Here is a 42,960-nt window from a genome sequence, read left to right as displayed (position 1 = left end):
TGATCGTGGCCGGTTTCTCTGCCTACTCGCAGATCCTCGACTTCCCGCGCTTCCGTGCAATCGCCGACAAAGTGGGTGCCTACCTGTTCGTCGACATGGCCCACGTGGCCGGTCTGGTTGCCGCGGGCGTCTACCCGAACCCGGTTCCATTCGCTGACGTCGTGACCACCACCACCCACAAGACCCTGCGTGGTCCACGTGGCGGCCTGATCCTGGCTCGCGCCAACGCCGACATCGAGAAGAAGCTGAACTCCGCCGTATTCCCGGGCGCCCAGGGCGGCCCGCTGGAGCATGTGATCGCTGCCAAGGCAATCTGCTTCAAGGAAGCGCTGCAGCCTGAGTTCAAGGCTTACCAGCAACAAGTGGTGAAGAACGCCAAGGCCATGGCCAGCGTGTTCATCGAGCGCGGTTTCGACGTGGTTTCCGGCGGTACCGAAAACCACCTGTTCCTGCTGTCGCTGATCAAGCAGGAAATCTCCGGTAAAGACGCCGACGCCGCGCTGGGCAAAGCGTTCATCACCGTGAACAAGAACTCCGTGCCAAACGACCCACGCTCCCCGTTCGTCACCTCCGGCCTGCGCTTCGGCACTCCGGCAGTGACCACTCGCGGCTTCAAGGAAGCAGAGTGCAAGGAACTGGCCGGCTGGATCTGCGACATCCTGGCAGATCTTTCCAACGAAGCGGTGATCGACGCCGTTCGTGAGAAGGTCAAGGCCATCTGCAAGAAGCTGCCGGTGTACGGCGCTTAATCAGCGTTGCTGAACCGCAGTTGAAAAACCGGCCAGGAAACTGGCCGGTTTTTTTTCGTCGACAAATCAACCTGGTCAGCGCCGCTCTTTATCAAGCTGATCCTGACGCCTTTGCGCTCAAGGCTCGACTGTCGGCTGCGCGAACTTCATGGATAACACATCAGGCAAACCGCCTTCTACCGCATTCAGCAGGGCGTGACCGACACCCGTAATCCCCAGCATCAGCCCCAGGTCCGGGACACTGCCCTCCCCCAAGAAGTCTTCATCGAGGAAGTTATGGAGCACCTGAGAGAGCGCCCCCATGACCCTGGCAATGCCCGGTGCGTTGCCCATCTCACGGTACTCGCTCAGCAAGCACATGAGATTGCCGAAATCGCCGTGACACAAACTGTAGCCCGAACCCAGCCCCTGTTCCCAAAGGTGGCGCTCACAATGCTCGGCGTCTTGTTCGAGCAAATCCCGGGTGTCGCCATCCAGCGTGCCGCCCATCGTACGTATCAACCAACGTCGGGCAATCAGAATACCCGCGTCGCCATGACACCACTTGATGGTGGATGAAGACCTCGCGTTTTCACGTAAATCAAGCCAGTACCCCTCGACAGTGAGGCGATTTTCAGCCCGTACGTACTGTGCGATCAACTGAGCCAACAGCGGATCGCGGGTCACGTCCCACACCTTGCCCAATGCGTACAGAACACCGGAAATACCATGGGAAAAACCTGTCCACAGCGGCTTGCCCGTGTTTTTTAACAACAACACTCCGTTTTCCAGCGTCACTGCCGATTGAATCGACTGCGAGAAACGTTCGATCAGGGGGAGCAATGTCTCACGCTGTTCAAGCTGATAAAGGTTCACCAGTACAGTCACCGCCCCGCACCAGCCATGAATGAAATCGAACTCATCGGCTGTGCTCGGGATATCTGCCAGTTTGCCCAGCAATTCATCGACCTTTGTCTCGTACGTCAGGCGGCCGGTCATGAGTCGATAATTGACCAATACGTATAAGTAGGAGGTCAGGCCGAAATAGGCACTGACTGTCAGTTCACTGGCGAAGTGCCCGTGGGACAGGGCCATGGAGCACAGAATGCGTTCGGCATCCTCCAGATAAGGCAATTCACCGGTGATCCGGTACAAGCTCAAGTAGAAAATCGCCAGGCCGCCCATGCCGTTGTATACACCGCAGCCCATGGGTGAAATGAAATGGCGGCTTGTACGAGGGTGCGTATCCATGAACCTCCAGCCCGCATCGCCTTGCTCACCGTCAATACGCACTTTTGCGATGGCCTCAGCAATCTTCGTCGCACAACGCACATACTGCGTCGAGCTCAGGTCTGGCACGATGTTAAGTTGATGTTCGCGGTTCATAGGCAAGGCTTCGCTTGCCACGGGAAACAGGCACATCTGCAATACATGCCTCTGAAAGGCTTTATCGCTTGACGAGAAACTCTCCAGCTTGCGGCGGCAACTGTCGAACGAGTTCTCGATCGCCAGGGAAGCAACAGTCTCGCCATGGGCATTGATCAAGTGGCTGGATAACAATGGCAAGGTGAAACAAGGGACGTCGGTTTTTTTCAGATCCCTGATTTCATGCCGAGGTATCTCATAATCGTTGAGTGTCTCAGGCAAGTCTGACCACAGGGTCGCCAGCAACAACTCCTGTTGAACGCGACACTGAGTAAAACGCGGATGAAGCATCATCGCGATGAAATCCGCATAGCGCTGCGTATTTTTCATCAGGACGCGAGTCTTCAGTGAGGCGGCATGTTGCGCGAGCAGCTCAAGCACGGCTTCCCGAGTGTTCATCAATTCATCGTAGGCGCGCTCGAAACCCAGAAAAAATGCGGCCTGGTGATCAGCGACCGAATGCGTCGTGCCAGCGAAAACCGGCAAGTGCCGGATGACCGGCCGACTGTCGAATTCAACGGATTTCAATCGATAAAAGCGTTGCTCGCGAACCAGCTGTTTTCTCTTCCCCGTGAAGTGCTGCTGGCGGCTAAGACCGCTGTAATCATTGTCTGAATCCGGGGTGTAAGGCACGAAGCCACTTGAAAAAACGGATTGCCCATTGAGCTTGATCGTTTTGAACAGGGCGCGGCTGTGCGCCAATGGCGTTCTCAAATCAATCATGGACGGGGTGAACAAACACTCCAGATCGATCATGACCGGACTGCTGCCGCAGGCAATGATGTTTTCGTAGTGAAAGTCGATGCCGTTCAAGGCGTGGATCACTGCAACCTGGGCGCCCAGACGCTGAAAAAAAATATCCAGATCGCCTACGTTTTCGCATTCCCGGTTTTCGATTTTTTCAATCCAGCAATGATCGTCCTGCGACACCATGACCGGGGCATAAACGTCAAAGCACGCATTACCGCTGCTCGCACGCAATTGCTCAAGCAATGCCCCGTAAAACAACGCTTCCCGGTTGCTGCGGGGTTTGTACACCAGTGATCGGTCGCCGACCTGAACGAAGCAGACTGTTTCACCATTGGAGTGGAAGTCGCCCAGCCCCAGGACGATGGAGTCGATGCGTCGGTCGGAAAGCGGGAAGGCCGCTACGAGTCGTTCGATATCCTGGCTGAAGTGATCGATGACCTTGTAAAGATAAGCCACAGTGTCGTCGATTCGCTGAAACAACAGATCGGTCAATACCGGGTAGGCAGCCAGGAACGGCACTAAGGCGCCTTCTGAGAACTCTCGGTTGAATGCCTGTAGATCCAGTTCGGGGCTCTCGGCGATCCGGCTGTTCAATTGGTGAACAAGCGATTTTTCGGCCAAGTATCTGATATTCGAAATGATACTTGCGCGAGCGCTGAGCAAGAAGGCTTCGACATTAATCCATTCACAAGCTTGCGTATATTTTTGGTCACTTTTGAAAACATGTTTCAGATAAACATACCAACAGGCATGAAAAAAACCAAACCCTTCGCTACCACTGTCATGCGCTTCGAAAGGCAACGAGGCAAGATCGTCAACTCTTTCATTAAGCAGCGGAATAAAACAGCAACTTCCCCGATACGCATCCGATGAATAATATGCCAAATTCTTTATAAGCGCTTGTCGATCAACTCCAAAGTAACGCAGTACAGCCTTGTCATCCGTGTGCAGCAGTTCTATTGTCTTGCGCAGTGTTTCAGGGGATGGAACGGTATTTTTTGCTTTCAACTCTTTAATATTCAAATTATCGATCAACATCGCCAAACACCCAAGACAAGCAGAGCGGGACGTGCCCGCCCTGCATGGAGATCGGTTAGCAGCAGCCTAGAACAGTACACTGCAGGGTTCCACAAGACACATTAGTGCACATTGTTTCCCCTCCGACATCTGCCTGACCAGAACTTGCATACGCTTCGAACTCGGCATCCAACTCGCCCGACAGATCCATAATTTGCTCTTGCATGGGATTTCTCCTGAGATATACATTTGTCTGAATTGACGACGGCGACTTTAGCACTTGACTGCAACACGTAAAGCCGCAATTTAGAACAAAATGTAAAGCAAGACATCGCATATTTCGTTACATCCAACAGCCAATATAAAATAATTACACCGCCCCGGAATTCAACAAACTCGACACGCAGCCCCTTACAAATCTCAACCCACTATGAACCTGACACACAAAAAATCACGCACCATCAAACAGCAAATAAAACAAATGCCTTCAATAAAAACACCTATCTGAGCCGGCGTCCCTGCCGCCATTACTGCCCGTACATTTTTTAATCCGAGGCAACTCGCGCAAAACCTTCGCGAATCTTTTCTTCCGGTAAATCGTCGGCAATAAACACGATCACACTCTCACGCGCTTCGCCCTCGACCCATGGAGTGTCCCAATCGAAACCGTAAAGCTTCAGCACGCCCTGAAACACCATGCGCCGCGGTTCGCCAGCGATGTTCAACACGCCTTTGTAGCGCAGCAGTTGTTTGCCGTGGTCTTCCAGCAGCTCGTTCATGAACTCGCTGAGCTTGTCGATATCCAGCGGCTTGTCGCTACGCAGCACCAGGCTGCTAATGCGGTCGATGGAGGGCGCCTGGCTTACCGGACGCAGACTCACGCCACCGCCAAGGTCAGCATTGAGATTGAAACCACGTACATCGAGCATTTCGGCCAGGTCGATCTTGCCGTGATCGACCACACGGATCGGAGCCCGACGATTGATCCGGGTCAGCCGTTCGCTCAATGCGTTGAAGGTGGGCTCGTCCACCAGATCGCGCTTGCTCACCAGCAAGCGGTCGGCGAAGCCGATCTGGGCCTGGGCGATGGTCTGTGTCAGGTGGGTCTCGGCGTGTGCCGCGTCCACCAGGGTGATGATGCCGTCGAGGATATAGCGTTCTCGCAATTCTTCGTCGATGAAGAAGGTTTGTGCCACCGGTGCCGGGTCGGCCAGGCCGGTGCATTCGATCACCAGCCGGTCGAATACGATGTCGCCGCCGTCGAGACGCTCGAGCAGCAGGTACAGGGCCTTGGTCAGGTCGGTGTGGATGGTGCAGCAGACGCAACCGTTGGACAGCGTCATCACTTGTACCGGCTCGTCACCCAGCAGTTGGGTATCGACACCGGCGTCGCTGAATTCGTTTTCGATCACGGCGATTTTAAGGCCGTGCTCGGCTTTCAGCAGGTGGCGCAGCAAAGTGGTTTTACCGGCGCCGAGGAACCCGCTGAGGATTGTTACCGGGATAGGGGGTAGCAAAGGAAGGTCTCCCATACACTGAAAAAACTGTAGGAGCCTGGCTTGCCAGCGATGGCGTCCTGAAGATCGCTATCGCCGGCAAGCCGTGCTCCTACAGTGGTGTGTTACCTAAGCGTGGTGCTTCAACAGCACTTCGGCCCACCCTTGCCACCGTAACGGGCTTCCTGACGTTCGCGGAAGAACATCTCGTAGCTCATTACCGGTTTGTCCGGGTGTTTGGTTTGCATGTGCTCGACATAGTTGTCGTAGTCGGGCATGCCGACCATCAGGCGTGCGGCCTGACCGAGGTATTTACCGAGGCGACTCAGGTCATTGAACATGCTGCAAATCCTCGATTACGCATCCGGCAATGCCTGGAAGGGCGACTCTTTATCCGTGCGTTCTTTTTTACCCCAGGCGGCGATGCCGACCTTGAGCGCATAGAACAGGATGCTGAACACCACGAACAGGAACAGCGCGGTCAGCGTTGCGTTGGTGTAGGCGTTGAAGATCACGTGCTGCATCTGAGTGATGTCCTTGGCCGGGGCGAGGATCTGGCCGTTGGCCAGGGCATCGCTGTATTTTTTCGCCAGGGCCAGGAAGCCGATCGCCGGGTTGGCGTCGAACAGCTTGATGAAGCCCGCCGTCGTGGTGCAGATCAGCAGCCACACCGCCGGCAACATGGTGACCCAGACATAACGCTGGCGTTTCATTTTGATCAGCACCACGGTGCCGAGCATCAGCGCGATACCGGCCAGCATCTGGTTGGAGATACCGAACAGCGGCCACAAGGTGTTGATGCCACCCAATGGGTCGATCACGCCCTGATACAACAACCAGCCCCACATCGCCACACAACCGGCAGTGGCGATCAGGTTGGCAGTCCAGGATTCGGTACGCTTCAGCGCCGGCACGAACGAGCCGAGCAAGTCCTGCAGCATGAAACGACCGGCACGGGTACCAGCGTCTACCGCCGTGAGGATAAACAGCGCCTCGAACAGGATCGCGAAGTGGTACCAGAACGCCATGGTGTTTTCACCCGGCAGCACGCTGTGCAGGATCTGCGCGATACCCACCGCCAGGGTCGGCGCACCACCGGCACGGGCCAGGATGGTGGTTTCACCAATGTCATGGGCGACCGCTTGCAGCGCTTCGGGAGTAATTGCAAAGCCCCAGTTGCTGACCGCCGTCGCCACGGACACGACATCACTGCCAACCACAGCCGCCGGGCTGTTCATGGCGAAGTACACCCCTGGCTCGATCACCGAAGCGGCGACCATCGCCATGATTGCCACGAACGACTCCATCAACATGCCGCCATAACCGATGTAACGGGCATTGACTTCGTTATCGAGTAGTTTCGGTGTGGTGCCGGAAGCAATCAGCGAGTGGAAACCCGATACCGCGCCACAGGCGATGGTAATGAACAGGAACGGGAACAGGCCGCCCTTCCACACCGGTCCAGTGCCATCGACGAACTGGGTCAGCGCCGGCATTTTCAGCTCTGGCATGGTCACCAGAATACCGATGGCCAAGGCAACGATGGTGCCGATTTTGAGGAAGGTCGACAGGTAGTCACGCGGCGCCAGGATCAGCCACACCGGCAACACTGCCGCGACAAAACCGTAGCCGATCAGCATCCAGGTAATTTGCACGCCAGTGAAGGTAAAGGCCTTGGCCCACACCGGGTCAGCGGCGATTTCTCCTCCAAGCCAGATCGAACCCAGCAGCAACAGCACGCCGATGACCGAGATCTCACCGATGCGGCCCGGGCGGATGTAGCGCATGTAAATGCCCATGAACATCGCGATCGGGATGGTCGCCATCACCGTGAAAATGCCCCACGGGCTCTCGGCCAGGGCCTTGACCACGATCAGCGCCAGCACCGCGAGGATGATGATCATGATCAGGAAGCAGCCGAACAGCGCGATGGTGCCGGGGATGCGGCCCATTTCTTCACGGACCATGTCACCCAGCGAACGACCGTTGCGGCGGGTGGACATGAACAGGACCATGAAGTCCTGAACGGCACCGGCCAACACCACGCCGGCGATCAGCCACAGCGTGCCAGGCAGATAGCCCATCTGCGCCGCCAGCACCGGACCGACCAGCGGTCCCGCGCCAGCAATGGCCGCAAAGTGGTGACCGAAAAGGATGTGTTTGTTGGTCGGCACATAGTCCAGACCATCGTTATTGAGTACGGCGGGAGTGGCCCGTCGCGGGTCGAGCTGCATCACATTGTTGGCGATAAACAGACTGTAGTAGCGGTACGCGACCAGATAGATGGCCACAGCAGCGACCACAATCCACAAGGCATTGATTGCCTCACCTCGGCGCAATGCCACTACACCCAGAGCGCACGCCCCTACGATTGCCAGCACCAGCCAGGGTAAATGGCGTAGCAGGCTATTATTATTTTTCATTTTATTATTCCAGCCAGAGTGGACAAGAAAGACAGCCACGTCGAGTTTAGCTCTCCTGACGGCAAAGACCATAGCCAACATTGGTCTAGAGCCCTTGTCCTGGCTGGCAGGTTTCAACGATGCGGGTCTATAGTCAGCGAACATCCAGAGGATTGCGCCATGAGCGAACACCCCGCCGACCGCCGTCGCTTCAAACGCATCGCCTTCGATGCCAGGACTGAGCTGAGCCAAGGCGAGTACATCTGGCCGGTAAAGCTGATCGACCTGTCGCTCAAAGGGCTATTGATCGAACGCCCTGAACCTTGGCTGGGTGATGCGACGCAGGACTTTTTCGTCGACATTCATCTGAGCGATGACATCGATATCGAGATGGATGTGCAGCTGGCCCATGAAGAAAACGGCCAGTTAGGGTTTGTCTGCCGGCACATCAGCCTGGAATCCATTGAGCGCCTGCGGCGACTGATTGAGCTGAACCTCGCAGACGAGGCTGAGCTTGAGCGAGAGCTGGGTGCCCTGATTACGCCATGACAGCACCCCGTGAGAGCGGGCAAGCCCGCCCTCACAGAATCAAAGACTATTCAAACAGTGCGTCGAGCGCCTGCTCCAGACGGGTGACGGCAATGATCTGCAACCCCGCTGGCGCTTCCTTCGGCGCATTGCCCTTGGGCACGATTGCCCGCTTGAACCCGTGCTTGGCAGCCTCTTTCAAGCGCTCCTGACCGCTGGGCACCGGTCGCACTTCGCCGGACAGGCCGACCTCGCCGAATACCAGCAAATCGTGAGGCAGCGGCCGGTTGCGCAAACTGGACATGACTGCCGCCATCAACGCCAGGTCAGAGGCGGTTTCCAACACTTTCACGCCGCCGACGACGTTGAGGAACACATCCTGGTCATGGGTCGGAATGCCGCCATGTCGGTGCAGCACCGCCAGCAACATCGCCAAACGATTTTGGTCCAGGCCCAGGGTAACGCGCCGCGGATTGGCCAAATGGCTGTCATCCACCAGCGCCTGAACTTCTACCAGCATCGGCCGGGTGCCTTCCCACGTCGCCATGACCACACTGCCTGGCACTTCTTCCTGAGCTCGAGTCAGAAAAATCGCCGATGGGTTGGAGACTTCTTTCAAGCCCTTGTCCGTCATGCCGAACACACCCAGTTCGTTGACCGCACCGAATCGGTTTTTCACCGCTCGCAACAAGCGCAGACGGCCATCGGACTCGCCTTCGAAATACAACACGGTATCGACCATGTGCTCCAGCACACGCGGGCCGGCCAGAGCTCCTTCCTTGGTGACATGGCCCACCAGGAAAATCGCCGTGCCGCTCTGCTTGGCATAACGCACCAGCAGGGCCGCGCTTTCACGCACCTGGGACACACCGCCCGGCGCGGATTGCAACTGCTCGGTGAAAATCGTCTGGATCGAGTCGATCACCATAACCTTGGGCTTCTCGAGGCGCGCCGTGGCGATGATGGTTTCGATGCAGGTTTCGGTCATGACCCGCAATTGATCCTGGGGCAAGCCAAGACGACGGGCACGCATGGCCACTTGCTGCTGGGATTCTTCCCCCGTGACGTACAGGGCCGGCATGCTTTTGGCGAGGTTGCACAGGGTTTGCAGGAGGATGGTCGATTTGCCGATGCCCGGATCACCGCCGATCAACACCACCGAACCGTCGACGAGGCCGCCGCCCAACACCCGGTCCAGTTCACTGGAGGCGGTGGAAAAGCGCGGGATCTCCTCGACGCTGACTTCGGCCAGGGTTTTGATCTGCGCCTGCTGACCGGTCCAGCCCGTGCGTCCGCTGGGTGCCGCCGCCCCGCCGCTTTCCACCATGGTTTCAGTCAGCGTATTCCAGGCGCCACACTCGCCACACTGGCCGGCCCATTTCGGGAAGGTTGAGCCGCACTCGGTGCAGCCGTACATGCGCTTGGCCTTGGCCATCTGAACTCCCGGCAAAAATCGCGATGATAGCTCAGGTGACGGCGATCAGTGCGATGCTGTTGTCGGAATGAATCAGCGATCGTATCTGACTGTTCCGAGAGTGAGGGGGCCAGGCAAATATCATCACTTACATTAAATAAAGCTGTGAACGGTACACACACTTCCAATCCAAACGCCTTTAACAACCTGTACAAACTATCCGAAATAAATACCAGCCCCCCTAATCAACTGTCATTAAAACTTGTACAACACTTAACCGCTTTAAATCTGAGCGTACAATTTTCAACAAAAATGCAATCAAAAACCCCCATCAATAACCACACACTTATAACGGATAAGATTTTATATCAAGCCTTCGAAACTCCGAGCGGATTGATCCAGCCAAACCGTCAGTCCTTTATTGTTATGGAAGTGTAAAAGATCATCAGAATAGCGGCTGATATTGATTCGCCACCAACCTTTTGTTCACACTGATTACTGCATCATCAGTCCACAAAGCCTGATCCAGAAAGCTCAAGCCATCCGGTGGCAGGCAAGGCTCGCTAAAACTTTTCGCCGTCGGTCCGGTCGATTGCAGGCGAGCATCGTAAGCAGTTGTTTCGGGCAGGAAGCATTTGGCTGATTTACACTGCGTTCACCAACTCATCTGTAACAAGGAAATAACCTATGGGCGTGCTTAACGAGTTCAAGGCCTTCGCGGTCAAAGGCAATGTGATCGACATGGCCGTCGGTATCATTATCGGCGCCGCTTTCGGCAAGATTGTGTCGTCGTTCGTCGGTGATGTGATCATGCCTCCCATCGGGCTGCTGATCGGCGGGGTGGACTTCAGTGACCTGGCCATTACGCTCAAGGCCGCGCAGGGCGACGTCCCGGCGGTGGTGTTGGCGTACGGCAAGTTCATTCAGACACTGATCGACTTCATCATTGTCGCTTTCGCGATCTTCATGGGCGTCAAGGCCATCAACCGTCTCAAGCGCGAAGAAGCTGTTGCCCCGACCCTGCCGCCGGTTCCGACCAAGGAAGAAGAGCTGCTGGGTGAGATTCGCGACCTGCTCAAGGCGCAGAACAGACAGCCCTGATTATTCGCAAACAAAAACGGCGCCCCCCGAGGCACCGTTTTTTTTTACCAGAAATTCTCCACCGCTACCTGCCCGGGGCGGCGGCTGAGGCTTAAATGCATATCGCGCTGTTTGAGCAATTTGCGTGTGTCATCGATCATTTGCGGGTTACCGCAGAGCATGACCCGCGAGTGCTCAGGCGTCAGCGCCACCCCGGCTGCGCGTTCCAATTCGCCGTTTTCGATCAGCGTGGTAATGCGGCCGTTGAGCGCGCCTGGGTGCAACTCGCGCGTGACAGTGTTGATGAGTTGCAGTTTGTGTACGAACTCCTCCAGATACTCGCGTTGGGCCAGCCCCGCGATCAGCTCCTGATACGCCAGCTCGCGGGATTCGCGCACGCTATAGACCAGGATGATGCGTTCGAATTTCTCCCAGACTTCAAAGTCCTGCAGGATCGACAGAAACGGCGCAATTCCAGTCCCCGTGGATAACAGCCACAGATCACGCCCATCGACAAATCGGTCGAGGGTCAGGTAACCGAAGGCCTGTCGGTCGACCAGCAACGTATCGCCAACCCCCAATCGACTGAGTTCGCTGGTGAACTCGCCTCCCGGAACGACGATGGAAAAGAACTCCAGAAACTCGTCATGGGGCGATGACACCATGGAATAGGCTCGCCAGACTGTGCTGCCATCGGCCTTGGTCACGCCCAGTCGGGCGAACTGGCCTGCACGAAAACGAAACCCGGCGTCCCTTGTCGACCGAAGCGTGAACAGGTTCGGGGTCAATGGCTGGACGTCGAGCAAGGTCTGGCGGGTAAATTTTTCTTCACTGGCTGTCATTGGGACGCTCCATTCAACAGACGCTCCCAGTGTCGCGCAAATAGACAGGTAGAAACACCGATGGTTTGTGGTGCCTTTAGGGTGAAAAAAACTTGTTCAATTAATTCAGCTCGCCCAGCACAACTAACTGCTCGGTTAATTGATGATATTAAAATCAACATACTTAAACGTCAGTGGCGTTATAGAACCAGACACATGTTTAAAACTGGTTTAGCCAAGCAAAAAAATCTCAACACGATGTAAGAATCATCCTACACTTCCACTCGCGCCGATCGCTTGGATCCAAAGCGCCCACACGCGAGTTCATACATGGAGCCGATAATGGAACGGTGGAAGGAGCTACAACTCATTCAGTTATCCAACACAACGGATATGGATAGCGCCTATCGGGTTGCGTTGAGTTTCGCAAAAAATATCGGGTACAAATTTTGTGCTTTTTCAGCAAGTTGCTTACCGGTGAATGATCAATTTCAACCTGTGCAATTGAACAATTACTCTAAGCAATGGAACAGTGAATATGAACACACAAAGTTCAGTTTGATTGATCCGGTAATAGCACATTGCAATCAATCCACGCTGCCCATCCTGTGGACCGAGGAACTCTTCCATGACGTGCCATGGATATGGGACACCATGGAGCAACAGGGAATGCAGCATGGTTGGTCACAAGCCGTTCATAACGAGAACAGTGGCTTGTGCTCTATCTTGAGTCTTGCCAGAAGTCATTGCCCGATCAGTGCGTGGGAGCTGTACGAAAACCTCGGTTTTTCGGTATTCATTGGCAATCATTTACACAAACTGATGCTGGAGGCGATGCCCAAAGCTGCCAAGAGGCCCCAAACCCCGCATCTGACGCCACGGGAAGTCGACGTGCTGAAATTGGCGGCCGATGGCAAGACAGCCTACGAAAGCGCGAGGATTCTCAACCTCAGTGCACGGACGATCAACTTCCATGTACAGGAAGCCATCCGCAAACTCGGGGTCAATAACAAAATTTCGGCCGTGATTGCCGCTGTCAAGGAAGGCTATCTGACTGGCGACGCGATTCGCTGAAGCGAAAACCTGCGAGTAATCGGATACAAAAAACCGTACCATTCGCGGTCCCTCCCGAGTGTTTTGCCGTGTGATTTTTCCACAACGCAGGCCACTCGGCCGGCCCGCCGCCAAGTTGACCAAGGGCCGCGGGATACCCGTTGATTACCCAGAGCCCCGCCCCATGCCTTTGCTCGAAACACCTTTTGCCAGCCTTGACCTGATTCGTCAGCCCGAACAGCAGAATGAACCGCTGCAAGCCTTCGATGCAGCCGACGAATACCTGCTCAACCATCTGGCTGAGCAGCAGCCCTCGATCGATACACGGGTGCTGGTGTTGAACGATAGTTTCGGCGCGTTGGCAGCCAGTCTGGCGGGCAAGGTCAACGTGGTCAGCAGCGGTGATTCGTTCCTGGCTTTGCAAGGGTTGGAAAAGAATCTGGCCCGCAATGGTCAGGCATTTGACGCAGTGCCACATGTGCCGGCCAGTGAAATCGTTGCAGGGCCATTCGACCGGGTGTTGATCCGGGTGCCCAAGACACTGGCATTGCTGGAGGAGCAGTTGATCCGCCTGCAGGGCCAACTCGCGCCCGGTGCCCAAGTGATCGCCGCAGCCATGATCAAACACCTGCCGCGTGCGGCCGGCGACTTGCTCGAACGCTACATTGGCCCTGTGCAAGCTTCGTTGGCGGTTAAAAAAGCCCGGCTACTGATTGCCACTGCTCAAGCAATGGCACCTGCAACATCGCCCTACCCGACGCGCTATCGGCTTGACGAACCGGCCATTGAATTGCTCAACCACGCGAACGTGTTCTGTCGCGAAGGGCTGGACATCGGCACGCGGGCATTTCTGCCGCACTTGCCGAAGAACCTCGGTTCGGCGCGCGTGGCCGACCTCGGTTGCGGAAACGGTGTGCTGGCGATTGCCAGTGCTCTGCAAAACCCTGACGCCCATTACACCTTGGTGGACGAGTCGTTCATGGCGGTGCAATCGGCTGCCGAGAACTGGCAGGCAGCATTGGGCGAGCGCGATGTCATCGTGCGTGCCGGCGACGGGTTGGCCGGACAGGAACCTCAGTCGCTGGACGTGGTGCTGTGTAATCCGCCGTTTCACCAGCAACAAGTGGTGGGCGACTTCCTCGCCTGGCGAATGTTCCAGCAAGCCCGGGAGGCGCTGGTCGTCGGGGGGGCGCTGTACATTGTCGGCAATCGTCACCTGGGTTATCACAGCAAACTTGCGCGTCTGTTCCGAGGTGTGGAGCAAGTGGCGGCCACGCCGAAGTTCGTGATCCTCAAGGCGCGCAAGTAACCCCAAAAAGCTTCCGGGTGCGGATGTCAGTGAGTGCTCAGACCGGCGGCGTTCATGAACATCCGCATCAGGCTGGCGACGATGAACAGCGCACCGACGCTGCCGGCCCAGATCATGGCCAACCAGCCGAGCCGCTGCCACAGCGGTTTTTTTTCGGCTTCTTCGATGTCGTGCAGGGAATGTTTGCCGGACATGATTCAATTTCTCCAGTAAGGGTGGATGGCGTCTGTGATGACGCCATCGCGAGCAGGCTCGCTCTTACAATTTTTCGCACTGCGCCCTAGTGATAACCGTCCTCATGGGTGACCTTGCCGCGGAACACGTAGTAGCTCCAGAAGGTATAACCCAGAATGAACGGAATGATGAACAGCGTACCCACCAGCATGAAGCCCTGGCTCTGCGGTGGTGCAGCCGCGTCCCAGATCGAGATCGACGGCGGTACGATGTTCGGCCACAGACTGATGCCCAAGCCGCTGTAACCGAGAAAGATCAGCACCAGCGTCAGCAGGAACGGCGTGTAGTGCGCATTGCGCGCCACCGCGCGAATCAGGCCGTACAAGGTCACCAGCACCAGGATCGGCACCGGCAGGAACCAGAACAGGTTCGGCAGGGTGAACCAGCGGGCTGCGATCTCGGCATGGGCCAGCGGCGTCCAGATACTGACGATACCGATTACCGCCAACAACACGAACGCCAAGGGCCGCGCCAGGTCATGCATCTGTTCCTGCAATTTCCCTTCGGTCTTCATGATCAGCCAGGTGCAACCGAGCAATGCATAAGCCACCACCAACGCTGCGCCGCAGAACAGGGTGAACGGTGTCAGCCAGTCCAGTGAGCCACCGGCGAATTGCCGATCGACCACTGGCAGGCCATCGATGAACGCCCCCAATGCCACGCCCTGGAAGAACGTCGCGGCAATCGAACCGCCGATGAAGGCCTTGTCCCACAAGTGACGTTTGTCGTCCTTGGCCTTGAAGCGGAACTCGAACGCCACGCCGCGGAAAATCAACCCGACGAGCATGAAGATCAGCGGCAGATACAACGCCGAGAGCACCACCGAATAGGCCAGCGGGAAGGCGCCGAACAACGCCGCACCGCCCAGCACCAGCCAGGTTTCGTTGCCGTCCCAGACGGGCGCGACGGTGTTCATCATCACGTCACGGTCGGTCTTGCCGGGAATGAACGGGAAAAGAATGCCGATCCCCAGATCGAAGCCATCCATGACCACGTACATCATGATGCCGAAGATGATGATCACGGCCCAGATCAGCGGAAGATCAATACCCATGATTCAAATCTCCTTGGTCACGGTGCGGTCGGCATCGGAATGCTCATCGTCGGCTGCGGACAGCGGCCGCGCCGGGGTGCGTTTCTGGCCAGGACCACCGTCGTTGGTTTCCTTGCCTTCATCGATCTTCGGCCCTTTGCGCACCAGGCGCATCATGTAGCCCAGGCCCGCGCCAAACAGCGCGAAATACACCACGACGAACAGGATCAGGGTGATGCTCATCTGCATGAAGCTGTGATTGGAGGACGCGTCCGCCGTGCGCATCAGCCCGTAGACCACCCACGGCTGGCGACCGATTTCAGTAGTGAACCAACCGGCGAGGATTGCGATCAGCCCGGACGGCCCCATCCACAACGCCAGGTACAGGAACGGTCGCGAGGTATAGAGTTTGTCGCGCTTGCGCAGCCACAGGCTCCACAAACCGGTGAAGATCATCAGCATGCCCAGGCCTACCATGATCCGGAACGACCAGAACACGATGGTCGAATTCGGCCGGTCTTCGGGCGGGAAATCCTTGAGCGCCGGCACTTGTTTATCCAGCGAGTGGGTCAGGATCAAGCTGCCCAGGTACGGGATCTCGACCGCAAACTTGGTCCTCTCTTCTTTCATGTCCGGCCAGCCGAACAGAATCAGCGGCGTTGCCTCGTCGCCTTTGTTTTCCCAGTGGCCTTCGATCGCGGCAATTTTCGCGGGCTGATGTTCCAGCGTGTTGAGGCCGTGGAAATCGCCAATGACCGCCTGGATCGGCGCCACGATCAGCGCCATCCACATCGCCATCGAAAGCATGGTACGGATCGCCGGGTTGTCCTTGCCGCGCAGCAAATGCCAGGCCGCCGAAGAGCCGACGAAGAACGCCGTGGCAACGAAGGCCGCCGTCGCCATGTGCATCAGGCGATAAGGGAACGAAGGGTTGAAGATCACCGCCAGCCAGTCGGTTGGAATCACCTGGCCGTTGATGATTTCAAAGCCCTGCGGTGTTTGCATCCAGCTGTTGGACGCAAGAATCCAGAACGTCGAAATCAGTGTGCCGATGGCGACCATGACCGTCGAGAAGAAGTGCAAGCCGCGCCCGACCTTGTTCCAGCCGAACAGCATGACCCCGAGGAACCCGGCTTCCAGGAAGAACGCCGTGAGCACTTCGTACGTCAGCAACGGTCCGGTGACCGACCCGGCGAAATCCGAAAAACGGCTCCAGTTGGTGCCGAACTGATAAGCCATCACCAGCCCGGAGACCACCCCCATGCCGAAGTTGACCGCAAAGATCTTCGACCAGAAATGGTAGAGGTCCCGATAGGTGTCGTTGTTGGTTTTGAGCCACAAGCCTTCGAGTACAGCCAGGTAACTCGCCAGGCCAATGGTGATGGCCGGAAAAAGGATGTGAAACGAAATGGTGAACGCGAACTGAATTCGGGCGAGATCAAGTGCCTCTAAACCGAACATAAGTCTTCCTCTGTCAGGTATTACGGCTGCTGGCTGGAAGCCTGCATCCACGGGTCCCACGGGTATGGAGTGCGGCGAATTCAAATTCGTTCTTTTTTTTACAGGCATCGCAACGCAGGGATTCTGGCCAATCAATTCCCTTCGCAGGGCGTTGATCTGGATCAAGCAACGTTGAAAGAGTAGTCCCAATTTCGGCGATGAACTGCGTGGCCGTTTGCCGCGTGACAAGTTGCCTCATGGCGTTCGAGATCGGCTGCCTCAGCAAAATCGATGTCTGGCTAATGAAATTTTCAGGCGTGGCAACTTCCTGTTACAGGTTGGTGATAACCTCGCCCTTCCCCTATTCCAAGATTTGCCCGCAGATGCCCAGCCAAGCGCCCTTGCTGTTACGTCACCATCGCCCTTTCCTCGCGTTCTGGCTGGCCCGGGTGTTTACCGCCAGCGGTTTCCAAATGCTTACCGTGGCCATTGGCTGGAACCTGTACCAGTTGACCGGCAACGTGCTCGATCTGGGACTGGTGGGGCTGGTGGAATTCGCACCTCGCGTACTGTTCATGCTGCACACCGGGCATGTCGCAGACCGCTACGACCGACGCAAAGTCGCCGCCATCTGCCAATCGCTCCAGGCGCTGATCGCCCTGTCGCTGGCCATTGGCAGCGCGACGGATCATGTCACCCGGGAGATGATCTTCATCCTCGCCTTCCTGCTGGGAGCCGCCCGCTCCTTTGAGATGCCGACCACCCAGGCCCTGCTCCCGAGCATTGTGCCCAGCGCCTTGTTTCCCCGGGCGGTAGCCGCCGCGCAATCGGCCCAGCAATCGGCAACCATCGTCGCCCCGGCCCTCGGCGGTCTGCTCTATGCCTTTGGCAGCGTGTGGGTGTATGGCCCGACGGTGGTCCTGTACATCATCGCTTGCGCATTGATGCTCAATTTGCCCGCTCGGCAAACACCGCTGAACAAGGGTAAGGCGACGCTGGATTCGTTGCTGGCGGGGATCCGCTTCATTCGCAGTCGCCCGGATATCCTCGGGGCCATTTCCCTGGACCTGTTCGCTGTGCTGCTGGGCGGTGCGACAGCGCTGTTGCCGGTGTTCGCCAAGGACATTCTGCTGACCGGCCCGTGGGGCCTGGGCCTGCTGCGCTCAGCTCCGGCGGTGGGTGCGCTGCTGATGTCGCTATTCCTGGCGCGATTTGCCGTGGAGCGCAACGTCGGGCGGGTGATGTTTACAGCCGTGGGCGTATTTGGCGTGGCAACGATTGCCTTCGGCCTGTCGACCTCGTTCTGGTTTTCCCTCGCCGTGCTGGTGGTATTGGGCGCGGCCGACATGATCAGCATGGTGATCCGCGCCTCGTTCGTTCAACTGGAAACCCCGGACGAAATGCGCGGCCGGGTCAGTGCGGTGAACGGGCTGTTCATCGGGGCCTCAAACCAGTTGGGCGAATTCGAGTCGGGCCTGACCGCCCATTGGTTCGGTACGGTTCCGGCGGTGGTCATGGGGGGAATAGGCACGCTGCTGGTCACCGGGACCTGGATCAAACTATTCCCGACCCTGGCCAATCGTGACCGCATGCATGTGCCAAAGGAAGAGGTGAAAGTCTGAAGCAGTCATCCATCACAGTTTTGCCGACCATGTGCAATACATAGATACCGCATAAAGTGTAATGTATCGCCTTACACTTTTTTCCATGATCAAATCCTTCCAGCACAAAGGCCTTCGTGTCTTCTATGAAACGGGTTCGACTCGCGGAATTCGAGCCGATCATGCAAAGCGTCTGGCTCGCATCCTGCAGTTCATGGATCGCGCCATGGTCCCTGACGACCTCAACCTACCGGGATGGCGATTGCATCCGCTGAAGGAAGGATTGGCCGAGTACTGGTCCCTGAGTGTCTCAGGGAACTGGCGAGTCGTTTTTCGATTTATCGGCACAGATATCGAACTGGTCCATTATCTGGATTACCACTGACAGGAGGCAGGACATGCCCATGCACAACCCGCCGCACCCTGGTGAAACACTTTTGATGGATGTATTGCCCGAGTTGGGAATCAGCGTCGCGCAGTTAGCCCGGCACCTCGGGTTCGCACGCCCACATTTGTCGCGAGTATTGCATGGGCATGCGCCGATCAGTCCGGACCTCGCTGTACGCCTGGAGCGGGCGGGGATTGGTAAGGCGCGGACATGGCTAGGGGTTCAGACCGACTACGATCTCTGGCAGGCTGAGCATCGTGAGCAACCGCTCATCAAACCCATCGGCATTCACGCTGATGCTGTCTAAACCAGCAACTCCCCCGCCACAGCCGTTCGCGTGGCTTTGCCGCAAAGCTGTTCCACCAGTGTCAGAGCAAACGCCAACGCTGCGCCCGAACCTTGGGCGGTGATGCAATTGCCGTCGACCACCACCGGTTGATCGACGAAATTGCAACCTGACAGTTGATGGCTGACGGAGGGCAGGCACGTCATGCGCCGCTGACGCAGCACTCCGAAAGTTTGCAGGGCAACCGCGGGCGCTTCGGCGATACCTGCAAATAGCCGACCGGCCGTCGCCTGGTCTTTGATCAACTGTTGCAGTGGCTGATGGCCAGCCAGGTGTTGCGTGCCCACGGCACCGCCTGGCAGCACGATCAGATCGAAAGGCTGGGCGAGCAAATCCACCAGCATGGCATCAGCGGTCAGGCGTGTACCGCGCGCGCAGGTCAGCATGCGCCGGCCTTCGATGCTGGCGACCACTACTTCCACCTTGGCGCGGCGCAGTACATCGATCAAGGTGACGGTCTGCAGGTCATCGGTGCCCTCGGCGAGGGTAATCAAGGCTCGAAAGGTCATGGGAACAATCCACAGGAGGGTTCTTAAAGCGTAGTCAGCTTTCCTTACCCTTGTTCGAGGCTTGCCGTTACTTGATGTAAAGCTGTGTCGACATCGTGTTGCCCGGCGCGTTGATCGACGTGTTGCTGTACGTAAAGGTACCTTCCTGCTTGCCCGCCAGGCTGAAGATGTACAAATTGCCAACGATTTTCGTGCGTTGCGAACAATCCGTCAGGTTGCCGTTTTCATAGGCGCAGACTGGCGTGCGGGTGCCATTCACCTCGAAGCCATCCAGAGCAGCATGGGGCTGGCTGCGACCGTAGCCCACTTCCAGCACGTAGATCCTGATGTTCGGGCCACTGTGATTGCAGCGGGTCTGGATCTGTCCCTGCTCAATGGTTTCAAAACCACATTGAGGCGACTCGACCTTGAGCACCTTCACTTCGGTCAACGGCGGTGCCGAGGCCGCCGAGGCGCTTTGTGCCGCCAACAGCAACGCCATCCCGATAGCGGACAAGATCGACAGACACTTTTTCATCCAATAGCCACCCCAATAAACCAGCGCGCAGTATGGCTGGTTTGGGTGAAACGCAAAACATCGACGACGATCACCGCCATAAGCAGCCATAACGCTGTGCTACTGGTATGATGCGCGGCTTTTTCCGACCCACAGAAAAATCCCAGACGCTTGCAGCGGTCTGTGCTTTGCTGTTGAAGTCGATACATTCACGGCGCCGGGCGCGCCACGGGGAGCAGGCATGCTGGAAAGGCTGTTTCAACTCAAGGCACATAACACCAACGTACGCACCGAGATCCTGGCGGGCGTTACGACCTTCCTGGCCATGGCCTACATTCTGTTCGTCAACCCGAGCATTCTCGGCGAGACCGGCATGGACAAGGGCGCGGTGTTCGTCGCGACTTGCCTGGCTGCCGCCATCGGCTCGACGACCATGGGCCTGATCGCCAACTACCCGATCGCCCTTGCACCGGGCATGGGTCTGAACGCCTTCTTCACCTACACCGTGGTCCTGCACATGGGCCACACCTGGCAAGTGGCGCTGGGCGCGGTGTTCATCTCGGCGGTGTGCTTCTTCCTGCTGTCGATCTTCCGCATCCGGGAATGGATCATCAACAGCATCCCGCTGCCGCTGCGCTCGGCGATTGCCGCCGGTATCGGCCTGTTCCTGGCGTTGATCGCCCTGCACAACGCCGGCATCGTGGTCAGCAACCCGGCGACCATGGTCGGCCTCGGTGACCTCAAGCAACCGGCTCCGATCCTCGCCACCATCGGCTTCGCCCTGATCGTCGCCCTTGAGGCGCTTGCCGTGCGTGGCGCAGTGCTGATCGGCATTCTGGTGGTGACCATCGTTTCCATCGTCATGGGCTTCACCCCGTTCGGCGGCGTGATGTCGATGCCTCCGTCGCTTGCTCCGACCTTCCTGCAACTGGACATCAAGGGCGCGCTGGACATCGGTCTGGTCAGCGTGATTTTCGCCTTCCTGTTCGTCGACCTCTTCGACAACTCCGGCACCCTGATCGGCGTCGCCAAGCGCGCCGGCCTGATGGGCAAAGACGGCCACATGCCGAAAATGGGCCGTGCGCTGATCGCCGACAGTACGGCCGCGATGGCCGGCTCGCTGCTGGGCACCTCGACCACCACCAGCTACATCGAATCCGCTGCGGGCGTGAGTGCCGGTGGCCGCACTGGCCTGACCGCCATCGTCGTGGCCATCCTGTTCCTGCTGGCGCTGTTCTTCTCGCCGCTGGCTGCCAGCGTTCCGGCATTCGCCACCGCGCCAGCGCTGCTGTTCGTCGCCGTGCTGATGACTTCCGGCCTGGCGGAAATAGACTGGGACGACATCACCGTGGCGGCGCCGGTTGTGGTCACCGCACTGGCCATGCCGTTCACCTATTCGATCGCCAACGGCATCGCCTTCGGCTTCATCGCCTGGACTGCCATCAAGCTGCTGTCCGGCCGTGCCCGTGAGCTGAACCCGGCGCTGGTGATCCTGTCGATTCTGTTCGTGATCAAGCTGGGTTGGTTCAACGCATGACTTTTGATTCCCAGGCCTACGCCGTTCAGCTCGAAGACAAGGTCACGCGCTTGCGTGACCTGCTGGCCCCGTTCGATGCGCCGCAGCCGAGCGTTTTCGACTCGCCGCTGCAGAATTTCCGTCTGCGTGCCGAATTCCGCCTGTGGCGTGAAGCCGGTGAGCGTCACTACGCGATGTTTTCCCAGGAAGACAAACGCACGCCGATCCTGATTGAAGAGTTCCCGATCGCCAGCCTGCGCATCAATCAGTTGATGCCGCAGCTCAAGGCTGCGTGGCAGGCCAGTGCGGCACTGAGCCACAAGCTGTTCCAGGTGGAGTTCCTGACCACCCTGGCCGGCGATGCGATGATCACCCTGTGCTATCACCGTCCACTGGACGAACACTGGCATGCAGCGGCTTCGAAGCTCGCGGCCGACCTGAACGTCAGCATCATCGGTCGCTCCAAGGGCAAGCGTGAAGTCATCGGCCACGATTACGTGGTCGAGAAGCTGGAAGTCGGCGGCCGCACGTTCAGCTATCGCCAGCCTGAAGGCGCGTTCACTCAGCCCAACGGCACGGTGAACCAGAAGATGCTCAACTGGGCATACGATGCGCTGGGCGATCGCCCGGACGATTTGCTCGAGCTGTATTGCGGCAATGGCAATTTCACCCTGCCGCTCGCGACCCGCGTACGCAAAGTGCTGGCCACCGAAATCAGCAAGACTTCAGTGAACGCTGCTTTGAGCAATCTCAGCGAAAACGCTGTGGATAACGTCACTCTGGTGCGACTGTCCGCCGAAGAGTTGACCGAAGCCCTCAACGAAGTGCGGCCGTTCCGCCGCCTGCACGGCATCGACCTCAAGAGCTACGAATTCGGCAGTGTGTTCGTCGACCCGCCCCGCGCCGGCATGGACCCGGACACCTGCGAGCTGACCCGGCGCTTCGACAACATCCTCTACATCTCCTGCAACCCGCAAACCCTGGCGGCCAACATCGCCCAACTTCACGATACGCATCGCATCACCCAATGCGCGATGTTCGACCAGTTCCCGTGGACCCATCACATGGAATCCGGAGTGTTGTTGACCCGGCGGTGAGTGCTGCAGTGATACAAAACAGCCGTCAGTACGACGGCTTTTTTGTGCGTGCTCAATCGGTGGCATCTGCCTTGCGCGGACGCCCGCCCTTACGGCCATTCGCCCGCGCAGCCTCGGCTTTGGCGGCGCTGCTCTGGCGGCCATTCCGCGAGGCAATGACCGAGGCGGCCATGTCCATCAACGGCTTGCTTGCGCTAATCATTCCGGCGATGGAAACGTGTAGATCCTTGCCTTCATGGCAGAGAGCAGTCCCGGAAAAGCCGACTTTCAGATCCGCGAAATCCTCGACGTCAAACTCATCGAATTCCGGATAGTGCTGTACGGGTAACAGCACGCCACTTCCATCTATGAAACTGATCGCCAGACAAGGTTCTACATAAGTCACCGAAGTCGCCCGCAAACCGTTTTTGTGGCGCACTTGCCCACGCTGGATGGCTTCATCCAGCACCGCATCGGTTACGGACCGATCAGCCAGCGTTCCTGCCCGTATCGTTTTCATAGCTGAATCTCCACGCCCTCTGGAACGCCAATCAGCGCCAGCAGGGTCTTATTCGTCTCAGGCTCGTAGCAAGCCGAGCCAATCATCCCTGTCGTACTCGCGATCCTTTTTACCAACACGACTTCGCTGGTTTGCCAGTCCCAGATCTGATGATCGAGGCACACCGTGTGCAACTTTTCCCACCAGATACACCGAGCGCGGCGCATATGAGCGGGTTGTTCGAGCACATGACGCAAGCCTTCCAGTACCGACACCGGTGGCCTGCGTGAATGAGGATTCACGTCCCACAGCTCGACACTGTTGTGCCAGAAGCTGAATTTGAAGCGCGCACTCCAGGTTCCTGCATCCACATGTGCATGCGGTGGGCAATGTTCATCGCGCAACATGATCACCATTGACAACCCTTTATAGCTGAACAATCTCATGCTAACCCATCCGTTAGGTTAATGAATCCGAAGACTCGACTTCCCCTGAAAATCCGACCGCTGGCGCTGAGCATCGAATTGGCAATGCATCTCAGAGACTAGTGCGCAGATCCACTTCAGACTTGATGGGTAGAGCTGGAGAATCGTAAGCATTCCTTTCCATGCACCCACAAAAGCCGCCTTGATGACGGCTTGTTTTGTAAGCGAGATCAATCAGCCTGGCTGCTTACGTTGTTCGGTCACCGTGAGTCCGGCATGCCCCCAATTATCGGTGTCGACTTCCTCGATGACGATGTGAGTCCATTCTGGAGGCTTGCCGAGAACCCGCTGCAGGGTTTCGGTGATTTCCGCGATAACCTGGGCTTTTTGCTCCGAGGTAACGCCCTCACGGGTGATACGCACGCTGACGAAAGGCATGGCGCTGCTCCTGATCGTTGATTAACGAAGGCTTATCACTTTATTTGTACAATCGAGCCTGCTAAACAGTTTGCAAAATACTTTATCTGATCCCCGGTGTAACCAATCATGCAGCGACAATTCGACGATCTACAGTTGGGCAGCATCGAGCTGTTTTGTCTGGCCGCCGAGGCCGGCAGCTTCACGGCTGCGGCGCTGGTGGCGGGCGTCACGCCGGCTGCGGTGAGCCGCTCGGTGTCGCGCATGGAAGAGCGTCTGGCCGTGCGACTGTTTGCGCGCACCACCCGCAGCGTCAAACTGACCGACAGCGGCCGACGCTACTACGAGGAATGCCGACAGGCACTGGCCCAGTTGGTAGAAGCCCAGCGCGAAGTCATGGGCCAACAGCAAGTGCCGTCCGGCACGCTGCGTATCAGCATCCCGACCACTTACGCCCACCATCGGATCCTGCCGCTGATGCCGGCCTTTCGTGCGCGTTTTCCGGCGGTGAAGGTCGAGTCGCACATCAGCAATCGCAATATCGACTTCGTCGGCGAGGGCTACGACCTGGCCATTCGAGTGCGGGCGATTCCGGATTCCGGTTTGATCGCCCGGCCGTTAGAGGACGCCGAGCTGGTGATGATTGCCAGCCCCGAGTACCTCAAGCACGCCGGCACGCCCCAAACCCTCGACGATTTGCAGCAGCACGAATGCATCCAATACGAACTGCCCAGCAGTGGTCGGCGCATTGCCTGGCTGTTCAATGACAACGGTGATCAACGCGAGATTCTGGCGGAGGGCAATTTCGTTTGCTCCGATGATGTACTGGGCGGCGTGACCCTGGCAAAACATGGCGCCGGTCTGTTCCAGACCTATCGCTTCATCGTCGAAAAAGAATTGGCCGAAGGCTCCTTGGTAGAAGTGCTCAAGCCATACGGAGGACGCTCGCGACCGTTTACGTTGCTGTATCCGCAAAGCCGACATGTGCCGCTGCGGTTACGGGCGTTTATCGACTTTCTGGTAGAGCATTTGCCCCGCTGATCGCGAAAGCGTCCGATCACCGCACACATTAAGCCAGGGAGCTGTCGCTTCAATTGACCGAATTAACCATCTAGTACAATTTATCTCCACAGGTCGAAACCTACGGCCAAAGCCAAAAATAATAAGTGGAGATATTTTGATGGCCCCCATCATTCTGGTGCTCAACGGCCCGAATCTAAACCTGCTCGGCACTCGCGAACCGGCCACCTACGGCCACGAAACCCTGGCTGATATTTCTGCTCTGTGCGGTCGTGCCGGGGAAGAATTCGGCCTGAAGGTGGAGTTTCGCCAGACCAACCATGAAGGCGAATTGCTCGACTGGATTCACGCCGCCCGCGGCCGCTGCGCCGGGATCGTGATCAACCCGGCTGCCTGGACTCACACGTCGGTAGCGATTCGCGACGCGTTGGTCGCCAGCGAGTTGCCGGTGATTGAAGTCCACCTGTCCAACGTCCACGCCCGTGAAGCCTTCCGCCACCATTCCTTTGTATCAGCCATTGCCACGGCAGTGATGGCGGGTTTTGGCAGCCATGGCTATCGCCTGGCGCTTGAACACTTCAGTCAACGTTTGAAAGGGTGAGCATCGTGAGCCAGAACAAAGCGGTATTGGCCGGACTGATCGGCGCCGGCATCCAGGCTTCGCGCACCCCGACATTGCACGAGCATGAAGGCGACGCCCAAGGCTTGCGTTATCTCTATCGCCTGATCGACCTCGATCAGTTGCAACTCGACAGCAATGCCCTGCCCGACCTGTTGCTGGCCGCTGAACGGATGAATTTCACCGGGCTGAATATTACGTTCCCGTGCAAGCAGGCGATCATCCCGCTGCTCGACGAATTGTCGCCGGAAGCCCGCGGCATCGGCGCGGTAAACACTGTGGTGCTCAAAGATGGCAAACGCATCGGCCACAACACCGATTGCCTGGGTTTTGCCGAGGGATTTCGCCGAGGCTTGCAAGGTGTAGCCGTCGAGCGCGTGGTGCAGATGGGCGCCGGTGGTGCGGGTGCGGCGGTGGCCCACGCGCTATTGAGTGAAGGCGTACAACAACTGAGTATTTTCGATGTGGAAATCAGCCGCGCCCAGAGCCTGGCTGACAATCTCAATCAACATTTTGGCAGCGGTCGCGCAGTGGCCGGTCATGACCTGGCGCTGGCTCTGGGCGAGGCCAACGGCCTGGTGAATACCACGCCGATGGGCATGAAAAAGCTGCCGGGGATGCCGGTGCCGGTGGAGTTGCTGCGTGCTGAATTGTGGGTGGCGGAAATTGTGTATTTCCCATTGGAAACCGAACTGCTGCGCAACGCCCGCGCGCTGGGTTGCCGGACACTCGATGGCGGCAACATGGCAGTGTTCCAGGCGGTGAAGGCATTTGAGTTGTTCAGCGGCGTGGTGCCGGATGCGCAGCGAATGCTGGCGCATTTTCAGAGCATGAATGGTTGATCGGATCTGGCGAGGGGGTTAGCCCCCTCGCCCGCATCAGGCCTGCAGATACCGCAGGACCGACTCGCAGATCATCTCGCGATGGCGCTGCTTGATGCGTTCATCCGGCAGGTCGATCTGAAAGATTTCGCCAAAGGTATGACGGTTCGACACGCGATAGAAGCAGAACGAACTGATCAGCAAATGCACATCCAACGGATCAAGCCCCGTGCGGAACAGCCCTTGCTCGGCGCCGCGACGCAGAATCTCGCCCAGTGAATCGAGGATGGTGTTGTTCATCGCCTTGATGGCATCGGAGCGCTTCACATACTCGGCGTTGTGAATGTTCTCGATACTGACAATGCGCACGAAATCGACGTTGCGATCATGGTGATCGAAGGTGAATTCCACCAGGCGTCGAATCGCCTCTACCGGCGCCAGCTCAGTCAGGTGCAGGCGGTTTTCGGTGTTGCGGATATCGCCGTAGAGCTTTTCCAGCACTTCGACGTAGAGCTGTTCCTTACTGCCGAAGTAGTAATAGATCATGCGCTTGGAGGTGTGGATGCGCTCGGCGATCGCATCGACGCGAGCCCCGGACAGGCCTTGTTGAACGAACTCGACAATCGCTTCCTGAAGGATGTTCTCGCGGTTTTTTTCCGGGTTGTTCTTGCGACTCTTGCGCGGCTCGGCCAGGGGTTGCTCGGGCGCTGCGGAGAGTTCTGAGGTCATTGTCATTGCGGGCTCACGGCCATCACTGCACAGGCTGGCGATTATGAGCCGCGCCGCACAGCGAAGGAAGCCGTGCGGCAGCGGTTTGTCGGCGTGTTTACGATTTTCCTACAACTTTGCCTGGCGTACGGCGCCGCTTCGGGATTTGGCCATGGCGGCCAAACGCACTGCTACGTTGGCCGCGCCGTAACCGGCATAACCGTTCTTGCGCTGGATGATTTCGAAGAAGAAGCGTCCTTCGAACGGCTCGGTGTAGACGTGAAACAGCTCGCCACCCTGGGCATCGCGGTCGTACAGCACGTTGTAATAGGCCAACTCGCTGAGAAACTCGTCGTCGAAATCGAAACGGGCTGCCAGGTCATCGTAGTAGTTGAGCGGGATATCCAGCAGCGGCACGCCTGCCTCTTTGGCGCGGCTGACCTGGGCGAAGATATCGTCGCAATCAAACGCAATGTGATGCACGCCGGAGCCGCGATAACTCGACAGCGCATGTGAGATGGCCGTGTTGCGGTTTTCGGAAATGTTCAGCGGCAGGCGAATCGAACTGTCGCGGCTGCGCAGTGCACGGCTTTTCACCAGGCCGTAGGGATCGGGCAGCACCACTTCGTCATCGGCTTCGAAGTCCAGCAGGCTCTTGTAGAACAACACCCAACTGTCGAGGCTGTCGGCCGGCAGCGCCATGGCCATGTGGTCGATGCGCTTGAGGCCGCCAGCGGTCTGCGCATCCGGGAACAGGTTGAAGTCAGTGCCGTAGACGTCGGCCTGCTGGTCGACCAGGTAAATCAGGCTGCCGTCCGGCGCCCGCACGGCGGCCAGCTCCAGTTCGTTCGGCCCGACCAGCCCGCGATAGGGCTGGCCTTTGTAAGCCACGGCCCGGGCCAGCGCACTTGCGCTGTCCTTGACCCGCACGGCGGTGGCGCACAGTGACGGCCCGTGCGCCTCGAAGAAACTGTGGCCGAACGAGTACGGCTCGGAGTTGAGGATCAGGTTGATGTCGCCCTGGCGCAGCAGGCTGACGCTCTTGGAGCGATGCTGGCCTGCCTTGACGAAACCCAAACGCTCCAGCCAATGGGATAGCTTGGCGCCGAGGCTTTCGTCCACGGCAAATTCGAGAAACTCGATGCCGTTGTATTCGCTGGCCTTCGGTGTCTCGAACAGAATGTCGAGGTTGCTCGATGGCTTGGCTTGCTGTTCCAGGCGCTGGCGGGTTTTCTCTTCAAGGTAAAGCAACGAGCGCAAACCGTCGGCAGCATTGGCCCGCGGCGGCGCGGCACGGAAACCGTCGTTGAAGATCTCCAGCGACAGCGGGCCGGTGTAGCCACTCTTGATGATCGGCGCGAGGAAGCCCGGCAGATCGAATTCACCCTGGCCCGGGAAGCACCGGAAATGTCGGCTCCACTCCAGCACATCCATGGCCAGGATCGGCGCGTCGGCCATTTGCACGAAGAAGATCTTGTCGCCGGGAATCTCGGCGATGGCGCTCGGGTCGCCCTTGAGCGACAGCGTATGGAAGCTGTCGAGCAACACCCCGAGGCTTGGATGATCCGCTTGGCGGACAATGTTCCACACCTGCTGCCAAGTGTTCACATGCCGGCCCCAGGCCAGCGCTTCGTAACCGATGCGCAGGCCTCGTGCGCCGGCGCGCTCGGCCAGCAAGCGCAAGTCATCGACCAGAATCTGTTCGTCACCCACAGAGTCAACCGAGGCGTTGCTGCACACCAGCACCAGGTCGGTGCCCAGTTCCTGCATCAGGTCGAACTTGCGCTCGGCCCTTTCCAGATTGCGCGACAAGCGGTCACGGCGGCAGCCTTCGAAATCCCGGAACGGTTGGAACAGGGTGATGGCGATCCCGAGATCGGCGCACATCTGTTTAATTTCCCGAGGGCTGCCGTCGTAGTAGAGAAGGTCGTTCTCGAAAATCTCGACACCGTCAAAACCGGCGGCGGCAATGGCTTCGAGTTTTTCCGGCAGGGTACCGCTCAAGGACACGGTGGCAATGGAACGCTGCATGTTTTCGACTCCTGGTGGAGGCTTCGGCTACAGGGAATTTGCGCCGCTTTTAATAGAGTGAGCGAATTATTGAGCGGGCCGGTGCATTGATCAATTCAAAGTGTACTACCCGGTTAGTTTTGCGTGCGATTATCGAACACAATGGCCGTTGGCGAATTGACGATTTTTTGTTCACTGCGCAACATCAATCCCACATTGAGGCCGGGTAACCAACCACCGGTCGCCGTGTTCAAAAAACTGTTCGACGACCCAGAACACTCATAACAAATTCAAAAACGGGTGGTACACATGATTCCTACTCAAAGCTCCCGCATGGCTCCGGCCATGAGCGCTGCCACTGGTGGCATCGGCGATAAAATCCGTGGTGCCATGGCGGTCGGCAAAACCCGCTGGGGCATGCTGGCGCTGGTGTTTTTCGCCACCACCCTGAACTACATCGACCGCGCCGCCCTCGGCGTCATGCAGCCGATTCTCGCCAAGGAAATGAGCTGGACGGCGATGGACTACGCCAACATCAACTTCTGGTTCCAGGTCGGCTACGCCATCGGCTTCGTGCTGCAAGGCCGATTGATCGACCGGGTCGGCGTCAAGCGCGTGTTCTTCTGCGCCGTGCTGCTCTGGAGCCTGGCGACCGGTGCCCACGGCCTGGCCACTTCGGCTGTCGGCTTCATGGTCTGCCGTTTCATTCTCGGCCTCACTGAAGCCGCCAACTACCCGGCCTGCGTGAAAACCACGCGCCTGTGGTTCCCGGCCGGTGAACGTGCGGTGGCCACCGGCATTTTCAACGCCGGTACCAACGTCGGTGCGATGTTCACGCCGATGCTGCTGCCGCTGATCCTGCACGTCTGGGGCTGGCAAGCCGCGTTCCTGTGCATGGCCGCACTGGGCGGTATCTGGTTGCTGTTCTGGGGCCTGAAGTACTTCAACCCGGAAGATCACCCGAGCGTCAAACAGTCCGAACTGGACTACATCCAGAATGAAGTCGAACCGGAACAGACCCGCGTACCGTTCTCGCGAATCCTGCGCATGCGCGGCACCTGGGCCTTTGCCCTCGCCTACTCGATCACCGCGCCGGTGTTCTGGTTCTACCTGTACTGGCTGCCACCGTTCCTCAATCAGCAATACAACCTGGGCATCAACGTGACCCAGATGGGCATCCCGCTGATCATCATCTACCTCACTGCCGACTTCGGCAGCGTGGGCGGCGGCATCCTCTCCTCGTTCCTGATCGGCCGCGGTGTCAACCCGATCAAGGCGCGACTGATGTCGATGTTCCTGTTCGCCTGCTGCATCATCGGCGTAGTCATGGCGGCGGGTTCCAGCAACCTGTGGGTCGCAGTGTTCGCCATCTCTCTGGCCATCGGCGCGCACCAGGCCTGGACCGCCAACATCTGGAGCCTGGTGATGGACTACACGCCCAAGCACATGATGAGTACGGTGTTCGGTTTCGGCGGCATGTGTGCGGCCATTGGCGGGATGTTCATGACCCAGTTGGTCGGCCACATCCTGACGGTCACCAACAACAACTACACCGTGCTGTTCACCCTGATCCCGGCGATGTACTTCATTGCACTGACCTGGATGTACTTCATGGCACCGCGCAAGATTCCGACAGTAGAAGACTGATGTTCCCTCGGCGCAGGCCCGCTATCGGGCCTGCGCTTTTTTTTGCCTGCTGTTCAGGGGCTATCAGCGACGACTTTGCTGCCAGGCCGCTGCCAGGCCACTGCAGCAAATAATGGCGATGCCGATCACGGTGGTCAGGGTCGGCGTGTGGGAAAACAGCCACCAGCCCAGCAGACCGGCGAAGATGATCTGGCAGTAACTGAACGGTGCCAGCAATGCCGGCGCAGCAAGCCGGAAAGCCTGGGTCAGGAACAGGTGCGCTGTCATCCCGCAGGCACCCAGCGCCAGCATCATCGCGCCGTGCGCCAGGCTCGGCGTCTGCCAGAAGAACGGCACCAGCGCGCTCATCACCAATGTGTTGCACAGGCCGGCGAAGAAGTTGCTGGTGGTCGGGCTGTCGATCTCGCTGAGCTTGCGCGTCAGCAATTGGTAGAAGCAGAAAAACAATGCCGAACAGAATGGCAACAACACTGCCGGGGTAAACAAATCACCGCCGGGATGAACGATGATCAATACACCGATGAAGCCGAAGATCACCGCCAGCCATTGCCCGCGAGTGACCCGCTCGCCCAACAACGGCACCGACAATGCGGTGACCAGCACCGGTGCCAGGAAGTTGACCGACGTCGCCTCGGCCAGCGGGATGTACATCAACCCGGTGGTGAAAAACAGGCTGGTGCCCAACAGGCACAGTGCGCGAACCAATTGCAGCAGCGGTCGCTTGGTACGCAGAACCCGCAGCCCCGATTGCGGCAGGAAAATCCCGGCCATCAGCAACGTGTGAACCACGTAGCGCGCCCACACCACCATCACAATCGGATAGAAACCGGAGAGGTACTTCGAGAATGCGTCGTGACTGGAAAACAGGAAGGTTGCGACAACGATCAGCAGGATCCCCTTGAAGGGCTGATTGACGCCGGAGAGCGGGGTGCTGACGGTCATGAAGGCCTCTTAGTGAAATGGGTATGTGGCGAGGGAGCTGGCTCCCGCTGGACTGCGCAGCAGTCCCAAAACAGCATCGGCGACCGCTCCGCGCTCGAACGGGAGCAAGCTCCCTCATCACAAAAGCAAGTCAAATCCGCGCCAGCAATTCCCGGGTTTTATCCAAAGCCATCTGCGCCCGATCCAGCCCACTCACGCCCTGCTCCAGCAACTGCACAGTGGGAATCTCCAGGCTCAGTGGAATGTTAGCCGGCAAACAGCGCAACAATCCCGGCAGATCACAATCGCCATCCCCCGGAAAACGTCGCTCGTTACGCGCCTGACGCAAAATCTCGGCCATGTCGGTCGGTCGCGGCCCGGCAACATCGCACAACTGTGCATACCGTAACCGTGAAGGCGCAACGCTGGCCAGATCTTCCAGTTGCGATGCCGAACGATCGAAGTGAAATGCATCCACCAGCACCGCACCGTTTTCACGCCCGGCATTCTCGACGATACGCACGGCTTGTTGCAGATTGCGCGCATCGGTCCAGGGCATGAATTCCAGATGCGGATGCAGGCCGTAGGGCTTTGCAAGATCACACAGCCGCGCGAAGTTTTCTGTCAGCCGTTGCTCGTCAGAATCGTTACCGGCGACCAGCAACTCACTGGCGCCGAATTCGGCACCGACCGCCAGAACTTTCTCGAAGTCGGCGACGACGGTGTCCGGTTTCAAACGCAGGATTTCAACATCCAGCACACGAACGCCGGTATCGCGCAGACGGGCCAAGGTCTGGCGGCGTAGATCGCCATCGGCCACCAAGGCAAAATGATGTTCCTCCGGCGTCGCCGGCACCAGGCGCAAACCGACGTGGCTGTAACCGGCCCGCGCCGCGACTTCGACCATCTGCGGCGGTGAAAGCTCCAGCACCGTCAGACTGGCCAGGGAAAAGATTCGTTCGCTCATGGTCAGCCCTCGATCAACGACGGTGCGCAGGCACGACCGGTTTCGGCGGCCTCGCGAATGGCTTCGATCAGTGCCAGCGTGCGTGTGGCATCCGCGGCGCTCACCAGCGGCTCGACCTCTCGGCGCACAACCCGCACGAAGTGCTGCAACTGTAGACGCAGGGCTTCATCGGCAACGACATCTTCCTGAGCTTCGAGCAACGGTTGGTGCCAACCGCCATCGACTTCGTTGTAATGCCAACGCTTAAGTTGCGCAATGCTCAACGCGCCACCGGTCCCGGCCAGCAAATAACACGGCTGGTCGGCCTGACGTGGATACACCGGGTTCTCCCCCGAACCCAACTCCCAACTCCAGGGCGCGGCCACCGCATCGGAACCGGTCAGGCTACCCAACGCGCCGTTGTCGAATTGCAGCAGCACCGCCGCGCAATCCTCGTTGGCAAACCCGCGTATTGCGTTGCTGGTAATGGCCTGCACCTGGCGCACCTCGCCACACAAATGCCGCAGCAGATCGAGGTCGTGGATCAGATTGGTCAACAGCATTCCTGCACCCGCCTCGCGGCGCCAAGGTGTTTCGAAGTAACTGTCGGGCTTGCGCAATTGCCAGAGCGCCGTGACCGTGGTCAATCGGCCCAGCGCGCCGCTGTGGATAAGTTCATGGGCACGGACGATCAACGGATTGTGACGCCGGTGATGGCCCACCAGCACCGGAACGCCGCTCGCTTTCGAAGCGGCCACCAACGTCCGGGCTTCATCGAGGTGCACACCCACCGGTTTTTCCAGCAGCACCGGCACGTTCGCCGCCAGACAGTCGAGCGCAGTACTGACATGCAACGTGTTGGGGTTGGCGATGATGACCGCGTCTGGCTTCGCCTGCTCCAGCATCTGACGGTGATCGGCGTAATAACCGACTCCCCATTGCGCCGCGAGAGCGGCCGCTTGCGGTCCGGGATCAGCGACGGCGCACAGGATCGCTTCACTCAGGGAGTTCAAATGCTGGTAGTGCTGCTGGCCCATGTTGCCGGCGCCAATCAACGCGATTCGAAGGGGCGAATTCAAGATGCGGTCCTCTTGTGGTTCTTGTTGGAAAAATGAATTCCATTAATTTAGAACCGAGTTCCACAATCTTACACAGACCGGTACAGAAAGTGTTCGAACAGCGCACAGCTTCTCGATTGGCGGTTTTAGCTGAAGAGGTCCGACGCCAGACTCGCCGCCGACAACTCTTCGGTAAACGCCAACAACAACGGCGCCAATTCATGCAACCGTGCGCCCGGCATCCGTGCACTGGGCCCGGCGATGCTGAGCACGCCGATCACCCGTCCGTCCCCCGGATGGCGAACCACCGCGGCAATCGCTGAAGTGCCTACGGCCGAACTTTCCTCGACACAGGCGTAGCCCTGCTCCCGCGCCAGTCGCAAACGCTCAAGCAATTCGATGTTGGAACGCGGCGCATTCGGCCCTGGTTCCAGCGGCCGATCCGCCGCCTGGCGCTCCACCAGCGACAAGGCCTCGGCATCGCTCATGCACGCCAGCCACGCATGCCCCGAGGCGGTATAAAACAAGGGTGCATCGCGACCCATGTCAGGGTCATAACGCAAGCCCGAGCGAGCCCCCTGGGACTTGGCGATCCAGGTCTGGCGCTCGCCCTCGATCACCCCCAGTCGCACCAGTTCACCGGTTTCCTGTGCCAACCGGTCCAGCACCGGCTGCACAATGTCGGCGCCGCTGCTCGACAGGTATCGGAACCCCATGGCCACCAGTTTGGTCGACAAGTGATAACGCAAGTTTTCCGGATTCTGCCGCACGTAACCCAGCCGAATCAGCTCGGCGAGCAAGCGGTGAGTCGCGCTTTTGGGAATGTCCAATTGCTCCGCCAAGGTCTGCATTGGCAGGCCGCGAGGGTCGCTGGTGAGGCTTTCGAGCACACTGAAAACACGTTCGATCTGACTGCCGGCCATGGGAGTTTCCACGCAAAATTTGCTCGATTCTAGAAGACAACCCGCGGAACGGGAAATCTGGAACTGTATGTCCGATAACCGCCCCCTTTACGCAGCCTTCACTTGCTCGCCTTAGGAAGACTCTTATATTTTCTGGAATCAAATTCCAAAATAACAACACCGGAGTGCTCACCATGCCTGCCGATTCGCACATTTTTCCCGACATCGACTGCGATGTGCTGATCGTCGGCTCAGGTGCGGCGGGCCTGTCCGCAGCCGTCACTGCGGCCTGGCACGGGCTGAAGGTGATCGTGGTAGAGAAGGACCCGGTATTCGGCGGCGCCACGGCCTGGTCAGGAGGCTGGGCCTGGGTGCCATGCAATCCATTGGCGCGGCGTGCCGGCATCGTCGAAGACATTGAGCAACCGCGCACCTATCTGCAACATGAATTGGGCGACCAGTACGATCCGGCAATGATTGACGCGTTCCTTCAAGTCGCTCCGCAAATGGTCGCGTTCTTTGAACAGCACACCTCGTTGCAGTTTGCCGACGGCAATGCCATTGCCGACATCCACGGCGACACACCTGGTGCCGGGACCGGGGGGCGCTCGGTTATCGCAGCGCCGTTTGATGCCAGAAATGTCGGCAAACTGCTCAAGCGTTTACGTAAAACAATGCGCGAAACGTCTTTCATGGGCATGCCGATCATGGCCGGCGCGGACCTCACGGCGTTCCTCAACCTGACCCGCTCGCTGTCAGCGGCGTGGCACGTCACCCGACGCGTCACCCGGCATTTGTTCGATCTCGCCGTGCATGGTCGTGCCATGCAACTGGTCAACGGCGTGGCCTTGGTGGCGCGTCTGGCAAAGTCTGCCGAAGACCTCGGTGTATTGCTCTGGGAATCGGCGCCGGTCACCCAATTGTTGTGTGAGAACAATCAGGTGCACGGGGCGATCGTCAGCACAGGCAAAGGCTTGGTGCGCATCCGGGCGCGCAAGGGCGTGGTGCTGGCGGCCGGCGGCTTCGCCAATGACATCGAACGGCGCAAAGCGCTATTTCCGCGCACGCCGACCGGCCATGAACATCTGGCCTTGCCACCGCTCGGTGTGTCCGGTGACGGCCTGCGACTGGGTGAAAGTGTCGGCGCACAAATCAATGCCGACATGGCCTCTCCCGTGGCCTGGGCACCGGTGTCGCAAGTGCCGCACGGCGACGGCAGCCTTGGTCATTTCCCGCACATCATCGAGCGCGGCAAGCCCGGAATCATCGGCGTACTGAGCAACGGCCAGCGCTTCGTCAATGAAGCCAACGGTTACTACGACTATGTGAAGGCCATGGTCGCCGCCGCGCCGCAAGGCGAAGAAGTCGCCTCCTGGCTGATTTGCAGTCATCGTTTTCAGCGGCGTTATGGCTTGGGGATTTCACGGCCATTTCCTGTGCCGCTGACATCCTTCATCCGCAGTGGCTATCTGAAAACCGGTAACACCCTGGAGGAATTGGCGTCGGCCTGCGGCATTGATCCGAGCGGCTTGTGCGCCACGGTGTCGGACTACAACCGTCACGCACGCAATGGCGAAGACCCGCAATTCGGCCGTGGCTCAACGCCTTACAACCGCAAACAAGGTGATGCGTCGCAACACCCCAACCCCTGTGTCGCGCCTATCGAACAGGGGCCGTTTTATGCCGTGAAGGTCCAGCCCGGAAGCTTTGGCACTTTCGCAGGACTCAAGGTCAACCCGCATGCGCAGGTTCTGGACCACGCCGGTCAGGCCATTGAAGGGCTCTACGCGGCGGGCGGCGACATGGCGAGCATCATGGGTGGCCATTACCCCGCCGGCGGCATCAACATCGGCCCGGCGCTGACCTTCGGTTACATCGCCGCACGCCACATCGCAGGCGTCACTGCTTTTGAAAAGGAGATCGATCATGCAGCACATCGTTAACAGACAAGGTCTGAACATGCCGAAACTGGGCCTCGGCACCTGGCCAATGCTTGCAGATGAGTGCACCCGCGCCGTGGAGCAGGCCCTGGCGCTCGGATACCGGCATATCGACACGGCAGCCGGCTACAACAACGAGGACGCTGTCGGGCAGGCAGTGGCGAACAGTCCGACACCCCGCGAGCAGATCCACATCACCACCAAGGTCTGGTGGGACCAACTGCAACCCGATGCGATGCGTCATTCCATGGACCGCAGCCTCAAGGCCCTGCGTTCCGATTACGTCGACTTGTTCATGATCCACTGGCCCAGTACCGATTGGGATTTGCCACGCACCATTGAAACCCTGGTAGCGCTCAAGGAACAGGGGCTGGCACGCAACATCGGCGTGGCGAATTTTCCTCTACCGCTGTTGCGCAAAGTCATCGAAGAACTGGGCGCGCCGCTGTCAGCCATTCAGGTCGAATACCACGTGTTGCTCGGACAAAACGCACTGCTCGACTACGCTCGCCAACACGACATGGCGTTGACGGCCTACACACCGCTGGCACGGAACAAGGTGTCGGATATCCCTGCCATCCAGCAGATCGCCGCCAAACACGGAGCACTGCCAACCCAGGTCGCGCTCAAATGGTTGCTGGATCAATCGAACGTCGCGGCCATTCCCAAGGCCAGCAGCGAGGCCAATCAGCTGGCGAACCTGGCGGCATTCACGATCAATCTGGATGATCAGGACCGTGCCTTGATCGCCAGCCTGTCCAAACGCCAGCGACAGGTCAGCCCGGACTTTGCGCCCGTGTGGGACGCGTTCGACGAATAACTTGCGGGACCGGCGATCACCCTCTGGATAAAAACCCATCGCAGAACGGAATTCGATGGGTTATCCGCGTTCAATACAAGCCTGAACAGTTCTCGGCAGCCGTTACGGATTGCCGGGAACACCGACGTGCGCAGGAAAAGCCGGACGACCGGACTGGCGCCACTCTCACTTGGCAGCAACACTCATCGCACGGATTACCAGAGGATTCCCACATGCTATGGAAAAAAGGCCGACGCAGCGACAACGTGGTCGATGCCCGTAGTGAGGGTGCCGGCGGTGGCGGGATGCGCTTTGGTGGCGGCAAGGGCTTGAGCCTGACCGCGATCGTATTGATTGTCGGAATCGGCTGGATCACCGGCCAGGACCCGATGCAGATTCTCGGACAACTGGCCGGCCAGATGGGCGACACATCGGCGCCCGCCACCACCCAGACCCGCAAAGCCCCACCGACCACGGATGAAGGCGCCGAATTCGTGCGCTCGATCCTTGGCGACACCGAAGACACCTGGCAGCAGATTTTCCAGCAGGGCGGGCGGCAATATAAGGACCCGACCCTGGTGCTGTTCAGCAACCGGGTGAACTCGGCCTGCGGGATGGCGACATCGGCGACCGGTCCGTTCTATTGCCCTGCAGACCAGAAGGTCTATCTGGACATGGCGTTCTTCCAGGAGATGTCACAGCGCTTTTCCGCAGCTGGCGATTTCGCCCAAGCCTACGTGATCGCTCACGAAGTCGGACACCACGTGCAGACCTTGCTCGGCGTTTCCGCGAAAATTCAGACAGCCCGCCAGCAGGGTCGGCAAATGGAAGGCGACGGCGGTTTGCTGGTACGCCAGGAACTCCAGGCTGACTGCCTGGCCGGTGTCTGGGCCAACCATGCGCAGCAACGGTTGAACTGGCTGGAACCGGGCGATATCGAAGAAGCATTGAACGCTGCCAATGCCATTGGCGACGATCGTTTGCAGCAACAGGGTCAGGGCCGTGTCGTGCCGGACTCATTTACCCATGGTACGTCAGCGCAACGGGTGCGCTGGTTCAAAACCGGATTCGCTCAGGGCCAGGTGGGCCAGTGCGATACCTTTGCGGCGAAAAATCTGTAAATGAAGAAGTGGTTGTTGGTATTACTGTTCACATGTGCAACGTCCCAGGCTCAAGAGCAAGGGGTCAAAGAGCTCAGTCCCGGGCGCCTGCTGTTGAAGTCAGGTGAAATGGCGGTGGGCATCAGCCGGGCACCGGCAAAAATAGAGCGCGTATTGATCATCGTCCATGGCCGGTTGCGCAATGCGCAAACCTACCTGCAGAGCGGCCTGCGCGCTGCCGAACTGGCCGGACAAAGCGAAACCACCCTGGTGATCGCCCCGCAGTTCCTTGATGAAACCGATGTCGCAAAGCACCCAGTGGCTGACACCGTCCTGCGCTGGCAAGGCAATGAATGGATGGCCGGCGGTGAATCCACGGCACCGTTTCGAATGAGTTCCTTTGAGGCGCTGGACGAAATCATCGCCCGGCTGAGTGATCGTCGGCAGTTCGCGGATGTGAAGGAAATCGTGATCGCCGGTCACTCCGGCGGCGCACAGGTGGTGCAGCACTATGCTTTGCTGGGCCGCGATCAGTCGGCACTGGAAGGCGCCGGGGTAAAGCTGCGTTACGTGGTCGCCAACCCATCTTCCTATGCCTATTTCGATGAACGCCGGCCGGTAGCGTTCAACCATGCCAAGTGCCCGGACTTCAATCGCTGGAAGTATGGCCTGTCAGATCTACCTGCCTACGCCGACGGACAAACCGCTGCGCAATTGCAGGACAAGTACCTCAAGCGTGAAGTCGTTTATTTACTGGGGCAGCAGGACATCGACCCGAACCATCCGGCGCTGGATAAAAGCTGCGAAGCCAAGGCCCAGGGCCCGAATCGCCTGGCCCGAGGGCGTTTTTACTTTAATTATCTGAAGCGGTTGAAGCCGCGAGGGCTGGATCAGCAGCTGATTGAAGTCCCCGGGGTTGGGCATAACGGGGACGGGATGTTTACGTCGCCTGAGGGGCAGAAGGCGTTATTCGGGCGATGAGTCTTGTTGCCTGATTTGACGCCATCGCGAGCAGGCTTACTCCTACAATGAAATGCGATCAACTGTAGGGCGAGCCTGCTCACGATGAGGCGTTCAAGCCGAAAGCATCTGCCGCAACTCGACACAATCCACCGCATGCCAGTCGGTCAATTCCGGCCACGGATTATCCGGCAGATTCACCAATACCGTACGCGCCCCCGCTGCCCGTCCGCAGTCCAGATCAAAACGGTAGTCACCGACCATCACCATCTGGCTGGTCGACACACTCCAGGCCTCGGCCAGCTTGAGCAAACCACCGGGATGCGGCTTTGGTGGGGCCTCATCGCGACCGAGCACATCCTCGACTGCAAAGCAGTCGGCCAGGCCGATCGCCTCAAGCGTAACGTGCGCCAACTCACGGGAATTGCGCGTCAGAATCCCCAGGCGATAACCACGTCCGGCCAACTCACGCACCAGTTCTACCGCGCCCGGCGCCGGTTTCGAACCCAGCGCCAGATCCCGTTCATGTTCCAGCAACCAGGCGTGTTTGGCCGCTGCTTCCTCGGCGGGCAGCGCGGCCAGGTGGGTCAGGATGTCGTCTTGCGCGGGGATCGCCAATGCCACGCGAATCGCCGCGAAATCATGCACGGCCACCGTCAGGGTGCCGTCCATGTCGAACACCCAATGACGTACGTCGGTCAGGCTCATGCCCAATCCTTGCGATGGCGGATCAAACCTTCCTGCGTGACCGAGGCCACCAGTTGTCCGGCGCGGTTGAATACGCTGCCACGGGAAAACCCGCGGGAATTGCCGGCCCACGGACTGTCCATCGCGTAAAGCAACCAGTCATCGGCGCGCAGGTTGGCGTGGAACCACAACGCATGGTCGAGGCTGGCGACCTGCATGTCCTTGTGCCAGACCGATTTGCCGTGAGGCTGCATCGACGTCACGAGCAGGCCGAAATCCGAAGCGTAGGCCAGCAAGTATTTATGCAGTGCCGGGGAATCGATCAAGGCACCGTCGGCGCGAAACCAGACGTATTTGATCGGGTCGGATGGCAATGGGTTGTAGGGATCTTTCTCGGTCACCGGGCGGAATTCGATCGGCTTCGGGCACAGCAGCTTTTCGCGCATTTTCTCGGGGATCAGGTGCGCGCGTTGCTGGGTCAACTCCAGCTCCGACGGCAGATTCTCCGGGCCGACCACTTGCGGCATTTCACTCTGGTGCTGAAAGCCTTCTTCGTCGTACTGGAACGAAGCGCTGCACGTGAAGATCGGGTGGCCCTTCTGGATGGCCGTCACACGCCGCGTGCTGAAACTGCCGCCGTCACGCACCCGGTCAACCTGGTAAACCACTGGCAAACCGGCGTCGCCCGGACGCAGGAAATAGCCGTGCATCGAATGCACATGACGCGCCTCTTCCACAGTCTGACTGGCCGCCGACAGCGACTGCCCGAGCACCTGACCACCGAACAACTGACGAAACCCGAGGTCCTGGCTGCGGCCACGGAACAGGTTTTCCTCGATCGGTTCCAGCGTCAGCAGGTCGACCAGATCTTCCAACACTTGGCTCATTCAGACTCTCCTCACACAACGCAATACCGCGCAGTCTTGGCTGCAGCGGTCGATTCAGTTTCTGGCCCGGGCCAACATGGGGTCCATTGTAAACGTCCGTGTCAGGTTATCCATGCAAGGTTTGCAGCCATTGTTCACGGCTGATGCGGTACAACACGTGATGACGCAGGGGATGATCGACGGCAAGCTTGGGGTGATCGAAGTCATCGGCCGGATCGTGATGCATGCCAATCGCCTGCATGACTTTCTGCGACGGCAGATTACTGTCAGCGGTAAAGGACACGACTTCGCTCAGCAGCAAGCGGTCAAACCCGCAGCGCAGAGCGGTCCACGCCGCTTCGCTGGCGTAGCCAAGGCCCCAGTGCTCGCGAGCCAGGCGCCAACCGATTTCGATGGCCGGGGTAAACGGTGCCTCGAAGCCGACCACGCCCAGCCCGGTGAAACCGATGAATTGCCCGGTATCCTTGCGCTCCAGTGCCCACAGGCCAAAACCGTGCTCGGCGAAATGGCCACGGACTCGCCCGATCAATTCAGCACTTTCCAGTCGGCTCAAGGGTGCGGGAAAATAACGCATGACCTGAGGATCAGCGCACATCGCGGCAAATTCCGGCAAATCGTCATCACGCCATTGGCGCATCAGCAATCGCGCGCTTGCCAGTTCAAGTATCGGCTCCATCGTGCCCTCCCCCCATTTCCATGCCGCCAGTCTACAACGCTGGTAGGATCCGTCTCTCATTCCCGATTGAAATCATCATGCCGTTGCCGTTGATCTACCACGAAGACTACAGCCCCGAGTTTCCGGCGGATCACCGCTTCCCGATGGACAAGTTTCGCCTGTTGCGCGATCACCTGGTGGACAGCGGCCTGACCCGCGACGCCGATCTGCTGCGCCCACAACTGTGCCCGCCAGAGATTCTCGCCCTCGCCCATGACCCTTCGTATATCGAACGCTACATGAGTGGCGAGTTGTCCCGTGAAGATCAACGGCGCCTTGGCCTTCCCTGGAGCGAAGCGCTTGCGCGACGCACGGTGCGTGCGGTCGGCGGTTCGCTGCTGGCGGCCGAGCAAGCGCTGGAACATGGGCTGGCCTGCCACCTCGCCGGCGGCACTCACCACGCGCATTACGATTACCCGGCGGGTTTCTGCATCTTCAACGACCTGGCGGTGATCAGCCACTACCTGCTGGAGAGCGGGCGTGTGAATCGGGTGCTGATTTTCGATTGCGACGTGCATCAGGGCGATGGGACTGCTCGGATTCTGCACAACACTCCAGAGGCGATCACCGTTTCCCTGCACTGCGAGAAGAATTTTCCTGCACGCAAGGCTGAAAGCGATTGGGACATTCCGCTGCCCAATGGCATGGGCGATGCCGATTACCTGAAGGTGGTGGACGATGCACTCAACTACCTGTTGCCGCTGTATCAACCCGACCTGGTGCTGTACGACGCCGGGGTCGATGTGCACAAGGATGACGCCCTCGGTTACCTGAAACTGACGGATGAAGGTGTCGCCGCCCGCGATGAAAGCGTGATGCGCCATTGCCTGGGCCGGGATATTCCGGTGGTCGGCGTGATCGGCGGCGGCTACAGCAAGGACCGGCACGCCCTGGCCCGACGTCACGGCATCCTCCATCACAGTGCGCAACGCGTCTGGCAGTCATCAGGTTGTCACTGACCTGTGGATGCTTTACCCACAATGCCTGTGGAACCGCCTGTGGATAACCTGAGTGAAAGGGACTACAGGCCATGCTGGGCATGGGCTACAGACCACTGATCACTTTTTGACCACCTCTTTTGAGGAACGCCACAATCCCTGTAGGCGCGAGCCTACTCGCGATAAGGCCGGCACTTTCAACATCTTCGTCAACTGACAGATCGCCATCGCGAGCAGGCTCGCTCCTTGTATGTTGACCCTGAGTCCAAAGAGAGAGGT

43 protein-coding genes are annotated in these 42,960 nt (G+C 58.6%); 19 read left to right on the top strand and 24 right to left on the bottom strand.

What is annotated here, in order from left to right; all coding sequences use genetic code 11:
- The coding region (gene glyA, locus D8U18_RS10620) for a serine hydroxymethyltransferase (RefSeq protein ID WP_131107596.1) at positions 1-749 on the top strand (749 nt) is incomplete at its 5' end.
- Positions 750-866: 117 nt separating this feature from the next.
- On the opposite strand, the gene lanM is transcribed toward glyA, so the two are convergent.
- The 4 genes from lanM to D8U18_RS10600 form a co-directional block, all read right to left on the bottom strand.
- A complete protein-coding gene (lanM, locus tag D8U18_RS10615; protein WP_131107595.1) occupies positions 867-3,941 on the bottom strand; it encodes a type 2 lanthipeptide synthetase LanM in 3,075 nt (1,024 codons plus the stop codon).
- A gap of 524 nt (positions 3,942-4,465) precedes the next feature.
- Positions 4,466-5,437: a GTPase gene (gene yjiA, locus D8U18_RS10610; RefSeq protein ID WP_131107594.1), complete on the bottom strand. Its 972-nt coding sequence runs from the start codon at positions 5,435-5,437 to the stop codon at positions 4,466-4,468.
- 122 nt (positions 5,438-5,559) lie between these two features.
- On the bottom strand, positions 5,560-5,757 hold the full coding sequence (locus D8U18_RS10605; protein ID WP_007895266.1) for a YbdD/YjiX family protein: 198 nt from the start codon (positions 5,755-5,757) through the stop codon (positions 5,560-5,562).
- 15 nt (positions 5,758-5,772) lie between these two features.
- Positions 5,773-7,839 (bottom strand): carbon starvation CstA family protein, encoded by a 2,067-nt coding sequence (locus D8U18_RS10600; RefSeq protein ID WP_130905853.1) that lies wholly within the window; start codon positions 7,837-7,839, stop codon positions 5,773-5,775.
- A 159-nt stretch (positions 7,840-7,998) separates the two neighbouring features.
- Between D8U18_RS10600 and D8U18_RS10595 the strand changes: the two genes are divergently transcribed.
- Positions 7,999-8,367 (top strand): PilZ domain-containing protein, encoded by a 369-nt coding sequence (locus D8U18_RS10595; RefSeq protein ID WP_056855687.1) that lies wholly within the window; start codon positions 7,999-8,001, stop codon positions 8,365-8,367.
- A gap of 46 nt (positions 8,368-8,413) precedes the next feature.
- Here the strand turns inward: D8U18_RS10595 and radA are convergent, their stop codons facing one another.
- On the bottom strand, positions 8,414-9,781 hold the full coding sequence (gene radA, locus D8U18_RS10590; RefSeq protein WP_056855688.1) for a DNA repair protein RadA: 1,368 nt from the start codon (positions 9,779-9,781) through the stop codon (positions 8,414-8,416).
- 666 nt (positions 9,782-10,447) lie between these two features.
- Between radA and mscL the strand changes: the two genes are divergently transcribed.
- Positions 10,448-10,861 (top strand): large-conductance mechanosensitive channel protein MscL, encoded by a 414-nt coding sequence (gene mscL, locus D8U18_RS10585; protein ID WP_056855689.1) that lies wholly within the window; start codon positions 10,448-10,450, stop codon positions 10,859-10,861.
- A 44-nt stretch (positions 10,862-10,905) separates the two neighbouring features.
- Here mscL and D8U18_RS10580 read toward each other — a convergent pair whose 3' ends face one another.
- A complete protein-coding gene (locus D8U18_RS10580) occupies positions 10,906-11,682 on the bottom strand; it encodes a ferredoxin--NADP reductase (protein WP_056855690.1) in 777 nt (258 codons plus the stop codon).
- Positions 11,683-12,003: 321 nt separating this feature from the next.
- Between D8U18_RS10580 and D8U18_RS10575 the strand changes: the two genes are divergently transcribed.
- Together D8U18_RS10575 and D8U18_RS10570 are read left to right on the top strand one after the other, a co-directional pair.
- On the top strand, positions 12,004-12,735 hold the full coding sequence (locus D8U18_RS10575) for an autoinducer binding domain-containing protein (protein ID WP_056855691.1): 732 nt from the start codon (positions 12,004-12,006) through the stop codon (positions 12,733-12,735).
- A gap of 163 nt (positions 12,736-12,898) precedes the next feature.
- Positions 12,899-14,023, top strand: a complete 1,125-nt coding sequence (locus D8U18_RS10570) for a methyltransferase (RefSeq protein WP_131107593.1) — start codon at positions 12,899-12,901, stop codon at positions 14,021-14,023.
- 26 nt (positions 14,024-14,049) lie between these two features.
- On the opposite strand, the gene D8U18_RS10565 is transcribed toward D8U18_RS10570, so the two are convergent.
- The 3 genes from D8U18_RS10565 to D8U18_RS10555 all read right to left on the bottom strand — a co-directional run bounded on the left by D8U18_RS10565 (position 14,050) and on the right by D8U18_RS10555 (position 16,751).
- Complete coding sequence (locus tag D8U18_RS10565) at positions 14,050-14,217, bottom strand: DUF2474 domain-containing protein (protein ID WP_081504875.1); 168 nt, start codon at positions 14,215-14,217, stop codon at positions 14,050-14,052.
- An 86-nt stretch (positions 14,218-14,303) separates the two neighbouring features.
- Positions 14,304-15,311, bottom strand: coding sequence for a cytochrome d ubiquinol oxidase subunit II (gene cydB / locus D8U18_RS10560; protein WP_131107592.1), 1,008 nt, complete (start codon positions 15,309-15,311; stop codon positions 14,304-14,306).
- 3 nt (positions 15,312-15,314) lie between these two features.
- Complete coding sequence (locus D8U18_RS10555) at positions 15,315-16,751, bottom strand: cytochrome ubiquinol oxidase subunit I (protein WP_056855694.1); 1,437 nt, start codon at positions 16,749-16,751, stop codon at positions 15,315-15,317.
- 362 nt (positions 16,752-17,113) lie between these two features.
- Between D8U18_RS10555 and D8U18_RS10550 the strand changes: the two genes are divergently transcribed.
- From D8U18_RS10550 to D8U18_RS10540, 3 genes are all read left to right on the top strand, one after another.
- The gene (locus tag D8U18_RS10550; protein ID WP_056855892.1) at positions 17,114-18,352 is read left to right on the top strand and encodes an MFS transporter; all 1,239 of its coding nucleotides are present in this window, start codon (positions 17,114-17,116) and stop codon (positions 18,350-18,352) included.
- 85 nt (positions 18,353-18,437) lie between these two features.
- Positions 18,438-18,716: a type II toxin-antitoxin system RelE/ParE family toxin gene (locus D8U18_RS10545; protein ID WP_130930726.1), complete on the top strand. Its 279-nt coding sequence runs from the start codon at positions 18,438-18,440 to the stop codon at positions 18,714-18,716.
- A 13-nt stretch (positions 18,717-18,729) separates the two neighbouring features.
- The gene (locus tag D8U18_RS10540) at positions 18,730-19,026 is read left to right on the top strand and encodes a HigA family addiction module antitoxin (RefSeq protein ID WP_056855696.1); all 297 of its coding nucleotides are present in this window, start codon (positions 18,730-18,732) and stop codon (positions 19,024-19,026) included.
- On the opposite strand, the gene D8U18_RS10535 is transcribed toward D8U18_RS10540, so the two are convergent.
- From D8U18_RS10535 to D8U18_RS10525, 3 genes are all read right to left on the bottom strand, one after another.
- Positions 19,023-19,574 (bottom strand): DJ-1 family glyoxalase III, encoded by a 552-nt coding sequence (locus tag D8U18_RS10535; protein ID WP_056855697.1) that lies wholly within the window; start codon positions 19,572-19,574, stop codon positions 19,023-19,025. The two genes, D8U18_RS10540 and D8U18_RS10535, sit on opposite strands and share 4 nt — an antisense overlap.
- Before the next feature lie 67 nt (positions 19,575-19,641).
- On the bottom strand, positions 19,642-20,091 hold the full coding sequence (locus tag D8U18_RS10530; protein ID WP_056855698.1) for a DUF4879 domain-containing protein: 450 nt from the start codon (positions 20,089-20,091) through the stop codon (positions 19,642-19,644).
- Positions 20,088-20,279 (bottom strand): hypothetical protein, encoded by a 192-nt coding sequence (locus D8U18_RS10525; RefSeq protein ID WP_130905849.1) that lies wholly within the window; start codon positions 20,277-20,279, stop codon positions 20,088-20,090. Before D8U18_RS10525 ends, D8U18_RS10530 begins: the two co-directional genes overlap by 4 nt.
- 32 nt (positions 20,280-20,311) lie before the next feature.
- Here D8U18_RS10525 and D8U18_RS10520 point away from each other — a divergent pair, with 32 nt between their 5' ends.
- Positions 20,312-21,607 (top strand): NCS2 family permease, encoded by a 1,296-nt coding sequence (locus D8U18_RS10520; RefSeq protein ID WP_131107591.1) that lies wholly within the window; start codon positions 20,312-20,314, stop codon positions 21,605-21,607.
- Positions 21,604-22,683, top strand: a complete 1,080-nt coding sequence (trmA, locus tag D8U18_RS10515) for a tRNA (uridine(54)-C5)-methyltransferase TrmA (protein WP_130905848.1) — start codon at positions 21,604-21,606, stop codon at positions 22,681-22,683. Before D8U18_RS10520 ends, trmA begins: the two co-directional genes overlap by 4 nt.
- A gap of 52 nt (positions 22,684-22,735) precedes the next feature.
- Here the strand turns inward: trmA and D8U18_RS10510 are convergent, their stop codons facing one another.
- From D8U18_RS10510 to D8U18_RS10500, 3 genes are all read right to left on the bottom strand, one after another.
- Positions 22,736-23,182 (bottom strand): DUF2442 domain-containing protein, encoded by a 447-nt coding sequence (locus tag D8U18_RS10510; RefSeq protein WP_131107590.1) that lies wholly within the window; start codon positions 23,180-23,182, stop codon positions 22,736-22,738.
- Complete coding sequence (locus D8U18_RS10505) at positions 23,179-23,607, bottom strand: DUF4160 domain-containing protein (protein ID WP_131107589.1); 429 nt, start codon at positions 23,605-23,607, stop codon at positions 23,179-23,181. Before D8U18_RS10505 ends, D8U18_RS10510 begins: the two co-directional genes overlap by 4 nt.
- 213 nt (positions 23,608-23,820) lie before the next feature.
- Complete coding sequence (locus D8U18_RS10500; protein ID WP_056855703.1) at positions 23,821-24,024, bottom strand: 4-oxalocrotonate tautomerase family protein; 204 nt, start codon at positions 24,022-24,024, stop codon at positions 23,821-23,823.
- A gap of 108 nt (positions 24,025-24,132) precedes the next feature.
- Here D8U18_RS10500 and D8U18_RS10495 point away from each other — a divergent pair, with 108 nt between their 5' ends.
- The 3 genes from D8U18_RS10495 to D8U18_RS10485 all read left to right on the top strand — a co-directional run bounded on the left by D8U18_RS10495 (position 24,133) and on the right by D8U18_RS10485 (position 26,484).
- Positions 24,133-25,044 carry a LysR family transcriptional regulator gene (locus tag D8U18_RS10495; protein WP_056855704.1) on the top strand — a complete coding sequence of 304 codons (912 nt, stop codon included), beginning with the start codon at positions 24,133-24,135 and terminating at the stop codon, positions 25,042-25,044.
- Between the two features lie 139 nt (positions 25,045-25,183).
- Positions 25,184-25,624 (top strand): type II 3-dehydroquinate dehydratase, encoded by a 441-nt coding sequence (gene aroQ / locus D8U18_RS10490; protein ID WP_056855705.1) that lies wholly within the window; start codon positions 25,184-25,186, stop codon positions 25,622-25,624.
- Between the two features lie 5 nt (positions 25,625-25,629).
- Positions 25,630-26,484: a shikimate dehydrogenase gene (locus D8U18_RS10485; RefSeq protein WP_130930728.1), complete on the top strand. Its 855-nt coding sequence runs from the start codon at positions 25,630-25,632 to the stop codon at positions 26,482-26,484.
- Between the two features lie 36 nt (positions 26,485-26,520).
- Here D8U18_RS10485 and D8U18_RS10480 read toward each other — a convergent pair whose 3' ends face one another.
- Together D8U18_RS10480 and quiC are read right to left on the bottom strand one after the other, a co-directional pair.
- The gene (locus D8U18_RS10480) at positions 26,521-27,198 is read right to left on the bottom strand and encodes a TetR/AcrR family transcriptional regulator (RefSeq protein WP_131107588.1); all 678 of its coding nucleotides are present in this window, start codon (positions 27,196-27,198) and stop codon (positions 26,521-26,523) included.
- Between the two features lie 102 nt (positions 27,199-27,300).
- The gene (gene quiC, locus D8U18_RS10475; RefSeq protein ID WP_056855707.1) at positions 27,301-29,202 is read right to left on the bottom strand and encodes a 3-dehydroshikimate dehydratase QuiC; all 1,902 of its coding nucleotides are present in this window, start codon (positions 29,200-29,202) and stop codon (positions 27,301-27,303) included.
- A 288-nt stretch (positions 29,203-29,490) separates the two neighbouring features.
- On the opposite strand from quiC, the gene D8U18_RS10470 reads away from it, so the two are divergent.
- Positions 29,491-30,828 carry an MFS transporter gene (locus D8U18_RS10470; protein ID WP_056855708.1) on the top strand — a complete coding sequence of 446 codons (1,338 nt, stop codon included), beginning with the start codon at positions 29,491-29,493 and terminating at the stop codon, positions 30,826-30,828.
- A gap of 63 nt (positions 30,829-30,891) precedes the next feature.
- Here D8U18_RS10470 and D8U18_RS10465 read toward each other — a convergent pair whose 3' ends face one another.
- The 4 genes from D8U18_RS10465 to D8U18_RS10450 all read right to left on the bottom strand — a co-directional run bounded on the left by D8U18_RS10465 (position 30,892) and on the right by D8U18_RS10450 (position 34,676).
- Positions 30,892-31,770 carry a DMT family transporter gene (locus D8U18_RS10465; protein ID WP_131107587.1) on the bottom strand — a complete coding sequence of 293 codons (879 nt, stop codon included), beginning with the start codon at positions 31,768-31,770 and terminating at the stop codon, positions 30,892-30,894.
- 130 nt (positions 31,771-31,900) lie between these two features.
- Entirely contained in the window at positions 31,901-32,716 is an 816-nt protein-coding gene (locus D8U18_RS10460) for a sugar phosphate isomerase/epimerase (RefSeq protein WP_130905842.1), read from the bottom strand.
- Positions 32,717-32,718: 2 nt separating this feature from the next.
- Positions 32,719-33,774 (bottom strand): Gfo/Idh/MocA family oxidoreductase, encoded by a 1,056-nt coding sequence (locus tag D8U18_RS10455; protein WP_131107586.1) that lies wholly within the window; start codon positions 33,772-33,774, stop codon positions 32,719-32,721.
- A gap of 125 nt (positions 33,775-33,899) precedes the next feature.
- The gene (locus tag D8U18_RS10450) at positions 33,900-34,676 is read right to left on the bottom strand and encodes an IclR family transcriptional regulator (RefSeq protein WP_131107585.1); all 777 of its coding nucleotides are present in this window, start codon (positions 34,674-34,676) and stop codon (positions 33,900-33,902) included.
- Between the two features lie 173 nt (positions 34,677-34,849).
- On the opposite strand from D8U18_RS10450, the gene D8U18_RS10445 reads away from it, so the two are divergent.
- The 4 genes from D8U18_RS10445 to D8U18_RS10430 all read left to right on the top strand — a co-directional run bounded on the left by D8U18_RS10445 (position 34,850) and on the right by D8U18_RS10430 (position 39,475).
- Positions 34,850-36,598, top strand: coding sequence for an FAD-dependent oxidoreductase (locus D8U18_RS10445; protein ID WP_131107584.1), 1,749 nt, complete (start codon positions 34,850-34,852; stop codon positions 36,596-36,598).
- On the top strand, positions 36,582-37,415 hold the full coding sequence (locus tag D8U18_RS10440) for an aldo/keto reductase (protein ID WP_131107583.1): 834 nt from the start codon (positions 36,582-36,584) through the stop codon (positions 37,413-37,415). The genes D8U18_RS10445 and D8U18_RS10440 overlap by 17 nt, the downstream gene beginning before the upstream one ends.
- 212 nt (positions 37,416-37,627) lie before the next feature.
- Positions 37,628-38,515 (top strand): neutral zinc metallopeptidase, encoded by an 888-nt coding sequence (locus tag D8U18_RS10435; RefSeq protein ID WP_130905839.1) that lies wholly within the window; start codon positions 37,628-37,630, stop codon positions 38,513-38,515.
- Complete coding sequence (locus tag D8U18_RS10430; RefSeq protein ID WP_130908440.1) at positions 38,516-39,475, top strand: alpha/beta hydrolase; 960 nt, start codon at positions 38,516-38,518, stop codon at positions 39,473-39,475.
- Between the two features lie 93 nt (positions 39,476-39,568).
- Here D8U18_RS10430 and D8U18_RS10425 read toward each other — a convergent pair whose 3' ends face one another.
- The 3 genes from D8U18_RS10425 to D8U18_RS10415 all read right to left on the bottom strand — a co-directional run bounded on the left by D8U18_RS10425 (position 39,569) and on the right by D8U18_RS10415 (position 41,704).
- Complete coding sequence (locus D8U18_RS10425) at positions 39,569-40,162, bottom strand: HAD family hydrolase (protein WP_131107582.1); 594 nt, start codon at positions 40,160-40,162, stop codon at positions 39,569-39,571.
- Positions 40,159-41,028, bottom strand: a complete 870-nt coding sequence (gene tesB, locus D8U18_RS10420) for an acyl-CoA thioesterase II (RefSeq protein ID WP_056855718.1) — start codon at positions 41,026-41,028, stop codon at positions 40,159-40,161. Before tesB ends, D8U18_RS10425 begins: the two co-directional genes overlap by 4 nt.
- 106 nt (positions 41,029-41,134) lie before the next feature.
- Positions 41,135-41,704, bottom strand: coding sequence for a GNAT family N-acetyltransferase (locus D8U18_RS10415; protein WP_130905837.1), 570 nt, complete (start codon positions 41,702-41,704; stop codon positions 41,135-41,137).
- Between the two features lie 77 nt (positions 41,705-41,781).
- On the opposite strand from D8U18_RS10415, the gene D8U18_RS10410 reads away from it, so the two are divergent.
- Positions 41,782-42,702 carry a histone deacetylase gene (locus D8U18_RS10410; protein WP_056855720.1) on the top strand — a complete coding sequence of 307 codons (921 nt, stop codon included), beginning with the start codon at positions 41,782-41,784 and terminating at the stop codon, positions 42,700-42,702.
- The last annotated feature ends 258 nt before the right edge of the window (positions 42,703-42,960 follow it).

Origin of the sequence: Pseudomonas sp. Sample_10 (assembly GCF_004321495.1) — a bacterium.
GTDB lineage: Bacteria > Pseudomonadota > Gammaproteobacteria > Pseudomonadales > Pseudomonadaceae > Aquipseudomonas.
The sequence above is the reverse complement of the archived record's forward strand: the minus strand, read 5'-3'. Positions and strand labels throughout refer to the sequence as shown.

What these genes read in the sequence shown, in the direction of transcription:
- lanM (WP_131107595.1), bottom strand. Translation starts at nt 3,941, where the DNA reads ATGTTGATCGATAATTTGAATATTAAAGAGTTGAAAGCAAAAAATACC.
- D8U18_RS10570 (WP_131107593.1), top strand. Translation starts at nt 12,899, where the DNA reads ATGCCTTTGCTCGAAACACCTTTTGCCAGCCTTGACCTGATTCGTCAG.
- D8U18_RS10530 (WP_056855698.1), bottom strand. Translation starts at nt 20,091, where the DNA reads ATGAAAAAGTGTCTGTCGATCTTGTCCGCTATCGGGATGGCGTTGCTG.
- D8U18_RS10445 (WP_131107584.1), top strand. Translation starts at nt 34,850, where the DNA reads ATGCCTGCCGATTCGCACATTTTTCCCGACATCGACTGCGATGTGCTG.
- mscL (WP_056855689.1), top strand. Translation starts at nt 10,448, where the DNA reads ATGGGCGTGCTTAACGAGTTCAAGGCCTTCGCGGTCAAAGGCAATGTG.
- trmA (WP_130905848.1), top strand. Translation starts at nt 21,604, where the DNA reads ATGACTTTTGATTCCCAGGCCTACGCCGTTCAGCTCGAAGACAAGGTC.
- tesB (WP_056855718.1), bottom strand. Translation starts at nt 41,028, where the DNA reads ATGAGCCAAGTGTTGGAAGATCTGGTCGACCTGCTGACGCTGGAACCG.
- D8U18_RS10470 (WP_056855708.1), top strand. Translation starts at nt 29,491, where the DNA reads ATGATTCCTACTCAAAGCTCCCGCATGGCTCCGGCCATGAGCGCTGCC.
- D8U18_RS10430 (WP_130908440.1), top strand. Translation starts at nt 38,516, where the DNA reads ATGAAGAAGTGGTTGTTGGTATTACTGTTCACATGTGCAACGTCCCAG.
- D8U18_RS10410 (WP_056855720.1), top strand. Translation starts at nt 41,782, where the DNA reads ATGCCGTTGCCGTTGATCTACCACGAAGACTACAGCCCCGAGTTTCCG.
- D8U18_RS10450 (WP_131107585.1), bottom strand. Translation starts at nt 34,676, where the DNA reads ATGGCCGGCAGTCAGATCGAACGTGTTTTCAGTGTGCTCGAAAGCCTC.
- aroQ (WP_056855705.1), top strand. Translation starts at nt 25,184, where the DNA reads ATGGCCCCCATCATTCTGGTGCTCAACGGCCCGAATCTAAACCTGCTC.
- D8U18_RS10460 (WP_130905842.1), bottom strand. Translation starts at nt 32,716, where the DNA reads ATGAGCGAACGAATCTTTTCCCTGGCCAGTCTGACGGTGCTGGAGCTT.
- D8U18_RS10415 (WP_130905837.1), bottom strand. Translation starts at nt 41,704, where the DNA reads ATGGAGCCGATACTTGAACTGGCAAGCGCGCGATTGCTGATGCGCCAA.
- D8U18_RS10565 (WP_081504875.1), bottom strand. Translation starts at nt 14,217, where the DNA reads ATGTCCGGCAAACATTCCCTGCACGACATCGAAGAAGCCGAAAAAAAA.
- quiC (WP_056855707.1), bottom strand. Translation starts at nt 29,202, where the DNA reads ATGCAGCGTTCCATTGCCACCGTGTCCTTGAGCGGTACCCTGCCGGAA.
- D8U18_RS10520 (WP_131107591.1), top strand. Translation starts at nt 20,312, where the DNA reads ATGCTGGAAAGGCTGTTTCAACTCAAGGCACATAACACCAACGTACGC.
- D8U18_RS10465 (WP_131107587.1), bottom strand. Translation starts at nt 31,770, where the DNA reads ATGACCGTCAGCACCCCGCTCTCCGGCGTCAATCAGCCCTTCAAGGGG.
- D8U18_RS10480 (WP_131107588.1), bottom strand. Translation starts at nt 27,198, where the DNA reads ATGACAATGACCTCAGAACTCTCCGCAGCGCCCGAGCAACCCCTGGCC.
- D8U18_RS10540 (WP_056855696.1), top strand. Translation starts at nt 18,730, where the DNA reads ATGCCCATGCACAACCCGCCGCACCCTGGTGAAACACTTTTGATGGAT.
- D8U18_RS10535 (WP_056855697.1), bottom strand. Translation starts at nt 19,574, where the DNA reads ATGACCTTTCGAGCCTTGATTACCCTCGCCGAGGGCACCGATGACCTG.
- radA (WP_056855688.1), bottom strand. Translation starts at nt 9,781, where the DNA reads ATGGCCAAGGCCAAGCGCATGTACGGCTGCACCGAGTGCGGCTCAACC.
- D8U18_RS10600 (WP_130905853.1), bottom strand. Translation starts at nt 7,839, where the DNA reads ATGAAAAATAATAATAGCCTGCTACGCCATTTACCCTGGCTGGTGCTG.
- D8U18_RS10435 (WP_130905839.1), top strand. Translation starts at nt 37,628, where the DNA reads ATGCTATGGAAAAAAGGCCGACGCAGCGACAACGTGGTCGATGCCCGT.
- D8U18_RS10575 (WP_056855691.1), top strand. Translation starts at nt 12,004, where the DNA reads ATGGAACGGTGGAAGGAGCTACAACTCATTCAGTTATCCAACACAACG.
- D8U18_RS10505 (WP_131107589.1), bottom strand. Translation starts at nt 23,607, where the DNA reads ATGAGATTGTTCAGCTATAAAGGGTTGTCAATGGTGATCATGTTGCGC.
- D8U18_RS10555 (WP_056855694.1), bottom strand. Translation starts at nt 16,751, where the DNA reads ATGTTCGGTTTAGAGGCACTTGATCTCGCCCGAATTCAGTTCGCGTTC.
- D8U18_RS10545 (WP_130930726.1), top strand. Translation starts at nt 18,438, where the DNA reads ATGATCAAATCCTTCCAGCACAAAGGCCTTCGTGTCTTCTATGAAACG.
- D8U18_RS10550 (WP_056855892.1), top strand. Translation starts at nt 17,114, where the DNA reads ATGCCCAGCCAAGCGCCCTTGCTGTTACGTCACCATCGCCCTTTCCTC.
- D8U18_RS10595 (WP_056855687.1), top strand. Translation starts at nt 7,999, where the DNA reads ATGAGCGAACACCCCGCCGACCGCCGTCGCTTCAAACGCATCGCCTTC.
- D8U18_RS10605 (WP_007895266.1), bottom strand. Translation starts at nt 5,757, where the DNA reads ATGTTCAATGACCTGAGTCGCCTCGGTAAATACCTCGGTCAGGCCGCA.
- D8U18_RS10495 (WP_056855704.1), top strand. Translation starts at nt 24,133, where the DNA reads ATGCAGCGACAATTCGACGATCTACAGTTGGGCAGCATCGAGCTGTTT.
- D8U18_RS10510 (WP_131107590.1), bottom strand. Translation starts at nt 23,182, where the DNA reads ATGAAAACGATACGGGCAGGAACGCTGGCTGATCGGTCCGTAACCGAT.
- D8U18_RS10580 (WP_056855690.1), bottom strand. Translation starts at nt 11,682, where the DNA reads ATGACAGCCAGTGAAGAAAAATTTACCCGCCAGACCTTGCTCGACGTC.
- D8U18_RS10500 (WP_056855703.1), bottom strand. Translation starts at nt 24,024, where the DNA reads ATGCCTTTCGTCAGCGTGCGTATCACCCGTGAGGGCGTTACCTCGGAG.
- D8U18_RS10425 (WP_131107582.1), bottom strand. Translation starts at nt 40,162, where the DNA reads ATGAGCCTGACCGACGTACGTCATTGGGTGTTCGACATGGACGGCACC.
- cydB (WP_131107592.1), bottom strand. Translation starts at nt 15,311, where the DNA reads ATGGGTATTGATCTTCCGCTGATCTGGGCCGTGATCATCATCTTCGGC.
- D8U18_RS10525 (WP_130905849.1), bottom strand. Translation starts at nt 20,279, where the DNA reads ATGTATCGACTTCAACAGCAAAGCACAGACCGCTGCAAGCGTCTGGGA.
- D8U18_RS10440 (WP_131107583.1), top strand. Translation starts at nt 36,582, where the DNA reads ATGCAGCACATCGTTAACAGACAAGGTCTGAACATGCCGAAACTGGGC.